Source organism: Pandoraea horticolens, assembly GCF_902459555.1.
Classification (GTDB): domain Bacteria; phylum Pseudomonadota; class Gammaproteobacteria; order Burkholderiales; family Burkholderiaceae; genus Pandoraea; species Pandoraea horticolens.
In genome coordinates this window covers 114,498-171,778 of the sequence record NZ_CABPSM010000005.1, presented here as the reverse complement: position 1 = coordinate 171,778, position 57,281 = coordinate 114,498, and the positions used below count along the sequence as shown (strand labels likewise).

The 57,281-nt window shown below is 64.6% G+C and carries 48 protein-coding genes (2 of these 48 cut by a window edge); 19 read left to right on the top strand and 29 right to left on the bottom strand.

The features are described from left to right. Together PHO31112_RS10825 and PHO31112_RS10820 are read right to left on the bottom strand one after the other, a co-directional pair. Positions 1–1,166 carry the 5' portion of an FAD-dependent oxidoreductase gene (locus PHO31112_RS10825; protein ID WP_150620510.1) on the bottom strand. The gene continues 568 nt to the left of window position 1, outside the view, so only the first 1,166 of its 1,734 coding nucleotides appear in the window; the start codon lies at positions 1,164–1,166; its stop codon lies off the left edge, out of view. Between the two features lie 112 nt (positions 1,167–1,278). Then, the gene (locus PHO31112_RS10820; RefSeq protein WP_150620509.1) at positions 1,279–2,238 is read right to left on the bottom strand and encodes an MBL fold metallo-hydrolase; all 960 of its coding nucleotides are present in this window, start codon (positions 2,236–2,238) and stop codon (positions 1,279–1,281) included. A 243-nt stretch (positions 2,239–2,481) separates the two neighbouring features. Between PHO31112_RS10820 and PHO31112_RS10815 the strand changes: the two genes are divergently transcribed. From PHO31112_RS10815 to PHO31112_RS10805, 3 genes are all read left to right on the top strand, one after another. Further along, on the top strand, positions 2,482–3,303 hold the full coding sequence (locus PHO31112_RS10815; protein ID WP_246178028.1) for an IclR family transcriptional regulator: 822 nt from the start codon (positions 2,482–2,484) through the stop codon (positions 3,301–3,303). Then, the gene (locus tag PHO31112_RS10810) at positions 3,300–4,160 is read left to right on the top strand and encodes an IclR family transcriptional regulator (protein ID WP_150620508.1); all 861 of its coding nucleotides are present in this window, start codon (positions 3,300–3,302) and stop codon (positions 4,158–4,160) included. The genes PHO31112_RS10815 and PHO31112_RS10810 overlap by 4 nt, the downstream gene beginning before the upstream one ends. 241 nt (positions 4,161–4,401) lie before the next feature. Beyond that, positions 4,402–5,784 carry a histidine-type phosphatase gene (locus tag PHO31112_RS10805; protein WP_150620507.1) on the top strand — a complete coding sequence of 461 codons (1,383 nt, stop codon included), beginning with the start codon at positions 4,402–4,404 and terminating at the stop codon, positions 5,782–5,784. A 143-nt stretch (positions 5,785–5,927) separates the two neighbouring features. Here PHO31112_RS10805 and PHO31112_RS10800 read toward each other — a convergent pair whose 3' ends face one another. Continuing rightward, a complete protein-coding gene (locus PHO31112_RS10800) occupies positions 5,928–6,719 on the bottom strand; it encodes a PIG-L deacetylase family protein (RefSeq protein WP_246178026.1) in 792 nt (263 codons plus the stop codon). 7 nt (positions 6,720–6,726) lie between these two features. Continuing rightward, positions 6,727–7,587 carry a GNAT family N-acetyltransferase gene (locus PHO31112_RS10795; RefSeq protein ID WP_150620505.1) on the bottom strand — a complete coding sequence of 287 codons (861 nt, stop codon included), beginning with the start codon at positions 7,585–7,587 and terminating at the stop codon, positions 6,727–6,729. A gap of 387 nt (positions 7,588–7,974) precedes the next feature. Between PHO31112_RS10795 and PHO31112_RS10790 the strand changes: the two genes are divergently transcribed. After that, positions 7,975–8,898 (top strand): alpha/beta hydrolase family protein, encoded by a 924-nt coding sequence (locus PHO31112_RS10790; protein ID WP_150620504.1) that lies wholly within the window; start codon positions 7,975–7,977, stop codon positions 8,896–8,898. A gap of 31 nt (positions 8,899–8,929) precedes the next feature. Beyond that, positions 8,930–9,427: a MarR family winged helix-turn-helix transcriptional regulator gene (locus tag PHO31112_RS10785; RefSeq protein ID WP_150620503.1), complete on the top strand. Its 498-nt coding sequence runs from the start codon at positions 8,930–8,932 to the stop codon at positions 9,425–9,427. A 28-nt stretch (positions 9,428–9,455) separates the two neighbouring features. On the opposite strand, the gene PHO31112_RS10780 is transcribed toward PHO31112_RS10785, so the two are convergent. The 3 genes from PHO31112_RS10780 to PHO31112_RS10770 form a co-directional block, all read right to left on the bottom strand. After that, positions 9,456–9,881, bottom strand: a complete 426-nt coding sequence (locus PHO31112_RS10780; protein ID WP_150620502.1) for a hypothetical protein — start codon at positions 9,879–9,881, stop codon at positions 9,456–9,458. 257 nt (positions 9,882–10,138) lie between these two features. After that, entirely contained in the window at positions 10,139–11,518 is a 1,380-nt protein-coding gene (locus tag PHO31112_RS10775) for an MFS transporter (RefSeq protein ID WP_150620501.1), read from the bottom strand. Between the two features lie 343 nt (positions 11,519–11,861). Beyond that, complete coding sequence (locus PHO31112_RS10770; protein WP_425495179.1) at positions 11,862–13,418, bottom strand: glucan biosynthesis protein G; 1,557 nt, start codon at positions 13,416–13,418, stop codon at positions 11,862–11,864. Positions 13,419–13,733: 315 nt separating this feature from the next. Between PHO31112_RS10770 and bglX the strand changes: the two genes are divergently transcribed. Beyond that, positions 13,734–16,064: a beta-glucosidase BglX gene (bglX, locus tag PHO31112_RS10765; RefSeq protein ID WP_150620651.1), complete on the top strand. Its 2,331-nt coding sequence runs from the start codon at positions 13,734–13,736 to the stop codon at positions 16,062–16,064. A 75-nt stretch (positions 16,065–16,139) separates the two neighbouring features. Here the strand turns inward: bglX and PHO31112_RS10760 are convergent, their stop codons facing one another. The 11 genes from PHO31112_RS10760 to PHO31112_RS10710 all read right to left on the bottom strand — a co-directional run bounded on the left by PHO31112_RS10760 (position 16,140) and on the right by PHO31112_RS10710 (position 29,086). Further along, positions 16,140–16,568: a helix-turn-helix transcriptional regulator gene (locus tag PHO31112_RS10760; RefSeq protein WP_150620650.1), complete on the bottom strand. Its 429-nt coding sequence runs from the start codon at positions 16,566–16,568 to the stop codon at positions 16,140–16,142. Positions 16,569–16,600: 32 nt separating this feature from the next. After that, positions 16,601–17,821 (bottom strand): NAD(P)/FAD-dependent oxidoreductase, encoded by a 1,221-nt coding sequence (locus tag PHO31112_RS10755; RefSeq protein WP_150620500.1) that lies wholly within the window; start codon positions 17,819–17,821, stop codon positions 16,601–16,603. After that, positions 17,818–19,254, bottom strand: coding sequence for an FAD/NAD(P)-dependent oxidoreductase (locus PHO31112_RS10750; RefSeq protein WP_150620499.1), 1,437 nt, complete (start codon positions 19,252–19,254; stop codon positions 17,818–17,820). The genes PHO31112_RS10755 and PHO31112_RS10750 overlap by 4 nt, the downstream gene beginning before the upstream one ends. Further along, positions 19,239–19,610: a (2Fe-2S)-binding protein gene (locus PHO31112_RS10745; protein ID WP_150620498.1), complete on the bottom strand. Its 372-nt coding sequence runs from the start codon at positions 19,608–19,610 to the stop codon at positions 19,239–19,241. The genes PHO31112_RS10750 and PHO31112_RS10745 overlap by 16 nt, the downstream gene beginning before the upstream one ends. Beyond that, a complete protein-coding gene (locus PHO31112_RS10740; protein WP_246178025.1) occupies positions 19,607–21,487 on the bottom strand; it encodes an ABC transporter ATP-binding protein in 1,881 nt (626 codons plus the stop codon). Before PHO31112_RS10740 ends, PHO31112_RS10745 begins: the two co-directional genes overlap by 4 nt. Next, complete coding sequence (locus tag PHO31112_RS10735; RefSeq protein ID WP_150620497.1) at positions 21,484–22,374, bottom strand: ABC transporter permease; 891 nt, start codon at positions 22,372–22,374, stop codon at positions 21,484–21,486. Before PHO31112_RS10735 ends, PHO31112_RS10740 begins: the two co-directional genes overlap by 4 nt. A 50-nt stretch (positions 22,375–22,424) precedes the next feature. Next, positions 22,425–23,381 carry an ABC transporter permease gene (locus tag PHO31112_RS10730; protein ID WP_150620496.1) on the bottom strand — a complete coding sequence of 319 codons (957 nt, stop codon included), beginning with the start codon at positions 23,379–23,381 and terminating at the stop codon, positions 22,425–22,427. A gap of 183 nt (positions 23,382–23,564) precedes the next feature. Next, entirely contained in the window at positions 23,565–25,178 is a 1,614-nt protein-coding gene (locus PHO31112_RS10725) for an ABC transporter substrate-binding protein (RefSeq protein WP_150620495.1), read from the bottom strand. Between the two features lie 73 nt (positions 25,179–25,251). Continuing rightward, the gene (locus PHO31112_RS10720; RefSeq protein ID WP_150620494.1) at positions 25,252–26,529 is read right to left on the bottom strand and encodes an NAD(P)/FAD-dependent oxidoreductase; all 1,278 of its coding nucleotides are present in this window, start codon (positions 26,527–26,529) and stop codon (positions 25,252–25,254) included. Between the two features lie 51 nt (positions 26,530–26,580). After that, complete coding sequence (locus tag PHO31112_RS10715) at positions 26,581–27,249, bottom strand: haloacid dehalogenase type II (protein ID WP_150620493.1); 669 nt, start codon at positions 27,247–27,249, stop codon at positions 26,581–26,583. A gap of 358 nt (positions 27,250–27,607) precedes the next feature. After that, positions 27,608–29,086, bottom strand: coding sequence for an aldehyde dehydrogenase family protein (locus tag PHO31112_RS10710; RefSeq protein ID WP_150620492.1), 1,479 nt, complete (start codon positions 29,084–29,086; stop codon positions 27,608–27,610). Between the two features lie 331 nt (positions 29,087–29,417). On the opposite strand from PHO31112_RS10710, the gene PHO31112_RS10705 reads away from it, so the two are divergent. From PHO31112_RS10705 to PHO31112_RS10690, 4 genes are all read left to right on the top strand, one after another. Continuing rightward, positions 29,418–30,299 (top strand): GNAT family N-acetyltransferase, encoded by an 882-nt coding sequence (locus PHO31112_RS10705; RefSeq protein WP_246178023.1) that lies wholly within the window; start codon positions 29,418–29,420, stop codon positions 30,297–30,299. A 13-nt stretch (positions 30,300–30,312) separates the two neighbouring features. Beyond that, entirely contained in the window at positions 30,313–31,239 is a 927-nt protein-coding gene (locus PHO31112_RS10700; protein ID WP_150620491.1) for a 2-hydroxyacid dehydrogenase, read from the top strand. Positions 31,240–31,399: 160 nt separating this feature from the next. Continuing rightward, positions 31,400–32,803 carry an aminotransferase class III-fold pyridoxal phosphate-dependent enzyme gene (locus tag PHO31112_RS10695; protein WP_150620490.1) on the top strand — a complete coding sequence of 468 codons (1,404 nt, stop codon included), beginning with the start codon at positions 31,400–31,402 and terminating at the stop codon, positions 32,801–32,803. Positions 32,804–32,922: 119 nt separating this feature from the next. Then, the gene (locus PHO31112_RS10690) at positions 32,923–33,417 is read left to right on the top strand and encodes an Lrp/AsnC family transcriptional regulator (protein WP_150620489.1); all 495 of its coding nucleotides are present in this window, start codon (positions 32,923–32,925) and stop codon (positions 33,415–33,417) included. Positions 33,418–33,449: 32 nt separating this feature from the next. Here PHO31112_RS10690 and PHO31112_RS10685 read toward each other — a convergent pair whose 3' ends face one another. Beyond that, positions 33,450–34,400 carry a LysR substrate-binding domain-containing protein gene (locus PHO31112_RS10685; protein ID WP_281355091.1) on the bottom strand — a complete coding sequence of 317 codons (951 nt, stop codon included), beginning with the start codon at positions 34,398–34,400 and terminating at the stop codon, positions 33,450–33,452. 128 nt (positions 34,401–34,528) lie between these two features. On the opposite strand from PHO31112_RS10685, the gene PHO31112_RS10680 reads away from it, so the two are divergent. From PHO31112_RS10680 to PHO31112_RS10670, 3 genes are all read left to right on the top strand, one after another. Beyond that, entirely contained in the window at positions 34,529–35,626 is a 1,098-nt protein-coding gene (locus PHO31112_RS10680; RefSeq protein WP_150620488.1) for a tartrate dehydrogenase, read from the top strand. A 144-nt stretch (positions 35,627–35,770) separates the two neighbouring features. Continuing rightward, positions 35,771–37,243, top strand: coding sequence for an NAD-dependent succinate-semialdehyde dehydrogenase (locus PHO31112_RS10675; protein ID WP_150620487.1), 1,473 nt, complete (start codon positions 35,771–35,773; stop codon positions 37,241–37,243). 24 nt (positions 37,244–37,267) lie between these two features. After that, positions 37,268–37,612, top strand: coding sequence for a cupin domain-containing protein (locus tag PHO31112_RS10670; RefSeq protein WP_150620486.1), 345 nt, complete (start codon positions 37,268–37,270; stop codon positions 37,610–37,612). A 107-nt stretch (positions 37,613–37,719) separates the two neighbouring features. Here the strand turns inward: PHO31112_RS10670 and PHO31112_RS10665 are convergent, their stop codons facing one another. Then, positions 37,720–39,084, bottom strand: a complete 1,365-nt coding sequence (locus PHO31112_RS10665; protein WP_150620485.1) for an LLM class flavin-dependent oxidoreductase — start codon at positions 39,082–39,084, stop codon at positions 37,720–37,722. 215 nt (positions 39,085–39,299) lie between these two features. Between PHO31112_RS10665 and PHO31112_RS10660 the strand changes: the two genes are divergently transcribed. Next, a complete protein-coding gene (locus tag PHO31112_RS10660; RefSeq protein WP_150620484.1) occupies positions 39,300–40,448 on the top strand; it encodes an ABC transporter substrate-binding protein in 1,149 nt (382 codons plus the stop codon). A gap of 146 nt (positions 40,449–40,594) precedes the next feature. After that, on the top strand, positions 40,595–41,083 hold the full coding sequence (locus tag PHO31112_RS10655) for a DJ-1/PfpI family protein (RefSeq protein WP_246178020.1): 489 nt from the start codon (positions 40,595–40,597) through the stop codon (positions 41,081–41,083). A gap of 277 nt (positions 41,084–41,360) precedes the next feature. Here the strand turns inward: PHO31112_RS10655 and PHO31112_RS10650 are convergent, their stop codons facing one another. Further along, positions 41,361–41,813, bottom strand: a complete 453-nt coding sequence (locus PHO31112_RS10650) for a hypothetical protein (protein WP_150620483.1) — start codon at positions 41,811–41,813, stop codon at positions 41,361–41,363. A 99-nt stretch (positions 41,814–41,912) separates the two neighbouring features. Then, positions 41,913–42,836 carry a LysR family transcriptional regulator gene (locus PHO31112_RS10645; protein ID WP_150620482.1) on the bottom strand — a complete coding sequence of 308 codons (924 nt, stop codon included), beginning with the start codon at positions 42,834–42,836 and terminating at the stop codon, positions 41,913–41,915. 167 nt (positions 42,837–43,003) lie between these two features. Here PHO31112_RS10645 and PHO31112_RS10640 point away from each other — a divergent pair, with 167 nt between their 5' ends. After that, on the top strand, positions 43,004–44,113 hold the full coding sequence (locus PHO31112_RS10640) for an NADH:flavin oxidoreductase/NADH oxidase (RefSeq protein WP_150620481.1): 1,110 nt from the start codon (positions 43,004–43,006) through the stop codon (positions 44,111–44,113). A 1-nt stretch (position 44,114) separates the two neighbouring features. Here the strand turns inward: PHO31112_RS10640 and PHO31112_RS10635 are convergent, their stop codons facing one another. The 4 genes from PHO31112_RS10635 to PHO31112_RS10620 form a co-directional block, all read right to left on the bottom strand. Further along, a complete protein-coding gene (locus tag PHO31112_RS10635; protein WP_150620480.1) occupies positions 44,115–45,365 on the bottom strand; it encodes an EAL domain-containing protein in 1,251 nt (416 codons plus the stop codon). Between the two features lie 275 nt (positions 45,366–45,640). After that, a complete protein-coding gene (locus PHO31112_RS10630; RefSeq protein ID WP_174995676.1) occupies positions 45,641–46,936 on the bottom strand; it encodes an MFS transporter in 1,296 nt (431 codons plus the stop codon). A gap of 312 nt (positions 46,937–47,248) precedes the next feature. Further along, positions 47,249–48,577, bottom strand: a complete 1,329-nt coding sequence (locus tag PHO31112_RS10625) for an MFS transporter (RefSeq protein WP_150620478.1) — start codon at positions 48,575–48,577, stop codon at positions 47,249–47,251. Positions 48,578–48,621: 44 nt separating this feature from the next. After that, positions 48,622–50,301 carry a GMC family oxidoreductase gene (locus PHO31112_RS10620; protein ID WP_150620477.1) on the bottom strand — a complete coding sequence of 560 codons (1,680 nt, stop codon included), beginning with the start codon at positions 50,299–50,301 and terminating at the stop codon, positions 48,622–48,624. A gap of 338 nt (positions 50,302–50,639) precedes the next feature. Here PHO31112_RS10620 and PHO31112_RS10615 point away from each other — a divergent pair, with 338 nt between their 5' ends. Further along, complete coding sequence (locus PHO31112_RS10615; RefSeq protein ID WP_150620476.1) at positions 50,640–51,428, top strand: IclR family transcriptional regulator; 789 nt, start codon at positions 50,640–50,642, stop codon at positions 51,426–51,428. 4 nt (positions 51,429–51,432) lie between these two features. On the opposite strand, the gene PHO31112_RS10610 is transcribed toward PHO31112_RS10615, so the two are convergent. Further along, the gene (locus PHO31112_RS10610; RefSeq protein ID WP_051126430.1) at positions 51,433–52,221 is read right to left on the bottom strand and encodes an IclR family transcriptional regulator; all 789 of its coding nucleotides are present in this window, start codon (positions 52,219–52,221) and stop codon (positions 51,433–51,435) included. Between the two features lie 237 nt (positions 52,222–52,458). On the opposite strand from PHO31112_RS10610, the gene PHO31112_RS10605 reads away from it, so the two are divergent. Continuing rightward, positions 52,459–53,445, top strand: a complete 987-nt coding sequence (locus PHO31112_RS10605) for an AAA family ATPase (protein WP_150620475.1) — start codon at positions 52,459–52,461, stop codon at positions 53,443–53,445. Next, complete coding sequence (locus PHO31112_RS10600; RefSeq protein WP_246178018.1) at positions 53,442–55,184, top strand: cobaltochelatase CobT-related protein; 1,743 nt, start codon at positions 53,442–53,444, stop codon at positions 55,182–55,184. The genes PHO31112_RS10605 and PHO31112_RS10600 overlap by 4 nt, the downstream gene beginning before the upstream one ends. Positions 55,185–55,204: 20 nt before the next feature. On the opposite strand, the gene pta is transcribed toward PHO31112_RS10600, so the two are convergent. Then, positions 55,205–56,245, bottom strand: coding sequence for a phosphate acetyltransferase (gene pta, locus PHO31112_RS10595; RefSeq protein WP_150620473.1), 1,041 nt, complete (start codon positions 56,243–56,245; stop codon positions 55,205–55,207). 76 nt (positions 56,246–56,321) lie between these two features. Continuing rightward, positions 56,322–57,281: the 3' portion of a sulfoacetaldehyde acetyltransferase gene (gene xsc / locus PHO31112_RS10590; RefSeq protein ID WP_425495176.1), read on the bottom strand. The gene runs 873 nt beyond the window's last position; 960 of the gene's 1,833 nt are visible here — the last part of the coding sequence; its start codon lies off the right edge, out of view; the stop codon is at positions 56,322–56,324.

Here is a 57,281-nt window from a genome sequence, read left to right as displayed (position 1 = left end):
CGCGAGACAGGGCTCTTGGGCGTGATGAAATCCGTCGAGCGAGTGGAATTGCGAATGTTCTCGTCGGCGGCGAATTCGCGCTCCCGGGCGTAGGTATCGAGCAGCGTATCGGGGGCATGACCGGCGAGCACCAACGCGAGTTTCCATGCGAGGTTCTCGGCATCCTGCACGCCGCTATTCGCGCCGCGCGCGCCGAATGGCGACACCCCGTGTGCCGCGTCGCCGGCAAACAGCACATGGCCATGACGGAAGTCGTCCATGCGCAGACAAGAGAAGGTATAGACGCTGACCCACTCCAGCGTGAACTTCGCGTCCGGGCCAAGCAGGGCCTGCACTCGCGGGATCACTCGCTCGGGAGTCTTCTCGAGCGCGGGATCAGCGTCCCATCCTAATTGGAAATCGATGCGCCACACGTCATCGGGCTGGCGATGCAGCAACACGGACTGATTCGGGTGGAAGGGTGGGTCGAACCAGAACCAGCGCTCCGCAGGGAAGTCTGCGCTCATCTTGACGTCGGCGATCAGGAAGCGATCCTTGAACGTGCGGCCGTGGCTGTCCACACCGATCAACTTGCGCAAGGGACTGCGAGCCCCATCGGCGGCCACGACATAGCGGGCGCACGTTTGATACTCCCCGCCGGGTGTCTCGACCGTGAGCGTGACGCTCGCATCGGGCGTGCCCGGCGTGCCCTGCTGCGCGAGTCCGACAACCTTGCTCTTCCAACGGATGTCGATGTTTGGCAGTTCGCGCGCGCGCTCGAACAGATAGCCTTCGACGTAATACTGCTGGAGATTGATGAACGCCGGACGATGGTGTCCTGCCTCGGGCAGCAAGTCGAAGTTGTAGACCTCCTGATCGCGCAGGAACACGCGACCGACGTTCCAGCACACGCCCTTTTGCACCATGCGCTCACCGCAGCCGAGACGATCGAAGATATCGAGCGTGCGCTTGGCGAAGCAGATGGCGCGCGAGCCGGCCGAGAGCGTGCAGTCGTCGTCGAGGACGATCACGGATACGCCTTGCTGCGCGAGATCGATGGCGGTCGCCAGTCCCACCGGACCTGCGCCGACCACGATGACCGGATGCGTCTCGGGCGCGACGTTGCCGGATTGTTCTGCGCACGGCTGGTATTCGAACGTCAGCCGCTGGTAATCGATGCTGCTCATGCAAATGTCTCCATCGTCGGCACCGCACCGGCGCACATGCGTCGGCGGGTGCCGTTTTTTACTTTTCGCTTTTGCTGCCGGCGCGCTCACCGAGGTCGCGCCGGGATCGAACTCAGTTTTGCAATGCGGCCCACATTTCCTTGTCGCGCTGCGCCGTCCAGATGCGCGGATGCGTGATGCCGCTCGCTTCGTCGAACGCGCGGGTCACATCGAACGGCAGGCAGTGTTCGTAGATGAACACATGGCCGAACTTCGGATCCATCTGGCTGCGCGTGAGCGCCATCGCGCCCTTGAGGTCGAGCTTTTGCTCGACCGCTTGCTTACCCGCTTCGAACAGCGTCGTCACGAAGTCTTTCGTGTAGGCGAGGCCCTTGGCCACTTCCTCGGGCGTGGTCAGCGCGGGGCCACGGCCCGGCACGAGCTTCTCGGCTCCGAGCGCGGCCAGCGCATCGAGCGTGGCCGGCCATTCGGCGAGTTGCGCGTCGCCGGTGTAGCAGGCGGCGTCGTACTCGACCAGGTCGCCCGAGAACAGCACCTTTTGCGACGGCAGCCACACGACGGTGTCGCCCTTGGTGTGACCCGAACCCAGGTGCGCGATCTTCACTTCGAGCTTGCCGAGGAAGAGCGTGATTTCCTTCTCGAAGACGAGTGTCGGCCACGTGAGGCCGGGCACCGTCTCGACACCGGCGAACAGGCGCGGAAAGCGCTCGATCTCCGACTTCATGTCGGCTTCGCCACGTTCGACGATCATCTCGTACGTGCCGCGGCTAGCGATGATCTGCTGAGCGCCTTCGGCGAAGTAGGCCGATGCGCCGAGCACGCGCACGGCGTGGTAGTGCGAGAGCACCACGTACTTGATCGGTTTGTCGGTGACCGTGCGGATCTTCGCGATCAGATCCTGCGCCATGGCGGGCGTGGCCGTCGTGTCGACGATCATCACGCCGTCGTCGCCGATGATGACGCCGGAGTTCGGGTCGCCCTCGGCCGTATAGGCCCAAGTGTTTTCCGACAGTTGGGTGAACGTGACCTTCTTGGCTTCCAGGTCAGCTTGCGAGGCGAATGCTTTGGCCATGCTTGTCTCTCTCTTATCTCGTCTGCGGGGATGGTGCGGATGATGAGGGCATCTTACGAAACGCTCAGAATATTTGTCAATGACAAATGTGATTGTTATTTGCTAATGTTGTGGCGTTGGCGATCTGAAGGCGTTTTCGTTCCGGGTTAACCCTGTGGCATAGCAGGGAAGATTGAAGCAACGGACGCCGACTTGTTTAGAATCTAGGCCATTTTTCTTGGGGAGCCTGGCTCCCATGACTGCATGAACCCAATTCCGATGGACGGTGCCGCCGGCGCGAGCGGCCAGCCCGGCCGAGCCTCGCGTGGCGTGCAAAGCGTGGACGTGGCCGCGCGCGTGCTCCAGGCGCTGGCGCAGGCTCGCCGCCCGCTGGGGCCGGGCGATCTCGCCGCGCTCGCCGGGCTGCCGCCTGCTCAGGCGCACCCGTATCTAGTGAGCCTCATACGACTGGGTTTGCTCAAGCGTGACCCGATGTCGGGTGACTACGCGCCGGGTCCCATGACGTTGCGTCTCTCGTTGTTGCATCTTGAAAACGATCCGGCTTATCGCGCTGCCGTGCCTCGCGTGATCGCGCTGGCCCGCGAGACCGGCTTCTGTGTGGCGATCTGTACTCGCGCGCCGCAAGGTCCGGTCGTCGTGCATTTCGAACGCGCGGCGTTTCCGCTGCACGTGAATCTCCATGTCGGTTCGGTGATGTCGCTGACGGCTACGTCGACCGGCCGCGCGTTCTGCGCCTTTACACCGCAGGCGCAATGGCCGCAAGCGTGGCATGAACAGATGCCGGCGACGCCGGCTGAGCGGGAACGGTTCAACGCGTTGCTGGAAGAGACACGTGCGCATGGCATGTCGCGCAGCGTGAACACGCCGAGTCCGTCGGTGAGTAGTTTGTGTGCGCCGGTGTTCGATGCGAGCGGACGTCTGCGTCTGGCGCTCACCGCCATCGGGCCGACGGCGGCGCTCGACGTGGCGTGGGAAGGTGCGGCGGCAAGCGAATTGCGTGCGGCGGCGAGGGCTATCGCGGCGCAGGTCGATGCGGATCGGGAAGTCGGTGAGGTGAGTGCATGAGCGCGACGCGAAGCCGGGCAGGAACAAGTGAGACGACGGACGACGTGACGACGACCCCGGCGAAGCCGCAGCGCGGCATTCAGGCGCTTGAAAGCACAGGCGCGTTGCTCGAAGCGTTGGTTGCGGCGGGACGCCCGCTAGCGCTGGGCGCGCTCGCGCGCGACGCGGGCATGGCTGCGGCGAAGGCCCATCCGCATCTGGTGAGCCTGCAACGTGCGGGCTTGCTCGCGCGCGACGAGAACGGCAACTTCGAAGCGGGGGCGTTGAGTCTCGAACTCGGATTGATGGCGCTGCAACGTCTCTCGCCGACCGGCGAAGCCGAGCCGGAGATTCTCGCGCTTGCGCAAGCCACCGGGTTGTCGGCGGCGATGGCGGTGCTGGGGCCGGTCGGGCCCACGGTGGTTCGTCTGGAAGAGGCGATGCGCCCGCAGCACGTGAGCCTGCGCATCGGCACGGTGCTCTCGCTGGTGAACACCGCCATCGGACGCGCGTTCGCGGCTTTCCTGCCGCCAGCGGTGCTCGACGGTTTGCTCGCGCAGGAGTCTGTGCGCATGGCGGGGCTAGGCGCGGAAGGCCGGCCGGTGACACCGATGCCGGACTATGCTGCGCGGCTGACGACGATCCGGGAGCAGCAATTCGATACGGCGTTAAGCAACCCGGTCCCCGGCATCGATACCGTGGCGGTACCGGTGTTCGATCACACGGGGGAAGTCACCCTGGTGCTCGCGTTGATGGGGTCGGCGGGCAGTTTCGAGACGGCGCTCGACGCACCACCGGCACAGGCGCTGATTGCGGCGGCGCACCGGTTGTCGTGGCGTTTCGGTGCCGTGGGGCGTGCGGACGGGGTCATCGGATAGTCGCGGGCTCGACGGGGTGCGCGGTGTCGTTACGTTCGCAGCCGATGCATTTGCGCCACGCTTTCAGGTTGGTTGGGGCGACGCTAACGGCGCACGGTAAGATGAGCGTCAACGCCGTCCCCTGTCACCCCGACTTGTTGCCATGACTGCCGCCATGATCCGTGTGATGACTCGTGAACCCGTTCGATCCCGAGATGTTCGTCCAGACGTTCCGGTTCGCCGCAGGCAAAGGCGCAGCGGTGTGCGGTGGACGGCGAGCATCGCGGCGTTCGCCGTCGCAGGTGCGCTGAGCGCTTGCAGCACCACTTCGCCGCCGCCGCCGGGGCAGGCCAGACCGCCTGAATCAGCGGCACGCATCGATGGCATGCCCGCCGACTGGACATTGATCTCCACGGTGATCGTGAGCCGTCATGGCGTGCGATCGCCGACCCATGCCCAGCCTCCGCTGGACAAGCTGAGCCCGGACGCCTGGCCCGGCTGGCCGGTGCCCGCCGGTTATCTGACGGCGCGCGGCGGCTCGCTGGCCGAACGCATGGGCCGCTACTACGGCGATTGGCTGCGCGCGCGGCGTGTGTTGCCCGATAACGCGTGCCCGGCACCCGGCACGGTCTATGGATGGGCCGACATCGACCAACGCACACGCGAGACCGGCAATGCGCTGCTGCAAGGCATGGCGCCGGGGTGTGACATGCGCGCGTCGCATCAGGCGGATCTCACGACTTACGACGCGGTATTTCAGCCTGTAGCTGCGGGGGATTGCCCGCTCGACCCGGGCGTGGCGCGCGGCGCAATCGAGGCGCGTCTGGCGCCGGACGGCGTCTCGGGCCTGAACAAGCGCTACGCCGCGACGATTGCGCGCATGAGCGAAGTGCTCGACTACGCGCACAGTCCTGCATGCGGCGCACAAGGCGGCTGCAAGCTCGAGGACGTGCCCACGCGATTGCGCGTCGAAGGCGATGGCAGCGGCGTGGCGTTGCGCGGGGCGCTCGGCAGTGCGGCGAAGGCGTCGGAGGTCTTCCTGCTGCAATATGGCGAAGGCTTGCCCGACAGCGACGTGGCCTGGGGAAGAATTCGCGACGAGCAGGACTGGGCGCGTCTGCTCGAAGCGCATAACGCGCAGCGCGATCTGCTCAACCGCACGTCCTATCTCGCGTCGGCCAACGGCACGCCACTGCTGGCCGTCACCCTCGATGCGCTGACGCGTTCGGCGGCGCAGAGTAGCGCACCGGCCCCTGCACCGGTGCGTGGACCTGTTCTGCCAGTGGGCAACCGCGTCTATGTCCTGATTGGCCACGACACGAACGTGGCCAATGTCGCGGGCATGCTCAAGCTCGATTGGCAACTCTCCGACCAGCCCGATAACACGCCGCCCGATGGCGCACTGGTGTTCACGCTGTGGCGCGATCTGGCGGGTGACGCATTCGTGCGCGTGGAGATGGTGTATCAATCGATGCATCAGATGCGGCACCTCACCACACTCTCGCTCGACGAACCGGCAAAACGCGTGACACTCGCGTTGCCCGATTGCAGCGATGGCCCGGATGGAAAAAGCTGCCGCTGGCCGGCGTTCGCCCAGCGTGCGAAGGCGGTGTTATCGCCTGCGTGTCTGGACGGCGTGCATTGACGGCGGCATTCGCTACGAGAAAGCGATTCCTTTTACGACATGGGGCCGGAGTCGGCCGCCAGCACGAGCTCGACCGCGTTACGCAGCCTCTGAATGAACGTGGCCAGACAGTACCCATATCTCGTGGGAACCCGCTGCATCTGTCAGTCGTCGGCAATAGAGGAATTGTCTTTTTGCGCGCGCCATTCCTGAATCCGCGAGCGCACATCGGGCCACGTCGCAAATTTTCGGTGCTCGTAATAAAGAGGCCCGTCGTGAGGCCGCTCCTGAAGGCGCTCGACGCTCGTGCCCTGCACCGCCTGTGTGCCGCGGAGCACGTAATGAAGCAGCATGAACGGAAATAGCCCCACCCAACTCCCTCGCTGCGACGAATAGCGCAACGTGTACTTGAGGAACCGTAGCCGCCGGGACCAGGGAATCGACGTCAGATCCACTCGACCGTTATGGGGCAAGGGCGCCAGCACCCGGAAAAAGGGTTTTGGGCGATTGAACGCGTTGTAGAGAGAATACTGACGCAGGACGTTCGCAATCCCCACCCTCACACATGTGTGAACCGCAATGGCATGCAAACTGTCATGGTCAGGATGTCCGCCTTCCCATGCGGTCACAAACATCTCGTCGATGTGCGAATGACTCAGCAACCATGCCTCGAACCAGTCACTCGCCTCGCGAAGCGAGCGGTGGAGATTGAGATCGCTGATTCCGAGCGCCGCTCCCGCGAAGATCACGTTGTCGGCCGGCACCCCCATGTCGTTCAACACTGCAAGCGACTCCCGATTGCGGGTCGAGGGGTCGTCCGTGCTGCGAACGCCTGTCGTAAAATAGATGCACATCACTTGCCGGCCTTGACAAACCGACTGATGAATCAATTCATAAACGCCGTATTCGTCATCCTGATGGGCGAACAGGAAGACGGTGACAAGTGGCGACGGCAATGTGTTTTCAGTAACCATCGAAGTCCATAAACGAGAATTGAATCTTGCCGCAGCTCACCTGGTCTCCGTCTTTCGTCAATGAGCGATAGATGAAGTTCAAGGGCGATGGACGCCAGCGCGCGGGAATCTGCCAATAGGTGCGAAACGCGCAAGCGCCGTCCGGCACCAGGCCCAGAAACACCCGCGCTGGCGACTGAATGCCCGGCGGCTCGGAATCCTTCGCTTGTACGCCGGCTTCCGGGAGTTCCGCGATTGCAGACACCCATCGTCCGGCGGCTTTTGCTTCAAAACGAAGCCTGTCGTGCTGACGCCAGGATCTGATCGGATTGATGGGATTGGCTTGGCGCCAACTGAGCGCCTCCGGTTTCCAGGCTCGCTCGAATTCGGCATCTCGTGCAACTGCGGAGAAATCGATGCCAATTGTGCCAAAACCGATGCGCGCATCAAGGGGTTGCACCAGATGGAAACCGAGCTTTCGTACAAAGCCCGGCGTACTGTTGGCGTTTGCAACGCCGTAGACGCAATCGAAGCCCAAATCGGCGGCGTGACGATACGTCATGTCGGCCAACTTGGAGAAGAGCCCCTTGCCTTGGAAATCAGGATGAGTTGCCGTGTTGAGCGACAGAAGCGCCCGCACAACGTCACCGCGTAGCCGAATCGTCGTGGGTATGCACGCATAGTGGGCGATCAGGCGGTCGCCGTCAAAAGCATCGAATCCCACGACGTGTCCTTCCGGATTTTCGAAGTACAGCCACTTCAAGAATTCGGAGTGCTTGAACTTCTCAGCGCGTGGAAAGCATAGAGAGAATAACGTTTGGTATCGACGAAGACTCTCGGATCCCGCACCGATCGGCGCATATGTGATCATCGGAAAACTCGGAATTCTTTCAATGAGAAACCATGAATGTTGACGAGGGGCAGCGAATCGATTTCATCCGCAAACACATCGTTGAACAAGTGAGTCCAGAGGAAAGTCGGGGCCATCGCAACGCCTAAATCTTAGAGCGGCACCTTACCATATCTGAACGCCGGTGACGCCGTTTCGGTGACGCGGAACGTGCCGCTCCAGGGCGAGAACCCATCGCACCGCACCCGATCGAATTTGAACGCAGACCTACGCTCGATTTTTATTTATTTCGCAAGCGAAATAATATTCATAATATACTTCGTGTGCGAAATATGTCGCGATTCAGATTGTTTCACTGAAAGGCGCCGCGCAGACCAAACGGAGTGCCAGTGCCCGGGGAGCTTTGTTATGCCACCGCTTGCCGTCGAAATTCCTGCCGTTGACGCCTATCCGCTGGGTGCACATGCCTGGTATCCCGACGCGTTGCCCGCGCGGGGTGTCGTGCTGGTTCATCCCGCGACAGCCGTGCCGGAGCGTCTCTATTTCGCCTTCGCGCAATACGTCGCGCAGCGCGGTCTGATCGCAGTCACTTACAGCTATCGGGGCATCGACGGATCTCGCCCGCCGGCGCTACGCGGCTTCCCGGCGCGCATGCGCGACTGGGCAGATCTCGATGCCGAAGGTGTCACCCGTTGGGCGTTCGAGAGGTATCCGTCGCTGCCGGTCTATGCCGTTGGACACAGTTTCGGCGGCCATGCCATCGGGTTGTGCGAAAGTTCGAATCGGCTGGTCGCCGCCGTGCAGGTGGCCTCGCATGCGGGGTCAATGCGTGTGGTGAGCCACCGGCGCGAGCGCGTGCGCATCACCGTGCTGATGCACTGGGTGGCGCCGGTGCTGGCGCGTCTTGCCGGGTACTTGCCAGGCAGAAAGCTGGGCTTCGGTGAGGATCTGCCCGCAGGCGTGCTGCTCGAATGGAGTGGATGGACCCGGTTGCCGAACTACTTCTTCGACGACCCGACGCTCGACGCCGAAGCGCGTTTCGCGCGTGTGCGCACACCGATCCTTTCGTTGGGTTTCGACGACGACCTCTGGGCCACGCCGATGGGCATCGATATATTGGTCTCCCGGCTTCGGAACGCCCCGGTGACGCGTCGAGAAGTTCCCGCCATTCGTTCGGATGCCGGATCGATCGGGCATATGGGATACTTCCGCCAACGTTCCGGTGCGTTTCTATGGCCGGAAACCGTAGACTGGCTACTGTCGGCGGGGCCCGCGCGGCAGGGTGCGTCGATGCCTGCGACGACGACACCGTCTCCCATCGCACCGACGTGACAACGACGTAACTACGATTCCATCAGACCGAATGCCAAAACGCCGACCACCCGCTGCCGCCGAGACCGCTGCGGCCGCCAAGAAACCGGGAAAAGGCGAAGCTGCCGAGCGCAGACTGTACTTCCTGCTCAACGTCGGTCAGCGGCGTGTCCAGCGATGGATCGATGCGCGGGCCGGCGATAGCGCGAGCGTGAGCGCTGCGCAGGCCGGTGTGCTCTTCTATCTGCTGCACCACCAAGATGCGCTCGTGGGCGAAGTCGGCGCGGCGTTGCAGCTCTCGCCGTCGTCGATGACGGGACTGGCGAACCGTATGGTCACCGCAGGCCTGCTCACCCGCCGCGCCGACGCCGACGACGGGCGCGCCACGCGATTGCGTATCACGGCGGCCGGGCATAAGGCGATGGCCCGTGCCCGCGACATCCTCGCGGACCTCAATGCGCTGCTGCACGACGATTTCACCGAGGCGGAACTCGACGTCGTTGCACGCTGGCTAGGCCATCTGCAGAACCGGTTCCCGGCCGAGACGTAATCCGGCCGGGCGAGGCCTCACTGCGCCGTTAATGAATCGCCAGCGCGTTGGCCTGTGCGTTGGCGACACCTGCCGCCACATTCACGCCGATATTGCCCGATGCGCTCATCAGTGCGCGGTCTCCGAGCGACGCGTTCATCGCGCCGGCGACGGTCGCGGCATCGCGAAGCGTCTGACGGGTATCGATCGCAACGTGTGAAGCCCTCGCCAGCACGAACTGGTTCGACTGCACGTGGAGGGCGCCGGCGGCAACGTTCACGCCGAAATTGCCGTGCGCGTCGCGCAGGGCGTCGGTGCCGAGCGTGGCGGCCTGGCTGCCGCCAAAGACGGCATCGCCAGTGATGGCTTGCCGGGTGGAAAGCTGGGCGACGGTAGCGTCGTCGGGGGGGGCAGCGAAGGCCGAAGCGTGGGCGACGGCCAGTGCGAAAGCACTCAGCAAAGCGAGACGCGTCATGTTGATCTTCCCCAGATCGTCCGTTGGGACGGCTATCTGGATATCGGCACCTGCGGTGCTCGGGTTGAATGATTTTTCATGTACCGCGTATGCGCCGGGCAATTGATGGTTGGCCCCTGTACCGACGCGTCGCGTCACTGAAAGCCGCCGTCATTCCCATGACCGCTGCGGGGCGCATTTTCGCACGACGGCACCAGACCGCGCCGTCGTGCGTTGACGTCAGACGTCGACACCCGAGTATGCCTTGACGCGCGAGATTACGCCGGTTCTCCCGCGCCGTTCGCGAGTCCTGCCGCATTGCTGGGCGATTGCGTTGCGGCTTGCTGTTGCACCGACGCCGATTTCTTGTGGTCGATCAGCAACACGGCTACGACCGCGACCACGGCGGGAATCGCGATCGCGATAAAGTTCTGCTGCAACGGCAGCGACATGCTCACGAGCACGCCGATCACGATGGGCGCGAGAATGGCGCCGCTGCGTCCTACCCCCGAGGCCCAGCCGATGCCCGTGCCGCGCGCGGCCATCGGGTAGAACTGGCCCGCATAGGCATAGGTGACGATCTGCGTGCCGATGGTCGACGCGCCAGCCAACCCGACGAGCACGAACAGCACCGGCGTCGGCACCTTCACCCCCAGCAACGTGATCGACACGGCGGCGAGCGCATACATGCCAACGAGCACGTACTTGATGTTGAAGCGATCCGCGAGCCAGCCGCCGCCGATGGCGCCGAGCATCGCGCCGAAGTTCAGCACCAGCACGAACGTGAGCGCCGAGCCGAGGCTGTAGCCGGCACTGGCCATGAGCTTCGCGAGCCACGAGCTGAGCGCGTACACCATGAACAGGCACATGAAGAACGCCACCCACAGCATGACGGTGCTGGACCCGCGGCCGTCCTGAAACAGGCGCGACAGCGGCGCGGCCTGCTTGCGATCCGTCGGGGGCAGCGCGAACTGATCGCCCGGCTGCGCGGCATAGTGCGGCGCAAGCCGGGAGAGTACTTGCTTGAGCGCATCGAGGCGGCCCGTGCGGATGAGGAACGGCATCGACTCCGGCAACGCTTTCATCGCGAAGGGCACGAGCAGTGCGGGCAGACCTGCCGCGAGAAAGACGGACTGCCATCCATACGATTCGATCAAACCTTTGCCAAGCAGGGCGGCGAGCATGCCCCCGACCGAGTAGCCTGAAAACATGAGGGTGACGAGCGTGCCGCGCAGTCTGCGCGGTGAGTACTCTGTCATTTGCGCGACGACGATCGGCATCACGCCGCCGATCCCGACCCCCGCGAAAAAGCGCGTGACGGAGAAGCTGATCGGCTCGTGCGTGAAACCCGCGGCGGCGGTGAAGAGCGAGAACATCAGCACGCAAATGGCGATGGCTTTGCGGCGGCCGATGCTGTCGGCCACCATGCCCATTACGATGGCGCCGAACATCATGCCGAACAGCGCAGCGCTGACCATGAAGCCGGCGCTGGTCGCGTCCACGTTCATCGCCTTCATGATCGACGGCAGCGCAATGCCCGCGACCGCGAGGTCGTAACCGTCGAAGATGATGATGAGCGCGCACCAAAGCAGAATGCGGCCGTGATAGCCGTTAAAGCGCGCTTCGTCGGCCAGGTGGTGTACGTCGATGTGTCGCATGCGGGTGTCTCCATAACGAATCCGCCCTCCGTCGAAACGCGGAGAGTCTTGGGGATGTCTTGACCGACGCAAGCGGCACCAGGCCGAGCCACACCGGCACGGCCTGCGGCCGTTGCCAATGCAGCAAACCACCTCTGTGAACAGCGAAGGGTGGTTTTTATGCAATATTGTGCATGCAGTAAACGCGAATTGATCGCCAACTGCAAGGGTAATTTGCCTGTTTCAGGGTTTTACATGAGAAAACACGGCACGTAAGTGCCTGTTTAATTGTGATGGGTGGTGCTGCGAAGGGGGAGGGCCGTGCGGCGGCAAGATGCCGCCGTACGTAGCGGCGGGATGCAACTTATTGCTTGGCGACCGAGAACGGGGGGAGCTGATAGCTCCAGGTCTCGCTCACGGCCTTGCCGCCGGCGACGAGGGCCGCACGCAGTTCCACGACCTTGGCCGGGTCTTTGACCATCACGCGCAGATTCAGGCGCATGCCGCGCGTGACCGGATTCGGTTGCAGCGTTTGCTCGATGATGGTGGCGTTATCGCTCACGCTGACCTGCGGTGTGACCGAGCCCGTGGGTAGCGAGGCGAGCGGGCCACCGTCGAAGTCCACGATGAGTCCGGTGCTGCCGTCGAAATGACGAATCAGGTTGGCTTGCGTGATCTCGCCGGCGGTGCGAAGCGTCTGCTTCACCCAGGCCAGATTGCGATCGATGATGCCGCGCTCGTTCATCGTCCAGTGGATCGTGTAATCGGCCTGCAACGGCTGGCCCTTGGGCGGCAACTGGTCCGGCGTCCAGAACGCGCCGATGTTGTCGTTGGTTTCGTCCGGCGACGGAATCTCCACCAATTCGATATGTCCCTTGCCCCAATCGCCCTGCGGTTCGATCCAGGCGCTCGGACGCAGATCGTAGCGATCCTTCAGGTCTTCGTACTGAGCGAAATCGCGTCCGCGCTGGAGCAGTCCGAAGCCGCGCGGATTCGTTACCTGAAACTGACTGATGGCGAGATTGCGCGGATTGTTCAGCGGACGCCAGATCCACTCGCCGTTGCCGGCGTGAATCGCGAGCCCGTTCGAGTCGTGCAATGCCGGGCGGAAGTTGTACGGGTCGCGCTGCTGATTCGGTCCGAACAGGAACATGCTCGTGAGCGGCGCGATGCCGAGCTTGGTCACTGGCCCGCGCATGAACACCCGTGCCTGCACCTTCAACACGGAGTCCTCGCCCGGCGCCAGATCGAAACGATAGGCGCCGGTGGCGCGCTTCGAGTCGAGCAGTGCGTAGAAGACGAGATGCTTCTCGCCCGGCTTCGGGCGTTCGATCCAGAACTCGCGGAAGGCCGGGAATTCCTCGGCAATCGGCAGGCCCGTGTCGATGGCCAGACCGCGCGCCGACAGACCGTAGATCTGTCCCTTGCCGATCACGCGGAAGTAACTCGCGCCCAGCACGCTCATGACCTCGTCGAGCTTGCCGGGTTCGTTGATCGGGTACAGCACGCGAAAGCCCGCGTAGCCGAGGTGATGCGTGGCGCTGCGGTCGAGCTTGAGGTCGCCGAAGTCGAAGCGGCTGGTGTCGTACTTGATCTCGTCGATCTTTGTGTTGCTGCCGCTGCCGACGATCTCGTTGATCTTCACCGGCGTGCTGAACTGCATGCCCTGGTGATAGAAGCCCAGCCGGAACGGCGTGGCCTGATCGTTCCATTCGAACGTTTCGCGCCGGGGCTGAATCTTGATGTAGTCGCCGAACTGCATGTTCGCAAAAGCGGGCGTGAGGTTGCTCACCGGTGCGGTATAGGGCTTGTCGGCAAGCGCCTTCGCGCGGGCGGTCACGTCGTCGAGGGAGAAGGCGTGGGCATACGCCGCGCTCAACAAGGCGACGCCTGCCACAAGCGCAGGCAAGAACGAGCGCATGCGTCGATGCCAGGACATGGCGGGGGAAAACAGAACCACGAATCTCTCCAGAAGTTGGGGGAACGTATCATGTCTCGTCGCGCCGCCTGCGCGCTTCCTGCGAATCTCGCAGGCGTCTCATTTCGCACGGATCTGCGCAAAAACGGGGCGGAATCGCTTCGAAGATACCAATTGTGGCAAAGTATCGCACTTCGCCGTTACGTGTCCGGCGCGTTTCTCCGGACTGGGTAACGCCAGTTGATACGACGGGGGCTGCCGCAGACAACTTTACCGGCATCCTCGCGTCGCGCCACATTGGATCGCTATCAGATGAGAATGTTCTGTGCGCTGGCTCTCGCCGCCAGCCTCGTAGTGGCGCCGGCCTTTGCCGACGCGCCTTCCGGCCCGAACAACGGTGCGCCGGGCAATGCCTCGGCTGCCATGCCGTCTCCTGCCGCCAAACAGGCGTTCATCGACGATCTGATCGTGCGCATGACGCTCGACGAGAAGATTGGGCAGTTGCGCCTGATAAGCATCGGGGCGGATATGCCGCAGCCCATGCTCATCAAGGAGATTGCCGCCGGTCGCGTGGGCGGCACGTTCAACTCGGTCACGCGCGAGGACAACCGTCCGTTGCAGGACGCCGCAGTGAAGCAAAGCCGCCTGAAGATTCCCATCTTCTTCGCCTACGACATCGTGCACGGGCATCGTACCGTGTTCCCGATCAGCCTCGGGCTGGCGTCGAGCTGGGATATGCCGGTGGTGAAACAAGCGGCGCGCGTGGCCGCCATCGAAGCGAGTGCCGACGGACTGGACGCGACGTTCGCACCGATGGTCGACATCTCGCGCGATCCGCGCTGGGGGCGCACGTCGGAAGGCTTCGGCGAAGACCCCTATCTGGTCTCGCAGAGCGCGCGTGCCAGCGTGCAGGGGTTTCAGGGCACCTCGCCCGCGAACCCCGACAGCCTGATGGCCTTCGTGAAGCACTTCGCGCTGTATGGCGCAGTGGAGGGCGGGCGCGATTACAACGTCGTCGACATGAGCCCGATGCGCATGTATCAGGACTATCTGCCGCCGTATCGCGCCGGCCTCGATGCAGGCGCCGGTGGTGTGATGATTGCACTGAACTCCATCAACGGGACACCGGCCACGTCGAACAAGTGGTTGCTGCGCGACCTGCTGCGTGATGAATGGGGTTTCAAGGGCGTGACCGTGAGCGACCACGGGGCCATTGAGGAACTGATGCGTCACGGCGTGGCGAAGGACGGCCGCGAGGCGGCGAAACTGGCCATCGAGGCGGGCGTCGACATGAGCATGGCCGACGTGCAGTACCTCAAACAGTTACCCGATCTCGTGAAATCCGGCGCCGTGCCGATGCGCGACATCGACAGCGCCGTGCGCGAAGTGCTTGGCGCGAAGTACGACATGGGGTTGTTTGCCGACCCGTATCGCCGTATCGGGAACGCCGCGCAGGACCCGAAGGACGTGAGTGCCGAAAGCCGTCTGCATCGTGACGCTGCCCGCGACGCGGCTCGCAAGTCCCTCGTCCTGCTGGAGAATAAGCACGACACGTTGCCGCTTCGCAAGGCGGGCAAGATCGCTGTGATCGGGCCGCTCGCCGATGCGAAGATCGACGTCATGGGAAGCTGGTCGGCAGCGGGCAAGGCGGCGCAGGCTGTTACGCTGCTTCAGGGCGTGCGCGATGCCCTCGGCAAGCAGGCGCAGGTGAGCTATGCGCGCGGCGCGAACATTACCGACGACCCGCGCGTGGTGGAGTATCTCAACTTCCTCGACTGGGACAATCCGGAAGTCGTGCAGGACAAGCGCACGCCGCAACAGATGATCGACGAAGCCGTGAAGGTCGCACGCCATGCCGACACGCTGATTGTGGCGGTTGGCGAATCGCGCGGCATGTCGCATGAGGCGTCGAGCCGCACGAGCCTGTCGCTGCCGGGCAGTCAACTCGCGCTGTTGCAGGCGCTCAAGGCAACGGGCAAGCCGTTGGTCGTGGTGCTGATGAATGGCCGTCCGCTCGATCTGAACTGGCCGAAGGCCAACGCAGACGCCATGCTCGAGACGTGGTACGCGGGCACCGAAGGCGGTCACGCGATCGCGGACGTGCTGTTCGGCGACTACAACCCGTCGGGCAAGCTGCCGATTACGTTCCCGCGCTCGATCGGCCAGATTCCAACGTACTACAACCAATTGCGCATCGGCCGGCCGTTCACGCCGGGCAAGCCGGCCAACTACACGTCGCAATATTTCGACGCGCAGTACGGCCCGCTGTACCCGTTCGGCTATGGTTTGAGCTACACGACATTCAGCGTATCCGACGTCACGCTCTCGTCGCGGACGATGGCCAAGGGCGGCACGATCGAGGCGAGCGTGACCGTGCGCAACACGGGCAAGCGCGATGGCGAGACGGTCGTGCAGTTGTATCTGCAGGACGTTGCGGCATCGGTGGTGCGCCCGGTCAAGGAGCTTAAGGGCTTCCGCAAGATCATGCTCAAGGCAGGTGAGTCGCGTGAAGTGCGCTTCGCGATCGACGAAAACATGCTCAAGTTCTACAACGCCCAACTGAAATATGTCGCGGAACCGGGCGACTTCAACGTGCAGATCGGCCTCGATTCCGAGCATGTCGAGCAAAAGGGCTTCGTGCTGCAATAAGCCCATGTCTGCACCGCCCCGTGTCGTGCACGCTCAGGAAGCGGCGACGCGGGGCTATCCATCCCACGTCAATGCCTACCCCAGTCGCGGACCGAGCGTGAGGCGCGTGGTCGTCACGTGTCCGGTATGGCGTTCGTCGCGCAGATGATGCTGCACGAAGGCGCTGGGTGTCATGCCGCAGACGCGTTTGAAGTGCCGTGCCAGATGGCTCTGATCGAAGAAGCCGACTTCGGTGGCGACCAGCGAGCCCGGCACGCCGGCAAGCAGCAGACGCTGTGCGGCGGCCACACGTACCCGGCACAGATAGCGGTACGGCGCATCTTCGAAGCGTTCGCGAAAGGCCGTGGCGAAGCGCGATACCGAGAGCGAGCAGAGGTCGGCGAGTTGTGCGACAGTGAGCGGCTCGTAGAAATACGCGTCGATGTAGGCACGTGCGTCGTCGAGCGTGCCGTGCACAGCCCGCTCGATGAGCAGTCCGCGCGGCGCGCGAGGGTCCGTTGCCATGCGGGCGGAGAGGCAGACCGGTGAGCGCGGATTCATGATGAAGTCGCCGTGGGCGAGGGCGTAGCGTTGGTGTTGGGGGCGGGCGTGGCACCGGGCGTATCGTCGCCCTGACGACGGGCAAAGCGCTGGATCGAGAACGGTTGCAGATCGATTTCGGTGCGGCCGGTAGCGATCAGCTCCGCAAGCGTTTCACCGACACCGGGACCGATCTGGAAGCCTGAACCGCAGAAACCGAACGCGTAATAGAGCCCCTCGGTGGTGCCGCTCTCGCCGATCACGGGTTCGCCATCGGGCAGATAGCTCTCGACGCCGCTCCACACGCGGATGATGTGCAGCGGTGCGACCGCCGGTACCAGCCGGCGGAACTGGTGCAGTTGCCCTACCGTGTTCTCGGGCAGCACGGCGGCGCGCGATGTGTCCGCATCGGCGGGGCCGGGCGGGCCGCCGCCGAGGATGATGTTGCCGCGCGGAATCTGCCGGAAATAGATGCTTTCTTCCTTGATCGACGTATAGACGCCCATCGACGAGCGGAACACGTAGGGCACCGGTTCGGTGACGGCCATTTGTGGACCGCGCACGCTCAGGGGGGCCGATTCGCCGAACTGGGTCGCGAACGCATTGCTCCACGCACCGGCGCAGATCGCGAGACGCCCCGCATGGAACACCTGAGCGTCGGTCGTTTCGACGCGAAAGCCCGTCGAGGTCTTCTCGACATGCTGGACCGACACGTTCTCCCGAATATCGGCGCCGAGCGCAGCAGCCGCACGCGCGAAGGCGGGCGCGGCCAGACGCGGGTTGGCATGGCCGTCGAGCGGCGAAATCGATGCCGCCAGCACCTCGGGTCCGAGGAACGGGAAGCGCTTGCGCATCGCCGTGCCGTGCAGCACTTCGAGGTCGAGCCCGTACTCGCGCGCGGCCGTCGCGTAGTCGTCGAAATATTCGGCGTCGTGCGCGTGATAGGCCACGCGCGTATGTCCCGACGGCAGGAATTCGACGTCGCTGCCGAGCAGATCGCGTGCGGCATACCAGATGCGCAGCGCACGATTGGACATCGCCAGTTGCGGCAAGGCACGACCTTGCCGCCGCACACCGCCGAAGTTGGTGCCACTGGCCTGTTGCCCGGTCATCTGCCGTTCGAGCAGGATGACCGACAACCCATGCCGGCGCAGGAAGAGTGCGGTACTGCAACCCATGATGCCGCCGCCGATCAGCAGGACGTCTGCCTGGGCGGTGGGCGAGGCGGACGTCGTCATGCGGTCTCCGTGGAGGTCGTATGTGCCGCGTCGGCGGCACCTGTCGATGCGTGCTCCGCGCAAGCGGGCGCAGGCGCGAGCGTGACCGGCAACGGTTTGACCGGCGCTTGTCCGCGTAGACGGCCGACCGCCGACACGGGCACCCCCAGCGCACCTGCCATCACTTCGGCGCCGGCATGCGCGCAGAAGCGCCCCTGACAGCGGCCCATGCCCACGCGAGAGAACGCCTTGGCACGATTGGCTTCCGTGGCACCGGCTTGCAGCGTCACCTGCCGCAGTTGCCCGGCCGTAATGCCTTCGCAACGGCAGACCACGGTGTCGTCGGGCAGTTGTCTGGCGTGTTGTGCCGGCCACGGGAAGGCCGTGCGCAGCCCCGCTGCAAAGCGTGTGAAACGGGCAAGCGCGTCACGCAGTCGCGCGGAATCGTCGAACTTGGGGGCAACCCCCAGATCGCGCAAGGCCGCCAACGCAGTGAGCCGTCCCGCAGATTCGGCGGCGTCGGCGCCGCGCACGCGCGCACCGTCGCCGGCCAGATAAACGCCACGCACGCTGCTGCGCCCGTCGGTATCGATGCGCGGTACCCACTGACCGAGCGCATCGTCGAAATCGAAGGCACATCCCGCGAGATCGGCCACTTGCGTTTCGGGGCGCAGATGAAAGCCCATCGCCACGGCGTCGGTCTCGACGTGCAGCGCGGTGCCGTCGGCGAGGTTCACGTGCACACCTCGCACGCCGAGTTCGGCGTCACCGTCGATGCGCACGGGCGTCACGCCGCGATGCAAGGGCACGCCGGCCGCGCGCAACGAACGCAGCAACGCGGCGCCCTTGAGCAGCACGCCAGGCTTGGCAAGCAGTTGTGGCAGCGCTCGCAGGCGGGCACTGGCGGGCGAAGTGTCGAGCACGGCCGCAACGGTTGCCCCCGCCTTCACATATTGCGCGGCGAGCAGATAGAGCAACGGCCCGGTGCCGAGCATCACGGTACGTGCGCCCACGGCACAGCCCTGCGATTTCAGCGCGACCTGCGCGCCGCCCAGACTGTACGTGCCGGCATGCTGCCACCCAGGCACCGGCATGAGCCGATCGGTCGCACCGGTGCACACCAGCAGCGCGTCGAACGCCACGCTGGACGCGCCTTGCGCATTGGCCAGATGGACGACGCCATCGCGGATATTCCATACGAGCGTTTCCGGCAGGTAGTCGATATGCGGGCGCAGCCCGTCGAAGGTCTCGTGAAGATGGCGAGCGCGGTCTGCCTCGGTGCCGTACAGCGCGGTATAACTGCGCCGAAAGCCCTCAGGCTGACGGCGGTAGATCTGCCCGCCGTCGCGCCGGCCTTCGTCGATCACCACCGGGCGCACGCCCGCCTCGACGAGCGCGGCTGCGGCGCGCACGCCGGCCGGACCCGCACCGATCACCACTACGCGAGCGGCCATAGATCCCCTCCGGTTTCCGATGCCGCGCGCATCGGCGCGGTTTCGTCGTCACCACGACGAGCCAGTCGCGTGACGATGTCCATGCCAGCGGCCGCCGGCGTCGTGCAGGCGCGCAACCGTCCGCCGTCGCGCGTCCACACCCAGCAATCCTGGCAGGCGCCCATGACGCAGAAGCCGGCGCGCCGCTCGGGCCCGAACTCGGCATCGCGCAGGGCACCTTGCGACGTCAGGATGGCGACCATCAGCGTGTCGCCTTCATACGCTTGAACGGGCTTCGCGTCGACGCGAAGCATCACGGCGGGCCGCTCCGTTTCGGCCAGCCGCACGAAGCGTGCAGGGGCGGGCAGTGTGCTCATGCGCTCATCTCCAGCTCGCGCGACGCCAGCGTTGCGCTCTGCAACGTATCGAGATCGTCGGCCGCGTGATGGCAGAGGATGGCGGCGCCGTTCTGAAGCACTTTGAGCGACGGCGGCGTGACGTTGCATTTGCCGTCGATGCGCACCGGACAGCGCGAGCGGAACGCGCACAGCTCGGCAACATCGGCAGCGGTGCCGAGCGGCGGCAGCGCGCTGGAGAGGCAGGCGCGGCGTTCGTCGAGCCAACCCTGACGCAGCGCAGGTACCGAATCGATGAGCAGGCGGGTGTACGGATGCCACGGCGGCGAACTCAGCACCTCACGTGCACCGGATTCCACGCGTTGACCGGCGTACAGCACCACGACCTCGTCGCAAATCGCGCGCACGGTCGAAATATCGTGACTGATGAACAGATACGACAGGCCAAGCTCGCGACGCAGTTCGGCGAGCAGATCGATGATGGCTGCGCCCACGACAGTATCGAGTGCCGACGTCACTTCGTCGCATAGGATCAACGACGGCTCGGCGGCCAGCGCGCGCGCCAGGTTCACGCGCTGCTTCTGACCGCCGGATAGGCCACCGGGCGTGCGATCGAGCAGCGCGGCCGGCAGGCGCACGCGGTCGAGCAGGGCGAGCGTGCGCTTCTTCGCGGCATCGCCCTTGAGTCCGTGATAGAGCTTCAGCGGACGGGCGAGGATGTCGGCGATCGAATGACTCGGATTGAGCGCGGTGTCGGCGTTCTGGAAAACGATCTGGATGCGGCGATAGTGCTCGGCCGTGCGTTCGCTCAAGGTGTCGGGCAGCGCGCGGCCGTCGAACAGCACTTCGCCGCGTGCGCGCGGTACGAGCCCGGCGACCACGCGTGCGAGCGTGGTCTTGCCCGAGCCCGATTCGCCGATCACGCCGACGGCACTGCCTTTTTCGATGCGCAGGCTGACGTCGTCGAGCACACGCACGGCGGGCAGGCCATGACGGTCGCGATTGCCGTAGCCGGCATGCAGGCCGCGAATTTCCAACAGCGGCACGCTACCCTTGGCCGAACTTGCCGGGGCCGGTGGTGTGCCGTCATGCCGGCGTGCGGCCAGCAACTCGCGTGTGTAGGTGTCGTCGGGGCTGTGCAGCACCTTGGCGGTGGTGCCGATCTCGCGCACGGTGCCGCCATTGAGCACGACGACCTGATCGGCCATCTGCGCCACGACAGCGAGATCGTGCGACACGTAAACGGCTGTGGTGCCAAGCTCGCGCACCACCTTCTTGAAGGCGGCGAGCACCTCGATCTGCGTGGTCACGTCGAGCGCGGTGGTCGGTTCGTCGAACACCACGACTGCCGGATCGGTGATCAGCGCCATGGCCGCCATGAGCCGCTGCAACTGCCCGCCCGAGACCTGATGCGGATAACGTGCGCCGATGGTCTGCGGCGACGGCAGGGCCAGCGCACGGAACAGCTCGATGGCCTTGGCGCGCGCCTGGGCGGCGCTGGCGGTCTTGTGCAGCAGGGCAGGCTCGACGACCTGATCCATGATCGTGCGCGCCGGGTTGAAGCCGGCCGACGCACTCTGCGCGACGTACGCGACGGTACGGGCGCGCAGCGAACGGCGGGCGCGATCGTCGAGCGAGAGCACATCGATGTCGCCGATGCGGATCTGTCCGCCGGCGATTTCACAGCCGCTGCGGGCATAGCCGAGCAGCGACAGCGCAATGGTGGTTTTGCCGGAACCCGACTCGCCGATCAGCGCGAGGACTTCGCCGCGACGAACCGAGAAGTCGACGCCGCGCACGATTTCGGTGGTAGTGCCGTGGCTGTGCGCAATCACACGCAAGCCACGCACGTCGATCATGGGGGCAGACGAATCGACGTGAGTCTTGATGGCGTTCATTTCGCACCTCCCGGGCCGAAGGCGCCGCGCCGGCGCAGGTTGTCGATCAGCAGGTTCACGCCGATGGTCAGCGAGGCGATGGCGATGGCCGGCATCAGCACGGCGGGAGCGCCTTCCGAGAGACCGCTGATGTTCTCGCGCACCAGCGAACCCCAGTCGGCGTTGGGCGGTTGCACGCCGAGGCCCAGGAACGACAGGCCGGAGAGCAGCAGCACGATGAACACGAAGCGCAGGCCGAAGTCGGCAAGCATCGGATGGATCATGTTAGGCAGCACTTCCACGCGGGCGATATAGAAGAGCTTCTCGCCACGGGCGCGGGCCACCTGCACGTATTCCAGCGTCATCAGGTTGACGGCCAGTGCGCGCGAAATGCGGAACGCGCCGGGAATGTAGGCGAAGGCGGCGATGGCGATCAGCAGCGTATTGCCCGAGCCAAATGCGGCGATGACCACCAGCGCCAGTACCTTGCTCGGGATCGACACCAGGGCGTCGAAGAGGCGCGAGAGCACTTCGTCCACCCAGCGTGGCGAGACTGCGGCGAGCAGGCCGAAGCTGGTGCCGATCACACTGGCCAGTACGGCGGCGGCCAGCGCGATGCCGACGGTAAAGCGCGTGCCGATCAGGATGCGGCTGAGCATGTCGCGGCCGAGATAGTCGGTGCCGAGCGGGAACGCGGCGCTGTAGGTGCCGAACACCTCGCCGGAGGTAATGGTGCCGCTCTGGTGCGGGGCGATCGACGGCCCGATGCAGGCGATCAGCAGCCAGAACAGCACCAGCGTGCCGCCGATCATGCCGAGCCAAGACACGCGCTCGCGCAGACGGGCAAGCAGGCCGGGACGAGTGGGAGCGGGCGCCGTGACGGCGTCGGGAGTCGAGGGTACGGACATGGCGGGAACGATAGCCTTGGCTGCGGTCGCGGGGGAGCGGTGTCGGATGTTCATCGTTGACGGAGCCTCGGGTTGGAGACGACGGCGCACAGATCGGCGATCAGCACGAGCGCGAGGTAGGCGGTGCAAAACACCATCACGCAGCCTTGCACCAGCGGCAAATCGCGGTTGGTGACGGCGTCGACGAGCAGGCTCGCGAGGCCCGGATAGTTGAAGATCGACTCGACGATGACCACGCCGCCGAACAGGTACGACAGGCTCAGCGCCACGGCATTGGCGATTGGCCCGACGGCGTTCGGCAGCACATGGCGCCAGACGACGCGGATCGGCGATGCGCCCTTGAGCACGGCCATTTCCACATACGACGAACTCAGTTGGTCGATCACGGCCGCGCGCGTCATGCGGGCCATCTGCGCGACGATCACGCAGCACAGCGTCATCACCGGCATCGCGTAAATACGCAGCAGATCGTCGAACGAGTTGACCGACGACAGGTACGACAGCGCCGGCAGCCAGCGCAGCTTCACGGCGAAGATCAGCACCGCGACGGTGGCCACGAGGAATTCGGGCACGGCCACCACCGCCAGCGTCAGCACGTTGAGCGCGCGGTCGAGCAGCGAGCCGCGCCACATGGCGGCGGCCACACCGATACCGAGCGCGAGCGGCACCGACACCAGTGTGGTGAGGCCGGCGAGCACGAGCGAGTTTGGCAGGCGCGTGGCGATGAGTTGCGCGACCGGCAGGTTGTTCGACATCGAATCGCCGAAATTGCCGGCGAACATGTGGGCCAGCCACTGGAAGTAGCGCGTGATGGCCGGTTGGTCAAGACCGAGTTGATGACGCAACGCAGTGACCGCTTCGGGAGTGGCGGCCTGGCCGAGCGCCATCTGAGCGGCGTCGCCGGGCAGCAGGGCCGTGATCGTGAACACGATCGCCGACACGATGAGCAGTGTCAGCAGGGCCAGGCCGAAGCGTGCTGCGACAAGTCGTTGCACCTGGGCTTTCATCGGAAACGTCTCCGGTAGATACGACACCGCGCGTGGGGGAACGTCGGTGCCCGACCGGTGCGCGCCGAATGGGGCCGCGCACCGCGCACTTCCTACTGCAACTTCACCTGCATCGGCCGCGCACCAGCGCGAGCCCAGCAGATCATCAGCGGCCGGCACCCGACGGCGCGGCCGCTGCCGGTATCACGCGTCGAGCCAGACGTGCTCGGCGAACGCGAAGCCCATCAACCCGGCCAGCGGGATCGAGCCCAGACCCTTGAGCTTGGTGGTGTGCCCGTCGAGCGACGACAGGAACATCGGGATGCCGATGCCGCCGTTCTGATGGATAAGCGTCTGAATGTCACCGTACAGCGCCTTGCGCTTGGCGTCGTCCGGCTCGCCGCGTGCGGCCACCAGCAATTGATCGAACTTCGGGTTCTTCCAGTTGGCTTCGTTCCACGGCGCGTCGGAGCGGAAGAACTGCGTGAGCAGCACGTCGGCGCTGGGACGAGCGTTGACCGAGCCAAACGTGAGCGGGTGCTTCATCCAGTGGTTGGCCCAGTAACCGTCGGCCGGCACGCGGGAGATCTGAAGATTCACGCCGGCCTTCGGCGCGACCTGTTGCAGCAGCATGGCCATCTCGACCGAGCCTTCGGCGGCGGGGGTGGCGTACACCTGAAGCGGCGTGCTCGCGAGGCCTGCCTTCTTGAAGTGGAACGCGGCTTTCTCCGGATCGAACGGACGTTGCGGCAAGCCGGGCATGTAGTAACGGTTGCTCGGGTCGATCGGCTGATCGTTACCGATGGCGCCGAAGCCGCGGAACACCGTCTTGCGAATCTGTTCGCGGTCGAGCAGATGCATCATGCCGAGACGGAAGTCGGCATTGCCCGTGATGCCACCTTCGTCGCGCATGATCAGGTCGGTGTACTGACCGGTCTTGGTTTCCAGCACCGTGAAGCCCGGGGTGTTTTTGATGCGTTCGGTCGAGCGCGCGCTTACGGCGTTGACGAGCTGCACGTCGCCGGACAGCAGTGCATTCACACGCGCGGATTCCTCGCCGATGCCGATCAGTTCGATTTCGTCGAGATGCGGCAGGCCCGGCTTCCAGTACTTCTCGTTGCGCACGCCCACCGTGCGCACCCCTGGCGAGAACTCCTTGACCTTGAACGGGCCGGTGCCCACGGCGCTCTTGAAGTCTTTGGTGCCGTCCTGAATGATGAGGAAATGCGACGTGGCGAGAATCACCGGCAGGTCGGCGTTCGGGCCTTCCAGCGTAATGGTGACTTCGTTCGGGCCGGTGGCTTTCACGTCCTTGATCTGATCGGCCAGGGTCTTCGCCTTCGAGGCCGTGGCAGGATCCTTGTGCCGCAGAATCGAGTAAGCGACGTCGTTCGGCGTGAGGGTCTTGCCGTCGTGGAACTGCACGCCGCTGCGCAGCTTGATGACCCAGACCTTGGCGTCCTTGGTGTCGATCGATTCGGCCAATGCGAGCTTGGCGCCGAGTTTCGAGTCGAGTTCGGTCAGGCCGTTGTAGAACATGTTGGCGCGCACATAGTCGGTGGCCAGTGCGCCCTTGGCGGGGTCGAGCGTATCGGCCGCCGACGCCGATTGCGTCGCCACGCGAATCTTGCCGCCGCGCTTGGGCGTCTGGGCGAAAGCCTGGCCGCTGGCCGTCAGCAATCCCGTGCCCGCCATTGTCAGCAGACCGCCGGCAGCCATCGCGCGGAGCAGATCGCGGCGTTGGGTGCCTCGCTGGCTCAGGCTCTCATCCGGTGTACAGAGCGCGTCGACACCGTTGACCGATTTTTCTGATTTCATTGCACATCTCCACGTAGGGGTTGCCGAAGGATCGGGTTTGCCAGTTTTTCGCGACGCCGCAGCGCCGGTTGAATCAATAGAAAACATCCTTGATGCGGAAATACGCGCCGACCAGCGGCAGGAACCACGGCTTGCCCGTGTGTCCCGGAATCGCCGGCCAGTCGAAGTCGCGCCACGGATTGGCTGCGGTGTCGCCGTTCATCACATCGGCCATGATCTGGCCCATATGCGTCGCCATCTGTGTGCCGTGCCCGCTGTAGCCCATCGAGAAGTAGATGCCGTCGTGCTGGCCTGCGCGCGGTAGCCGGTCGGCGGTGATGTCGACCAGGCCGCCCCAGCAGTAGTCGATGCGGGCCTGGGCGAGCGAGGGAAACAGTTGAACGAGGTTGGCACGCAGGATGCGACCGCTGCGCGCATCCGACGGCTGTTCGGACGCCGTGAAGCGAGCCCGCCCGCCGAGTACCAGCCGGTGATCGGGCGTGGTCCGAAAATAGTTGTGCATCAGGCGGCTGGTAACGTAAGCGCGACGCTTGGGCAGCAGCCGGTCGAGCGTGTCGCTGCCGAGCGGTTCGGTCACGATGATGAACGAGCCGACCGGTGCCATGCGGCGCCGGTACCAGCCAAACGGTCCGTGGCGCGACGGGCCGGTGGCCACCAGCACCTGAGAGGCGATCACGTCGCCGCGCTCGGAGACGACGCGGTACGTGCCGTCGCCCTGCTTGACGATCTGCGAGACCGGCGCATGTTCGTGAATGTGTGCGCCCCGACGCACGGCTGCGTTGGCGAGCCCGACCGCGAACTTGCCCATATGCATCTGGCCGCCGTGACGTTGCAGCAGGCCGCCGTAGAACGCATCCGAGCCGATTTCGTCACCGATGTCGGCGCGGCCGATGAGCTGCACGTCGGGATCGACGTCGCGCGCGATCAGTGCCGCAGTAGCTTCCAGGTGCGCCAGATGATGCGGTTTGGCGGCCAGCTTGAGCTTGCCGCGGCGGCTGTAGTCGCAATCGATCTGTTCCTCGCGAATGACGCGCTCAACCGTGTCGACGGCCGAGGCGTACGCGCGATAGCAGTCCCGGGCGCGCGCGGCACCGAGCTGAGCGCTCAGTGCCGCGTAGTCTTGCGCCACGCCCGTGTTGCAATGCCCGCCGTTGCGTCCCGAGGCCCCACCGCCGATCGGACCGGCATCGAGCACCGTCACCGACGCGCCGCGCTTGCCGAGCGCCAGCGCGGCCGACAGGCCCGTGAAGCCCGCGCCGATCACGGCGACATCGGTCCGCCCCTCGACAGGACCTTCCTGGGCGCCGAGGAAGCGTGGTGCGGTATCGAGCCAGTACGATTCGAGTTTCATTGGCGTGGTGAGAGTCTGGGGACGAGACAAACGGGGGGAGCGAGCGGCGGCTTACAAGCCGAGCTGCACGGCCAGGTCGACGATGTCCTTGACCGGCGTGTATTCATAGAACGGCGCTTCCGGCTCGTGGCCGCGCAGCACCATCGCCTTGTGCTTGATGCCCAGGTCGTGTGCGGTCATCAGGTCGTAGCGCGGGCTCGAGGACACATGCAGGATTTCGTGCGGCTGCACATTGAGCTTCTTGAACATGTATTCGAAGCCCTGCATGCGGGGCTTGTAGGCACCCACTTCTTCCGCGGTGATCACGGCGTGAAACGGCGCACCGAGCTTCTCGATGTTGCTCATGATCTGCTCGTTGGCGGCGTTGGTCAGGCCGACCAGCTTGTACTTCTTGGCAAGGCGCGACAGACCTTCTGGCACGTCCGGGTGCGGACCCCAGGTCGGCACGGCCAGGTAGAACCGCCCGGCTTCCTCGACCTTGAAGGTCACGCCGGTGCGCTCGCAGGTGCGGCGCACCGAGTCGACCACCACGTCGCGATAGGGCTTCCAGGCACCGAGCACTTCGTCGCGGCGATAGGCGGCAAACAGCTTCACGAAGTTATCCATCGCCTCGCCTTGCAGGCGGTCGCCGTAAATTTCGCGGGCCAGGTCGGCCATGCGGAATTTAACCAGTGTGCCGTAGCAATCGAAGGTGATGAATTTCGGCTCGAAGTCGATCATGATCTCTGTCCTCAATGAAGGGCGAACCCTTGGGGGTTCCCGGGCGAAAGAAAGGGGGCTGCGTCGAAGTCGCCCGTGTCGGGATGCGCGGTTTGCGACATCCATGTGAAAAATTAAACCAAATCAAAATTTTGGCTTCGCGTTGAAATGCCCGGTGCAAACATAGAATTCCATGCGTTTTAGGGGGCATGAACAGCACGATATGCTTCGCGCTTTTTTAGCTCGGTAGTAACCCGGATGCCTGATTGCCGGGAAGCGTCGTGCGCTGTTTCATCGTTTGTCCGGCTGCGGCGCGCGGGCGCGTCAATAGCGAACGGCGAACGTTCGCGCACCCGCTGCGCCGCGTCTGCTCATTCGCTCAGCCGTTCAGATCGATCAGCACGGCCTTGCTGCGCAGGTTGGCTTCGAAGGCCTGACGGCCGAGGTCCTTGCCGAGCCCCGAGCGCTTGAAACCACCGGTGGGCAGCACGAAGTCCGACGAGCGGCCGTAGCGGTTGACCCAGACATTGCCCGCATCGATGCCGCGCACCATGCGCATGGCGCGGCCAAGGTTGGCCGTGTGCACACCTGCGGCCAGGCCGTAGTCCTCATGCTGTGCCAGTTGCAGCGCTTCTTCTTCGGTCGTGAAGGTCTGCACTGTCAGCACCGGCCCGAAGACTTCCTCACGCACGATCTCGGCGTGCGCGTCGACGCTGCGCAGGATGGTGGGGGCATACCAGGCGCCACCGGCGCCGCCGTCGATCGGCTTGCCGCCACATACCACGTCGGCGCCGGCACTGCGCGCCCGGTCGACGAGTCCGCCGATACGTTGCGCCTGCGCTGCGCTGATGATGGGAGAGAGCGTCGTGCCGGCCGCCCACGTTGCCCCCGGGCGCAACGCACCGAAGATGGGGGCAAGGCGCTCGATCAACGCGTCGGCGATGCCTGCCTCGACGAGCAGCCGCGAGCCGGCGTTGCAGACTTGTCCGGCATTGCCTGTGATGCCCATGGCGATGCGTCGTGCGACGGCGTCGAGATCGGGCACGTCGGCGAACACGACCTGCGGACTCTTGCCGCCAAGCTCCAGCGTCACCGGCTTGGTGCCGGTTTGTGCGCAGGCTGTCATGATGGCCGCCCCTGTGCGGGTCGAACCGGTGAACGTGACCTTGCCCACGCAGGGATGACGCACCAAGGCATCGCCGGTCACGCGTCCGTCGCCTTGTACCACGTTGAAGATGCCGGCGGGCACACCCGCCTGGATCGCGAGTTCGGCGAGTCGAAGCACGGAAAAGGGTGTCATTTCGGATGGCTTGATGACGATAGCGTTGCCGGCGGCGAGCGCGGGCGCCGCCTTCCAGATCGCCATTACCAGCGGAAAATTCCATGGCGCGATCGCCCCCACCACGCCGATCGGTTCGGTGATGGTCATGCCGAGCAGCGACGGGTCTGTCGCCGCCACTTCGCCGCCATGTTTGTCGGCATGCTCGGCGTAGAAACGCAGGCATTCGGCGGTGTATGGCACATCCCAGGCCGCGGCGTCGCGCACCGGGCGGGTCGAGCCGATGGCTTCGAGCGGCGCGAGCGTGGCGACATCGCCTTCGACCAGATCGGCCAGGCGGCGCAGCACGCGGGCACGCTCGCGCGGCGCGCAGGTGGCCCAAGCACTGTGACGGAAGGCGTGCCACGCGCGACTGGCCGCATGATCGACCATGCCGGCGTCGGCCATTGCCAGCGCGGCGTAGGGGCGCCCGCTGGACGGGCAGAATACGTCGGCATAAGTGTTACCGGCGTCGACGAGACTGCCGTCGATGAAATGTCCGCTGCGGATGCTGACCTGGGCGGGATCGAAACTGTCCATGCTGATTCTCCGGGGCCGCCTCGGCGCACGGTCCGGGCCGACAGGCGATCTGGTTGGGAACGGGCGCGATGTGGGGTAGGGCCGTGCGGTGCTGCCCTGTGTCATGGTAGTCAGAGGCGCGTGGCAGATTGCGCCGAAACAAATGCGCAGACCGCATGAGGCAATGGTTTTCGGTGCATGCGCGACACGTTTTGTCGCGTTTTTTTCGCCGCGCGGGATTGTGGCGCCGAATAACAGGATCGTCCTATGCAATGATCGGGCGGGTCGCCATAGTGAAGGCGTCGTGAGCCATGCTCACCCTGTATCCGGCAATGCTCCAAGGAGGCTCGGCGTGTCCGAATTCCCAGCATCATCCCGGCTCGTCTACCGGCCCTTCACGGCGGCCGATGTGTCGGCCGGCCATCGACTTTCCAGCGCCGCGCGCTGGCCTCACAAACCCGACGACTGGCGCTTTCTGTTACGTCAGGGGCAGGGTTTCGTCGCGCTCGACGGCGACGAGGTCGTCGGCACCGCACTGTACTGGCAATACGGCGAGTCAGGCGGCTCGCTCGGCATGGTCATCGTCTCGCCAGACCGGCAGGGCCGGGGCATCGGCCGCGAACTGATGGAGCGCATGCTCGACGCGCTCGGCTCGCGCACGACCGTGCTGCACGCCACGCTGGCCGGTCAGCCGCTCTATGAAAAACTTGGCTTCACCGCCATCGGCAAGATCGATCAGCACCAGGGCACCGCACGTCGCCCGCCGTTGATGGAACTGCCGCCCGGCGAGCGGCTGCGCCCGCTCGGCGCCAACGACCCGGAGCGCCTGATCGTGCTCGCCAGCCGTGCCAGCGATCTCGATCGCCGTCGCATTCTGCCGGCGTTGCTCGATATCGCCGATGGCATCGCGCTGGAGCACGACGGCGAACTGCTCGGCTTCTCGCTGTTCCGCCGTTTCGGCCGCGGCTTCGTGATCGGCCCGGTGGTGGTGAGCCGCAAGGGTGGCGACGCACTGGCGCAGCAGCGCGCCGAGGTGATGATCGCGCACTGGCTGACGCTGCACGAAGGCCGCTTCGTGCGGATCGATACACCGGCAGACAGCGGGCTGACCGACTGGCTTGCATCGCTTGGGCTGGAGCGTGTCGATACCGTCGTGAAGATGGCCCGCAACGGTGTGCCACGCAGCGACGACGAATTCCGTCAGTTCGCCATCATCAATCAGGCCATCGGCTGACAGGGGGCGGGCAATGTCGTTTCTGTACAAGGCCGATCCGGCGCGCGGCGCCGTCTGGGCGCGTCTGTTCGCCGAGCGCGCCCCCGAGGCGGGCTTTCGCATGTGGCCCGACGTGGGCGATGCCCGCGATGTGAGGTACCTCGCCGCCTGGAAGCCACCCGAAGACTTGCATTCGCTGCTGCCTAACGTCGAAGTGGTGTTCTCGACCGGGGCCGGCATCGATCAGTTCGACCTGTCGCTGATACCGGCGCACGTGCCGGTGGTGCGCATGGTCGAGCCCGGCATCATCGAGGGCATGGTGGAGTACGTCACGCAGGCCGTGCTGACATTGCATCGCGACATCTCCGCGTATGCCCGCCAGCAGGCGGCACGCGAGTGGACGGAATTGACGGTGGTGCCAGCCGGCGAGCGCCGTATCGGTGTACTCGGCCTGGGCATGCTCGGGCAGGCCGTGTTGGCGGAACTGCGTCGCTTCGGCTTCGATTGCGCCGGCTGGAGCCGTACGCCGCGCGACGTCGAGGGCGTGAATTGCTATGCCGGTTACGCGTCGCTGAACGCTTTTCTTGCGCGCACCGACTACCTCATCTGCCTGCTGCCGCTCACCGCAACGACGCGTGGCATTCTGGACAAACGCCTGCTCTCGGGGCTGCCGCGCGGGGCATCGCTGATTAATGCCGGTCGTGGCGGCCATCTCAATCAATACGATCTGCTGGCGTTGCTCGACAGCGGTCATCTGGCAAATGCCATTCTCGATGTGACCGATCCGGAGCCGCTGCCGGCGTCGCATCCGCTGTGGGCTCACCCGAACGTGCGCATCACGCCGCATATCGCCAGCGCCACGCGTCCGGAGACGGCCGTGGAAGTCGTGCTCGACAACCTGCGCCGGCATCGCGACGGGCTGCCGATGATCGGTCAGATCGATCGCAGCCAGGGCTACTGACACCTAGGCGGACCGCGCACAGCAGAAAATGCTGCGCGCGCCGAAAATACGCGGCGCACGTTCTCTTTTTGGCATTATTTGGCGGCGCGTACGTGCCGGCGACTCTCTAGTATGGAAGGCGTGTTCACCCCCCCTTCCATCGACAAGCCGAGAGAATCCAATGTCCAAGCAAGCGCTTCTCGATGCCGACCGCCGGCATCTGATCCATCCCGTCGTCAGCTATCGCGCCCACGAACAGCGCGGTGCGACGTTGCTCGAATCCGGTCACGGCGCCTACCTGCGCGACGTCGACGGCAACGAACTGCTCGATGCTTTCGCGGGGCTGTGGTGTGTGAACGTCGGCTATGGACAGCAGAGCGTCGTTGCGGCGGCGGCCGAACAGATGACGAAGTTGCCGTATGCCACCGGCTATTTCCATTTCGGCAGCGCACCGGCCGCACAACTGGCCGAGAAGCTGGTGTCGATCGCACCGGGCTCGTTGCAGCACGTCTACTTCTCGCTCGGTGGTTCGGACGCGATCGACGCTGCGCTGCGCTTCATCACGCATTACTACAACGTCACCGGCCGTGCGCAGAAGAAGCAGTTCATCTCGCTGGAGCGTGGTTATCACGGCTCCTCGTCGGTGGGCGCGGGGCTCACGGCACTGGCGTCGTTCCACCGCGGCTTCGACGTGCCGCTGCCGACGCAGCACTATCTGCCGTCGCCGTACGCCTATCGCGATCCGCTGGGGCGTGACGGTCAGGCGCTGATCGATGCCAGCGTGGCGGCGCTCGAAGCGAAGGTGGCGACGCTCGGCGGCAGCGATCACGTCGCGGCGTTCTTCTGCGAGCCGGTCCAGGGCTCGGGCGGCGTGATCGTGCCGCCGAAGGGTTGGCTGCGGGCCATGCGCGACGCGTGCAAACGCCTCGATATCCTGTTCGTGGCCGACGAGGTCATCACGGGCTTCGGCCGCACTGGCCCGATGTTCGCGTGCGAGGCCGAACAGGTCGAGCCGGACATGATGACCGTGGCCAAAGGCCTGACCTCAGGCTATGCGCCGATGGGGGCCGTGCTCATGAGCGACGCGATTTATCAGGCCATCGCCGATGGCGAGCACGGCGCCGTTGTCGGGCATGGGCAGACGTACTCGGCGCATCCGGTGAGCGCAGCCGTGGCGCTCGAAGTCATCCGACTGTACGAAGGCGGTCTGCTGGCCAACGCTCAGGCAGTGGCGCCGGTGTTCGGTGCGGGGCTCGACTCGCTGCTCGATCACCCCCTGGTCGGCGACTCGCGCTATCTCGGTCTGCTCGGTGCTGTCGAACTCGTGGCCGGTAAGGCGACCAAGGCGCGCTTCGATCCGGCGGTGAAACTGTCGGACAAGATTGCTTCGGCGGCGTATCGGCACGGCGTGATTTTCCGCGCGTTCGCCGACAATATTCTGGGCTTCGCACCGGCGTTGTGTTTCACCGCGCAGGACGTCTCGCTGATGATCGATCGCGTGCGCGCCACGCTCGACGAAGTGCTGCAGGACGACGCCGTGAAGGCAGCGGTGAGCGCAGCGCAGGGGGCCCGGAAAGCCGCATGAGCAGGGGCTCGGCGGCATGATGGGCGGCCTCGTGCGGGGGCTTGTGGCGCGCTAGCGCTGTGTTAAGATCTTTGACGATCTACGATTGACCAAGCCCCTGCGGGCGCGAAGACACGACGATGGGCACGGACTGCAAACTTGACCGTATCGACTTGCGCATTCTCTCGCAGTTGCAAAAGCGAGGCCGCATTACCAACCTGGAACTGGCCGACGCCGTCGGTCTCTCGCCGAGCCCGTGCCTGATCCGCGTCAAGCGCCTTGAAAAAGCCGGTTACATCGCCGGCTACGGTGCGCAGATTCAGCTTGAAAAGCTCGGCGACGTTCAGTTGGTCTTCACCGAAGTGACCCTGGCGGACCATCGCCGCGAGGACTTCATCCGCTTCGTCGACGCCATTCGCGATGTCGACGAAATCGTCGAGTGCCATCTCGCCAGCGGCGGTTACGACTACCTGCTCAAGTTCGTCACGCGCAGCGTCAGCCACTATCAAAGCATCGTCGAAGGGCTGCTGGAGCGCGACATCGGTATCGAGAAGTACTTCAGCTACGTCATCATCAAGTCGCCGTTCGTCAAGACGCAGTATCCGCTCGAATCCCTGTTCGCTCCGCGAGGCTGAGCACGTCGGGTGGCAGCGCGCTCACCCACATGTCAGAGTGTCGACGCGGGCGCGCCCATGCCGCCTTCCCAATGACTGAACTCCTCGGCAAGAAAGTTCACGCACGCGCGGACTTTCGCCGACCCGGCGAGTCGCGTCGGATAGACCGCCCACACGTTAGCAGGCTGCGTTACGTCGGGCAGCACCTGCACCAGCGTGCCGTCGTCGAGCAGTGGCTGCACCTGCCAGATCGAACGTAGCAGAATGCCCTGCCCATCAAGCGCCCATTGCACGGCCACTTCGCCGTGATTGGTCGACAGCGGGCCCGTGACCTTGAGCGACACTGTCTCGCCGCGATGCGACAAGCGCCACACGCCGAACGGGTGATCGCGCTCCTTGATGACGATGCAGGCGTGCCCGGCCAGATCGTCGATCTGTCGCGGCGTGCCGTGCCTGGCGAGATAGGCGGGCGATGCACACAGCACACGGTGATTGGCCGCCAGTCGCTTGGCGATCAGATGCGGTGCGATGTCATCGCCGATGCGCACGTCGAGGTCGTATCCCTCCGTTGCGACGTCCACGATGCGATCGAACAGATCGAGCCGCACGTTCAGTTGCGGATGCAGCTCGCGCAGGCGCGACATGGCAGGCGCCACCATGTGCCGCCCGAAGCCGAAACTGCTCGACACACGCAACATGCCACGCGGCATCTGGCGGGTGGTCGAGACGTCTTCGATCAGATGATGCACGTCGTCGAGGATTTTCTCGGCCCAGGCATAGACACGTTCGCCGGCATCGGTGATGGTCACGCGGCGCGTGGAGCGGTGCAGCAGCTTGGTGCCCAGCGACGCTTCGAGTATGCCGATGCGCTTGCTCACGTAGGCTGGCGACGCATTCAACGTGTCGGCGGCGGCAGAGAAGCTGGCCTTGCGCGCCACAAGGCAAAACACGCGCAGGTCGTCGAGATTCGGCGAGGCGGGCAGGATGGGAGAGGTCAGCGCCATGCGTAATTCACATTTCGTGGATAGTTGCTCAACGGTTAGGTGGATTCTATTCGGTTTTTGGTGAAATAAACTTCGCGCATACCCGATGCTCTGCCCATCGATCGTTTTGGACATTTCAGGAGACAATCATGACCGCCACTGTTTCGCGCCCGTTCCGTATCGCCGTCATTCCGGGCGATGGCATCGGCAAGGAAGTGATGCCCGAAGGCCTGCGCGTGCTTGACGCCGTCAGCCGCCGCTTTGGCATCCCGCTCGAGTACCAGCACATCGAATGGGCGAGCTGCGACTACTACGCGCTGCACGGCCAGATGATGCCGGATGACTGGAAGCAGCAACTCGAAGGCGTCGACGCGATCCTGTTCGGCGCGGTGGGCTGGCCCGACACGGTGCCCGATCATATCTCGCTGTGGGGCTCGCTGCTCAAGTTCCGTCGCGAATTCGACCAGTACATCAACCTGCGCCCGGCGCGCTTGTTCGACGGCGTGCCATCACCACTCGCCAACCGCAAAGTGGGCGACATCGACTTCATGATCGTGCGCGAGAACACCGAAGGCGAGTACTCGTCGATCGGCGGGGTGATGTTCGAGGGCACCGACCGCGAGTTTGTCGTGCAGGAATCCGTGTTCACGCGCCGTGGCACCGAGCGCGTGATGAAGTTCGCTTTCGAACTGGCGCAGCAACGCGCGGCCAAGAAGATCACCGTGGCGACCAAGAGCAACGGCATCTCGATCTCGATGCCGTGGTGGGATCAGCGCGCCGCCGAGACGGCTGCCAAGTATCCGGACGTGAAGTGGGACAAGCAGCACATCGACATCCTGTGTGCACGCTTCGTGCTGAATCCGGACCGCTTCGATGTGGTGGTGGCGAGCAACCTGTTCGGCGACATTCTGTCGGACCTGGGCCCTGCCTGCACGGGCACGATCGGCATCGCCCCGTCGGGCAACCTCAACCCGGAAGGCAACTTCCCGTCGCTGTTCGAGCCGGTGCACGGCTCGGCGCCGGACATCGCCGGCAAGAATATCGCCAACCCGATCGGCATGATCTGGACCGCAGCGATGATGCTCGACTTCCTGGGCAAGGGGCAGGGGCGCGCGCGCGAGGCGCACGACGCGATCGTCGCGGCGATCGGCGCCGTCATCAAAGACGGCCCGCGCACGGGCGACATGGGCGGCACCGCTAGCACGACCGAAGTCGGCGCGGCGATTGCTGCCGTGCTGAGCGCCTGACGCGCACCGATATTTCCCAGGCCCCTCTAGTCCCTGCCTTGTTCGCCAGGCGAGTCATCGGCCCCTTTTGCAACGATGACCTTGATACCGATACCGCTGTGCGTTTCGTGCGGCGGTATCGTTGAAGCAACCGGAGAATGCAATATGACGCTGGAACTCACGCGCACCGAACTGCTGCGCACGCAACAGATGGTGGATGGCGAATGGCAGGATGCCGTCACCGGGCGACGCTTCGTCGTCACCAATCCCGCCACGGGGCAGGCCATCGCGCAAGTGGCCGACGCCGCGCCGGCCGATGCCCGCGCTGCGGTCGACGCTGCCGAGCGTGCATTGCCGGCATGGCGCGCCACGTTGCCGGCCGAGCGTGCCGCGTTCTTGCGTCGCTGGCATGCCGCCATCCTCGCGCATCGCGAGGATCTTGCGCGGCTGATTTCGATGGAGCAGGGCAAGCCGCTCGCCGAGGCACGTGGCGAGGTCAATTACGGCGCGTCGTATGTGGCGTGGTTCGCCGACGAGGCGACGCGCGTGTACGGCGACATCATCCCGACGCAGGCGCGCGGCAAGCGCATGACGGCAGTCAAGGAGCCGATCGGGATCGTGGCGGCGGTGACGCCGTGGAACTTCCCGTTGGCGATGATCGCGCGCAAGATCGCACCGGCGCTGGCTGTCGGTTGCACGGTCGTGGCCAAACCCGCCGAAGACACACCGTTGACGGCGCTTGCGCTGGCGTACCTGGCAGAAGATGCCGGTCTGCCAGCCGGGGTGCTCAACATGATTGCCGCGTCGCGAGAGCAGGGCGTGAGTGCTGTCGCCGAATGGCTGGCCGACGCACGTGTGCGCAAGATCACGTTCACCGGCTCGACGCCGGTCGGCAAGCATCTCGCGCGAGAGTCTGCCGGCACGCTCAAGAAACTGTCGTTGGAGCTTGGTGGCAACGCCCCGTTCATCGTGTTCGACGATGCGGATCTGCCAGCCGCCGTGGCGGGCCTGATGGCGGCCAAGTTCCGCAATGGCGGACAGACGTGCGTGTGTCCGAATCGCATCTACGTGCAGGCCGGCGTGTACGAGCGTTTCGCGGGCATGCTGACCGAAGCCGTTGCGGCACTCAAGGTGGCGCCCGCGACCGACGATCAGGCGCAGATCGGCCCGATGATCAACGCACGGGCGGTCGAGAAGATCGCCCGTCACGTCGACGATGCCGTTGCAAGGGGGGCCCACGTGACGACGGGGGGCAAGCGGCTCGACGTGCTGGGTCCCAACTACTACGCGCCTACGGTGCTCATCAACGCCGATGAAAGCATGGCGCTGACATGCGAAGAGACGTTCGGTCCCGTCGCACCGCTGTTCCGCTTCGAGACGGAAGACGAAGTTCTCCAGCGGGCCAACGACACGCCGTTCGGGCTCGCCGCGTATTTCTACAGTGAGAACCTGCGTCGCATCGAACGGGTGGCCAGTGCGCTCGAGGCCGGCATCGTCGGCATCAACGAAGGCGCGCTCGCCAGCGAAGCTGCGCCGTTCGGCGGCGTCAAGGAGTCGGGCTACGGGCGCGAGGGGTCGAAGTACGGCCTCGACGATTATCTCGCCATCAAGTATCTGTGCCAGGGCAATCTCGCCTGACGGCACGCGCGACGGGAGTCATTCATGAAAGTGCAGCAGATCAGGCAGAGCGCTCAGTTGCGGGGCCTGGAGGATTGGGGCACCGCGGGCCTGCCGGGAACCACGCCGGCGCAGGTCAGCGGCGTGCAGAAGGTGATTCCGGGCAGCGAGGCGATCGATACCGGTGTGTTCGAATGCACACCGGGCACCTATCGACGCGTGGTCAAGCAGGCGGAGGTGATGCACTTTCTGGCGGGGCGCGCGACGTTTACGCCCGATGGCGAAGCGCCGCTGGAGATCGCACCGGGCGACACGCTGTTCTTCGAAGCCAATACCGAAGGTCTCTGGCAGATCGACGAGACCATTCGCAAGGTGTACGTGATTTTTTGAGTCCGTATGCGGGCATACGCCGCGCCGGTGACGCCCATCACCGGCGCAGTGCCGCTTTGGCTCATTCAGCACTCGCCATCTGCGCCAACCTCGATGCATTTCCTCACTTATGCGACCGGCGCCACGGCGGTTGCAGCATCACTGAAGTGTTGATTCGGCACCGCCGGCACGCCCAGATTCTCGCGGAACGTGTGGCCCTCGTAACGCGTGCGGAACAACCCGCGCCGCTGTAATTCCGGCACGACCAGATCGACGAAATCCTCGATGCCGCTCGGCGCGCTCGGGAACATGATGTTGAAGCCGTCGGCTGCGCCCGTCTCGAACCAGTGCTGAAAGTCGTCGGCGATCGATTCCGGTGTGCCGACCAGCACGCGATGGCCCCCCCCGGTGAAGCGCGTATAGAGCTGACGCACCGTCGGCTGTTCACGCCGAATCCAGTCCACCAGCAGCTTCTGACGGCTCTTGTGCGAGTTCGTCTCCGGCACCTGTTCGGGGAGCGGCACCTTCGCGTCGAGCGGCAGGCTGCCGAGGTCGATGCCCAGACTCGCATAGTTCGTGAGCGAGTGCAGTACGACGGCGGGATCGCGATGCGCCAGCAAGGCGTCGTAGGTGTCCTGCGCTTCGGCTTGCGTGCGGCCGACAATGGGTGACACGCCTGGCAGAATGAAGATGTGCTCCGGGCGACGGCCATACTTCAGCGCCCGTGTTTTCACATCGGTATAGAACGCGCGTGCGTCTTCGATGTCCTGCGCAGCGGTGTAGAGCAATTCCCCCGCCCGCGCGGCCAGCTCGCGCCCGGCTTCGCTCGAACCGGCCTGCGCGATCACCGGCCATCCCTGTACCGGGCGCGGTGCGCTGAGTGGACCGCGCACGCGGAAGTGCTTGCCCCGATGATCGAGTTTGCGAATACGCGCCGGATCGGCCCATTGGCCCGTGGCTTTGCTGCGCGGGAAGGCGTCGTCGGCGTGGCTGTCCCAGAGACCGGTCACTACGTCGTAGAACTCGTTGGCGCGCTCGTATCGCACCGCGTGATCGACGTGATCGTCGCGATTGAAGTTCTCGCCCCCGCCCGTGGACGTCACCATATTCCAGCCTGCGCGGCCGCCCGAGAGATGGTCGAGCGAGGCGAATGCGCGCGCCACGTTGTAGGGCTCGCTGTACGTGGTGCTTACCGATGCCACCAGACCGATGTGCTTCGTTGCCCCGGCCAGACCGGCGAGCAGCACGACCGGATCCCAGCGCGGTGCACCGGGGCTATGGGCGAGCGACACCGGGTCGGTCGACATGAAGAGGTTGTCGAAGAAGAACAGGGCGTCGAAGCAACCGCGCTCCAACGTTTGTGCGTAATGACGATAGCGCGCGAATTGCGAATAGGCGTCGGTGTCGGTGTCGGGATGGCGCCAGCTATCGCCTTGCACGCCGGACCCCGACATGTAGGCGCCCAGCCGGAGCTTGCGGGCAGGTTGGCTCATGACGTGACTCTCATTTCGATTTCGATAGACGATCACGATACGAGAGCGCGGCGTGCCGAGACAAACAACGAAATCCGATAAGCAAACCCGAATAAGCAAACCGGCGCGGCGCGCGCTATGGATCGCATCAATCGATGGTTGGGGACGCGGGCGGGCTTGCCTAGACTGACACGTCCGATTACTTCCGCAGCCGCGCTCCGGTGTGGCGTCATGACATGAAGACATCCACTTCTTCCAACGTACCGGCGGCGAACCCGGTGATCGATGCATTCATCGCCGCCTCCGCGATTGCTTTGGGTCTCTATATCTCCGCACCGTCGCGCGCAGCGCTGTTGCGGGCGACGCTGACGCGCTCGGCGAAGCGCGATCTGCGCAGCCGTCTGCGTGAGCGTTGGCCGGCGTGGCGCGCTCGCCTGCGCCGCAGTGCCGCCGCCGCGTTGAGCGTCGCCGCGATTCTGCCGTTCGCGGGCAAAGCGGCCGACAAGCCCGTCCTCGTTGTCGGCGATCAGGCGTACAACGCACAGAGTCTCTTCGAAGCGTCGGGGGTGTTGCAGGATGCCCCCTACACCGTTGCATGGAAGCAGTTTCCGGCGGGTTCACCCGTGATCGAAGCGGTCAACGCGGGCGCGCTCGATCTGGGTCTGCAAGGCGATGGTCCGGTGCTGTTCCTCGCCGCACAGGGTGCGCCCGTCAAAGTCATCGGCATCTACCGCGACAGTCCTGACAGTGTGGTGTTGCTCGCTGGTCCACACACGCAGATCAAGACGGTGGCCGACCTGAAGGGCAAGACGGTGGCGATCACGCGCGGCGGCTGGTCACAGCAACTGGTGCAAGCGGCGCTGACGTCGGCTGGCTTGCCGCTCGACGCGGTGAAGTACTCGTATCTCGCGTCCGTCGATTCGGCGGCGGCGTTGCAGGCGGGCAAGGTGGACGCGACGGCGACGTGGGAGCCGTATGTCTCGCGTTTGCGTCAGGCAGGCGCTCGTACGGTGGTAACGGCCCGGGGCCTGATTGCGGCGCAGAGCTATCTGTCCACGACGCAGAAGGTGATCGATACCAAGCGCGAATTGCTGGGGGATTTCGTCCAGCGTTATCAGCGTGCGCGTGAGTGGTCACTGGCGGACGCACGGCATATCGAACGCTACGCGGATGTCTGGGCAGCCAAGTCGCGCGTCGATCCCAAGCTGGCGCATCAGTGGTTCAGCACGTCACGCATTCGCTATGAACCGCTGACAGACAGCGCCATCGCCGAAGCGCAGAAGAGCGTGGATGATTTCGTGAAGACCGGCACGCTGACCAAGGGCTTCGACGTGCGCGGACTCTTCGATACGTCGTTCAACAAGTTCACGCAGGCGGCGCGATAAGCGGGTACCGCGCGGGGACTTCTCCCGCGCGGACCTTAGTGCGCAAGGGCTACAATGCACGCCAACCGGCGGGCAGCGTCGCCCGCCTCATTCGGGAACAGGCGCGAACGTTCGGTCGCCTTCGCGCAGAATCTGCGGGGCATTGCGTGTCAGCCAACGTTCAACCTGCCGGCACCGATCCGGTCAGCCGTCACATCGTCATCGTCGCGTTCGACGGAGTAGAAGCCATTGACGTCACTGGCCCGGCCAGCGCTTTCGCCAAAGCATCGCTCGCCGTGCCGGCTGCCTACCGGCTTACCGTTGCGTCGCCACATGGCGGTAACGTCAATACGAGCGCCGGTCTTGCCATTGCGGCCACTGCGTCCTTGGGGGCCTTCGGCGAATCCCACGATTTCGACACGATCATCGTTGCCGGCGGCGAAGAGGCGGCGTTGCGCCGTGCTGTGATCGACGACGGCGCAGCGCAATGGGTCGCACGCGCCGCAGCGCATACACGGCGTATCGCGAGTGTATGCACCGGCGCGTTCGTGCTGCGCGGCGGGGCTGAATCGCAGGTGAGCCGGTCGCTGCACTTTGCAGCAAGGCGCGACATCGCCGGTGCGCGATGCGATCGCGTGGATCGAGAGCCATCTTGATGCGGATCTGAGTGTCGACGCGCTGACTGCCGTGGCACGCATGAGTCCGCGCAATTTCTCCCGGGCGTTTTCGCGTGATACCGGCATATCGTCTGCGCGGTATGTCATGCGCGCCCGGGTGGACTTTGCGGCGTCGCTGATGCGGCAGACCGACTGGGCGCAGGAACGGATTGCGCAGCGTCGATGCTTGCCAGCGGGCGTTTCGCGACACCTTCGGTGCGCCGATGTCGCAACACCGGCGCACCGCTTAGCTGCTCGGCGTCCCTTCGGCACCCCCTCATCGTGTCGTGTCGGCGTATTCCGGCGCCAGCGTCACGATATCGCGCTCGGCCGGGCCATATCGCTGTCCGATGGCGTCGAGCGCTTGCGTGAAGCGTGCCATTGCCGTGGCTTCGGGGGCGAGCGTCACGGTGTGCGCCGATCTCAACGTTTCGTTGTCTTGCGCGACGAGCTGCAATCCGCTGGCCAGCATCGCGTGCCCCGAGGACACCTGCGGCGCCACTGCGACGGCCTGACTGCGCCATGTGCGCGACCAGGCATCCGAGACCAAAGCGAGAGAAATGTCGTCGGTGCCGTCGATCACAGGATCGCGCGGGCGTTCGGCCAGCGCGTCGAGCAAACCTTGACGCGCCTGTGCGGCGACCTCGCTGTGCGTCGAACGCGGGGCGGCGCTCGACGCAACGATCTGTGCGATCAGCAGACAGAGCAGGATAGAGCGAAGGATATGCATGGCGATGCTGTCGAGATGCGAAAGGGCACAGCGTACCGATTCACGTCGAGGGCTCGCAACGACAGTGATGCCGCAGATTCTGCCAGCGCGCCCGGCGGCTTATGTCACCGTTGGCCGCAAGACGCGTTTGCCACCGAACGCATGCGGGCGCGGCGCGTCGACGCGTTCGCGCAGCAGCGCCACGGCGCGTTGCGCGCGCGCCGAGAGCGGCCATTCGGCCCGATGGATGAGCCACAGCGTGTCGACCACCGGCGGGCCGCAGTCCACCACCCGAATGGCGTCCTGCGAGGCAAACGCCTGTCGCGCGTACTGGGGAATGATGGTGAAACCCAGACCGCGCGCGACATATTCGAGAATCAGACTGATCTGATTCGTGCATCCCTTGCACGGCAGGCTCTGCACCCCCGGATTGCCCGGGAATCGGCGGCTGAGCAAACGCGTCGACATGGCTTCGCCGTCCGGATGATCGATGTATCCGATGCGCTTCAGGTCTTCCCATGTGTGCACGTCTTCCCCCGCCGGGACCACCAGTTCGAGCGGTTCCTGCGTGAACGGCGTGGCGGCGAGACGCGGGTCTTCCGGCCGTAACGTCACCAGTCCCAACTCGAAGTGATTCTGTAATACGCCTTCGAGCACTTCGCGGTCGGGAGCGAAGCGATGCCGCACGGCCATCGCGGGGTTGGCCTTCTGCATGTCGAGCAGGATAGGACACAGATACAGCCCGATGCTGCCCGGCGTGATGAGCGTGATGACGCCGCATTCCTCGTTCGCATCGTCCAGACGCGAGCGCAGATGCCGGGCCGCACATTCGACCTCAAGACAGTAGGTCAGCAACGCCTGCCCGGCAGGCGTGAGTTCCACGGCGCGTGGACGCCGCACGAGCAACGGCCCGAACGCCTCCTCGAGATGCTTCACATGCTGGCTCACGGCGGCCTGCGTGAGGCCCAGCCGGTCGGCGGTGCGCGTGAAGTTACCCAAATCGGCGAGCGTGGCGAACGATTTGAGCCACTGAGGATTGACCATAATGAACTGTTATCGATTTGATAATGGGCAGATGGTTTTCATTATAGTGGTGTGCGGCTAGTATTGCTGGTGTCGGCCGCAACCGGTCGAGGTGCCACGAATCGCTGCCAGGCGCCCAGCGCTCCGCCAGCCGGCGCCGCTTTCCCTGACTCCCTAGAGAACTCCTCATGTCCGCCCTGTTTTCCCCGTTTGCGCTGAAAAGCGTCAAGTTGCGCAACCGCGTTGCCGTTCCGCCGATGTGTCAGTACAGCGCCATCGACGGTGTCACCAACGATTGGCACCTTGCCCATTACGCCGGTCTTGCGCGCGGCGGTGCTGGTCTGGTGATCGTCGAGGCGACCGCTGTCTCGCCCGAAGGCCGTATTTCCCCCGGATGTACTGGTCTGTGGAACGACGAGCAGGCGCAGGGCATGGCCCGCATTGCCTCGGCCATCAAGGCGCACGGCGCGGTGCCCGGCATTCAGATCGCGCACGCCGGTCGCAAGGCGAGTGCCAACCGCCCGTGGGAAGGCGACGACCATATCGGGGAAGACGATCCGCGCGGCTGGCCAACGATCTCGCCGTCCGCAGTCCCCTTCGGTGCTCATCTCGGCAAGGTCCCGAAGGCGATGACCCTCGACGACATCGCGCGCGTGAAGGCCGACTTCGTGGCGGCAGCGCGCCGCGCGCTGGCCGCAGGCTTCGAGTGGCTGGAACTGCACTTTGCCCACGGCTATCTGGCGCAGAGCTTCTTCTCGCTGCACGCGAACCATCGCAACGACGCCTACGGCGGCGATCTCGCCGGCCGCAGCCGCTTCCTGCTCGAGACGCTCGCCGCCGTGCGCGAAGTGTGGCCCGATCATCTACCGCTCACGGCCCGTTTCGGCGTGATCGAGTACGACGGCCGCGACGAGGAGACTTTGGCGGAATCGATCGCGCTCACGCGTCAGATGCGCGAAGGCGGTCTCGATCTGTTGAACGTGAGCGTCGGTTTCTCGACGCCCACCGCGAATATCCCCTGGGGCTCAGCGTTCCTCGCGCCGATTGCCGAGCGCGTCAAGAAGGAAGCCGGCATTGCCGTGGCGTCGTCGTGGGGCATTGACGACCCCCACGCGGCCAACCGCGTGGTGGCCGACGGACAGATGGACCTCGTGATGATCGGCCGCGCGTTGCTGGCCAACCCGCACTGGCCGTACTACGCGGCACGCGAGCTTGACGTGGCGCGTGCGTCGTGGGTGCTTCCTGCGCCGTATGCCCACTGGCTCGAGCGCTACCGGGTGCAACGCGCGACCGCCTGAGTTACCAGTTGATATCGACGCAGAGCACGTGCAGCCCCTGTTGGGCGGGCGTGGCAATCGAAGCCGTCACACAAAGGTGTGCCTCGTTGATCGAGAGATAAGGCGGGGTGAAATGCACCTCGCCGGGCGCGCGCATGGCTTCGATGAAGTACGGCCGCCGCGCCCAGTTCGCGCCCTCCGAGTGCAACAGCGGACGGAAACGTTTGGCGCGCTGTGAGGAATGGCTGTGCGGCAACACGTTATCGCCGATCTGGCGTCCGAGCGGGTCGAGCAGAAAGCAGCGCGCCGCATCGGGCAGCGCGAGCAAGTCGTGCGTCGCCTGTTTGATGTCCTGACCCTGCGCGATGCGCGCCGCCGCCGATTCGATGCCCGCCACGTACGGTGCGAGCCGCGCATGCTCGGCGCGCTCGCGTTCGACGAGTAGCGTGCGTAGTCCCGACGAGAGCACATCCATACGCTCGGCGGCAATCTTTGGCGGTACGGGATCGACATCGGGCGCCGCAAAATGCTGCCCTTGCACGAAGTCCACGTTGCACTCCAGGGCGAGCAGGGCTTCGCGATCCGTCGTGAGCCCGCACATCATGACCAACTGTCCCGATTCGTGCAGCAGCGACACGAGCCCGGGCAGCACGCGCGCCAGATGCGATTGCTCGGTTGCCTGCGCGAGAATGCCGCGATCGAGCGCCACGATATCGGGGCGCAGATCCCATACCCGGTCGATGTTCGAGTGCTTGGCGCCGAAGCCGCCCAGCGCAATGAGGAAACCCGCCTTGCGCAGGCTGCCGACAATGGCGCCGAAGCGCGGCGTGTCGCCGCCCGCCTGCTCCGGCACTTCGAGCACCACGCGTTGCGGCGACAGGCCGGTGGCTTTGAGCGTGGCGATGAGCGCCTCGCCGTAGACCGTGTCCATCAATGCCGCGGGGTGCAGGCTCAGGAAGAGCCACGCGTCGCGGCCATCGAACTCACAGAAGTTGCCCAGATGCAGCGATTCGGCCAGCCGGCCGAGTTCGAGCATGTCGCCGTGACGTGCCGCGAGCGTGAAGACTTCATGCGATGGAACGTGACGGCCTTCGGCGTCATGCGCGCGCAAGGACGCGTGATAGCCGATGGCGCGGCGGTGCGAGACCGAGAACACCGGTTGGAAGACGCTGCAAATCGTGAAGTCGCCGTAAATGACGATGCGTCGGCCGTCCTCGGCCGCTGTCAGACGGGGCGGCAGCAAACCGGGGGCGTCGAGATCGATCATGGTCATGGTAGAGGCAGGCGTGGGGGAGCAGTGTTATGTACAGAATAGATGAGCAAGAAGCGTGCTCAAAGGCACCTGGCGGCGCCGGCGATATTGTCCGCGATTTTCCCCCGGCGTTGTGACGCATCGCACCAGTGAGCGGCATGACTGCACCAGAATGGGGCTTCTCGGCGAGATTCGGCGGTGCTTGCGAGTGCGGCATCGCGTTCCGTTTGCTGCGTACTTAACGGATTGTCTCTACACCCCTATGCCCTTACGCCCGCGCCCATGAACGTCATCCGTCAGGGCGCCAGCAATTGTGCTCTCCGGGCGACCCGAGCGAGCGATAGTGCGCAGACGACGTTGAAGACGTGCAGGCCACCCGGGCCGAGCAGCGTCACGGCCATCGAGGCGATCATCGGTCCGAGAATGCCCCCGACCGAGAAGAGAATGAGCAGCGTGGCGCTCACCGCCACACGCCGTTCGGGCACCGTACGGTCGTTCACATGCGAGACGATCAGCCCGTACTGTGTGAAGTTGACCGCAGAGAACAGGAACATCAGCACGAACACCAGCCAGTGTGCCTGGAAGACGATCAACGGTGCGCAGAACGCGGCCGACGCAAACGCGAGACGCCGCGACAGCGTGCGCCGGTCCATGCGATCCGACAGCCGGCCCACCGGCCATTGCATGAGCAGCGCGCCGAAGAGCGCCACCCCCATCAACGTCGACAGGCTGCCGATCGACAGGCCGATGCGCGTGAGGTAGACCGGCATGATGGCGTAGAACGCGCTGTACAGAAACCCGGCGAGAATGCAGCCCGGAATGGCAATTGGCGTGGCGCGTGCCATTTCGGCGACGCTGTCGAAGAGGCCGATTGCCGGTCGTTTGACGAGTCGTTCGTCGGCGACACGCGTTGGCCATCCCTGCATGAGCGTGATGGGCAGAATCGCCGCGACGAACAGTCCCGCGACGAGTAGAAGCTGCCCCTCGCTGCCGGCCTCTCCGATGTTGAGCAGGAATTGTCCGGTACTCACGGCGAGGTAGTTGATGGTGAGATAGGAGCCGAAGACGCGCCCGCGCATCGTATTCGGCACCGAGCCGTTGAGCCAGCTCTCCACGGTGGTGTACATGCCCATCAGCGCGAAGCCGGTACCGAGCCGCAGCACGCAGAGGGTGAGCGTGGTCTCGCTCACCGCGAAGCCCATCACGAACAGGGCGGCCAGCGCGGTGAAGGCCACGAACGCGCGATGTTGCCCGATGCGCTCGATGAGCGAGCGGTTGTAGAACGCGCCGAGCAGAAAGCCGCCGTAGTAGCACGACTGGATCACACCGATCGTGAACGTCGACGCACCGTACTTCAGCGCATGAAAGGGGATGGCGGTGGCGAAGAGCCCATTGCCGACAACCAGCACGCCATACGCCAGCAGAATGCCCATGAGCGCCGGATAGACACTGATGGGCAGCGGCGCGGCGTCTGCCGAGGCTGGGCCGGGTGGCGTCGACGGCGCACCGAGCAGGGACGCTTCCGAGAGGGGCCCCGGACGATCAGGTTCGTCTTCGGGAATAGCGGCATCTAGCGACGGGTCTCGCTGCATTATGTCTCGCGGGCCAGAGGATTGGGGCAACAGGCTTTCGTCGTGCCCGGCGCAGACAATCCTTTGCACTGCAAGAAAATATGCAGACGGCGTGAAAGGGCGTTGCCGGAGGGTCGCGCGAGGCACGTGAGCGATACCCCGAATCATCGCACGAGATCGCCCCTTCACGGACGGATCCGGGTCGTGCAGGATGCGAAATACGTAAGGGAACAGGCGCATTCCGGTGAAGGAGTCGCCCTGTTCGCGGTTCGTTGCGCACCGGCGCCGGGTCGGCGCATCGGTGCGTCGGTGCATCGATGTTAATGCCTGCCGTCAGTGCTCGGTCACCCCCGCCCCGTGCCAAACGTGCTGGCGGCGCTTGCGGCTGCCGATCCAGGCAGCGGACAGCGCGCTGACAAGGCCGGCACACAGCACGTAGATGCAAATCATCCACGGCTCGCCGCCGTTCTTCCGCAACAGGTACGTGGCGATGATCGGGCTCAGTCCGCTCGCGAAGATTCCCGAGAACTGGTAGACGAAGGAGATACCGGTGTAGCGCACCCTGGCGTCGAACAGCTCCGAGAAGAGCGCCGCTTCCGGCCCGTAGACCGATGCGTAGATCACGCCCAGCGGAATCACGATGGACAGCCAGACGAGCATCACGTTGCCGCCGCTCGCCTTCATCAGCCAGAACCCCGCGAATGACGAGAGGCCCGTCGCGAGCGAGCCCCAGAAGTAGATGCGCGTGCGGCCGATGCGATCGGATAGCTTGCCGAAGAACGGGATGGTGAAAATCATCACGAACGCGGCGGCCATTACCCCGGTGAGTGCCTCGGTCTGCGAGAGCTTGAGCGTCTGCGTCAGATAGGCAATCGAGAACACGCCGAAGATGTTGAAGAACACGCCGTCGATGAAGCGTGCGCCCATGCCCGCCAGCACGTTGCCGGGGTTGCGCGTGAGCACTTCGGCAATCGGAATCCTGATCTCGGTCCCGGCCTTCTTGATCTTCGTGAACTCGGGCGTTTCCATCACGTTCAGACGGATATACATGCCGATGGCGACGAGGCCGACCGACAGGAAGAACGCCAGCCGCCAGCCCCACGTGAGGAACTGCGCGGCGGTGAGGGTGTACGACAGCAACGCGACCACGCCGGAGGCCAGACACAGACCGAGCGCGAGGCCCACCTGCGGAATGCTGGCGTAATAGCCGCGCTTTTCCTTTGGCGCGTATTCGAACGCCATGAGTACCGCGCCGCCCCATTCACCGCCCAGCCCGATGCCTTGCAGCACTCGCAGCACGAGCAGGAGTACCGGTGCCCACAGGCCAATCTGCGCATAGGTCGGCACCAACCCGATGAGCAGGGTGGCGACCCCCATGATGGTGAGGGTCATCACGAGCATGCTCTTGCGGCCAAGCTTGTCGCCGAAGTGTCCGAAGATCACGCCGCCCAACGGCCGGCTGAGGAAACCCACGGCGAACGTGCCGTAGGCAAGCATCGTCGAGACGAGCGGATCGCTGCCGGGGAAATACAGCTTGTTGAACACAATGCCGGCGACCACGCCGTAGAGGAAAAAGTCGTACCACTCGATCGTGGCGCCGATGAGGCTGGCGACGACGACACGGCGCATCTGCCGGGCGTCGGTCTGGGTCGATGCATTCATGGTTGTCTCCGGGTCTTGTAATGGTTGGGGGCCGACGTGACTGGCTAAATCGCGACGGCAACGCTTGCCGCTTCCGCTGACGTCTGCGCACTGCCGCGAATCTCCTGCATGCCCGACGCCTGCTCCCTGTCTTCGAGAATCATGTCCGCCGCCTTCTCGGCGATCATAATGGTCGGTGCATTCGTGTTGCCCGAGACCAACTCGGGCATGATCGACGCGTCCACGACGCGCAGCGCCGCGAGACCGTGTACGCGCAGACGGTCGTCGACGACCGCCATGGCGTCGTGCCCCATCTTGCAGGTGCCTGCCGGGTGATAGATCGACTGACTGAACTGGCGCGCGGCCTGTAACAGCTCGTCGTCGCTCTGATACTTCGCCCCGGGAACGAACTCGCCGATGATGTGCGGGGCGAGCGAAGGCGCTGCGGCAATGCGGCGCGCCACCTTGATGCCGTCGATCACAACGCGATGGTCGCGCTCGTCCGACAGATAGTTGGCCTGAATGACCGGGTATTGCAGCGGGTTGTTGGACCGGATCTCGACACTGCCCCGGCTGAACGGACGCAGCTGGCAGACAGACGACGTGAATGCCGAGAACCGGTGCGCTCCCGTGCCCGGCTTGTCGGCGGACAGCGGCTGCATATGGAACTGAATGTCGGGGCGCGTAATGTCGGGACAGTCCGGGCGCGAGCGCGTGAAGATCGTCACCTGACTGGCGGCGAGCGTGAGCGGCCCGGTACGGAACATGGCGTATTGCAGACCGATGAGCGCCTTGCGAAGCGGGTTGTTCACTTCGTCGTTGAGCGTACGCTCGCGGGTCTTGAAGACGAGGCGCACTTGCAGGTGATCTTGCAGATTCCGGCCGACACCGGGCAACGCATGCCGCAGCGCAACGCCCGCTTTGGCGAGCACCGCCGTCGGACCCACGCCCGAGTTTTGCAGTATCTGCGGCGAGCCGATGGCCCCGGCCGCAAGAACGACCTCCACGCGCGCGCGGGCCTTCTTGCGCTCGTTGTTTTGCAGATATTCCACGCCGATGGCGCGCTTGCCGTCAAACAGGACACGGCACGTCTGCGCCCGCGTCTCCACGATCAGGTTGGGGCGTTCGCGAACCGGCTTGAGAAAACCCTTGGCCGTGCTCCAGCGAAGTCCCTTGAAGGCCGTCTGCTGGAAGTAGCCGACGCCTTCCTGTGTCGCGCCGTTATAGTCCTCGTTGAAGGGGATGCCGGTGTCTTTCGCGGCGGCGATGAAGTGTTCTGCGATGGGACGGCGCAGACGCAGGTCGGATACCTTCAGCGGGCCGCCAACGCCGTGATACTCGTTCTCGCCGTGTTCCTGATCTTCGGATTTGCGGAAGTACGGCAGCACGTCGGCGTAGCGCCAGCCGCGATTGCCCAGTGCAGCCCAGTGGTCGTAGTCTTCGCGCTGACCTCGCACGTAGAGCAGGCCGTTGAGCGAGCTTGAACCGCCGAGAACCTTGCCGCGCGGCCAGTCGATCCGACGGTTGGCGACATTGGCGTCGGCTTCAGTGCGATAGCACCAGTCGAGTTCCGGGTCGTGCATCGTCTTGAAATAGCCGACCGGGATGTGAATCCATGGATTGCTATCGGGGCCGCCGGCTTCGAGCAGCAACACCCGGCACGCGGGATCTGCGCTCAGACGATTGGCGAGCACGCACCCGGCGGAGCCCGCACCGACGATCAGATAGTCGACCTCATGTTCCATACCGCCCGTCTCCTGCCTCGCGTTTGCTTCGATGGGATGAAACGATTCGTTTCGGATTGTTTCGATCCAATGTCGGCGAGCCGTACGCAAATGCCAAGTGAAAAGCGGCGCGCAACGGAAAACTGAAACGGATTTCGCGCTTGCCGTCTCAGAACGCGGCGATTGTTGCGGCGCATCTGCGGGGTTTCACTAGGGAGGTGCAGGCGCGGCGCATCGATTAACGGCGTATTCGGTGCGTGAGCGGCGTTGCACCGGGGTTATCCCGAGGCAGATGCCGTTCGATTAATTGGTATATTTTGTTTCCTTTATTGCGTATGAGCGACGAGCGAGGAGGCGCGATGCGCGAGACGGGCACGCTGGACGAAGGGGACTTGCGCGCGAGCGACGAGGCGCGGAACTTGCGGGCGCTGGCCGTCATCGAGCGGCTGGCGATGGCCGGACAGCCCTACACGTTGTCGCAACTCGCGACGCGTCTGTCGATTCCGAAGGCCACACTCATGCGCCTGATCGAGGCGCTCGAGTTATGCGGCTACGTCGCGCATGTGCCCGATTCGCGCGGGTCGGAGCGAGGCCTGTCGTTGGGGCCGCGGTCCGCGCGACTGGCGCTGGTCACGCTGGCGAACAACAACTTCACGCGCGCGGCGCGTTCGCTGCTGCGCACGCTGGTGGATCGCGTCGGCGAGACCGTCAATCTGACGGCGCTCGACGGCGATGAGGTGCTCTACATTGAGCGAGTGGAGACGAACGAACCGCTGCGCATGCAGATGCATCCCGGCATGCGCGTGCCGTTGCATTGCACGGCGAGCGGCAAGTTGTTCCTGTCTCAGATGGCGGCGGCCGAGCGTCGGGCGGTGCTCTCGCGCTTGTCGCTCAAGCGCATGACGCCACGCACCATTACAGACGTCAACCTGCTTGACGCGGAGCTGGACCGGCTGGCCGCGCGCGGCATCGGCATCGATAACGAAGAGTTCGTGCGTGGCATGGTTGCGGTAGGCGTGCCGGTGCGCGCGATCGAGGACGGACACGTGCGAGCGGTGCTCGCGCCGCTGCTCGACTGGCAGCGGGCCGGCAAGACGCAGGCGTTGGCGAAAAAAGCGGATGCGGAAGAAAAGTCGAAAGCGCTCTGACGCGTCAGAACGTCTTGGCGAGTTCCTTTGCGGCTTCTCGCAGACGCGGCACGAACTCCATTGCCTTCGACAGCGACGTGCGCGAGACGGGGGCGTGCACGGCCACGGCGGCGATGCACGAGCCGTCTTCCTTGAGTACGGGCGCGGCTACGCATGCAATGCCCAGCACGAATTCTTCGTTATCGACGGCGATGCCCTTATGCGCAATGCGGTCGAGTTCGCTCTCCAGCAATTCCGGATCGGTCAGCGTATTCGGCGTGAAGCGTTGCAGCTTCATCGCGCGCAGCAGGGCGGCACGTTGCTCGCGCGGCATCATGGCGAGTAGCAACTTGCCGCTCGCACTGCTGTGTGCGGGTACATGTGAGCCCGGCTTGAGATCGAGACGCAGCGGCCACGGCGCTTCCATGCGATCGAGATAGAGCACTTCGGTTTCGTGCAGCATCGTGAGGTTGCACGTCTCGCCGAGATCGGCCACGAGACGGCCGAGAATCGCGTGACGCATGCGCCGTGCGCCCGCCTGCATCATCACGCCCAGACTCAATTGCGCGAGTCGCGGGCCGATCACGTAAGCGTTTTTCTGCCCCGGTTCGCGAATCACCAGCCCGCCCGCTTCGAGCGAACCGAGCATGCGGTGCAGCGAAGCCTTCGGCATCTGGATGTCGTGCGCCATGTCGGCGAGCGACACCGGTGCGTCGGCGGCCACGAGATATTCGAGCAGCGCAAACGCCCGCAGGGTCGGGGTATCCGCCTTGTTCTCCGACGGGGTGTCGTGCTGAGTCGCTGCGTCGTTCATATGCACCGTTCCGGAAAATGGATCAGCGGTATTGTACCCAAACGAACTATCGAGCGGATTGAACGCCACTGGCCGGTTTTCGATGCGTTTCAGTTCGTTCGAATGTAGATGAGCTGCCGGGGTAGCGTCAATCCGTTATTTAATTAATTGGAACGAATTGTTTCTAAAAATAGTTAACGTTATGATGCCCTGGCATTGCCCCGGAGCAGTGAAACAGCAGAACAGGAGAGGGACGTGATGGAGACCGCAACCCAACAACCGGATCGCCTGGTCGACGCCCGCACCGTATTCGGCATCGATACGGATCTGCAGGTGCCGGCGTTCAGCGAGCGAGACGATCACGTACCCGAGATCGACACGGCGTACCGCTTTAACCCTGACGTCACGCTGGCAATTCTCGCCGGCTTCATGTGCAACCGGCGCGTGATGGTGCAGGGCATGCACGGCACCGGAAAATCAACGCACGTCGAGCAGGTGGCGGCGCGGCTGAACTGGCCGTGTGTCCGGGTGAATCTCGACGGGCATATCAGCCGTCTCGACCTGGTGGGCAAAGACGCCATCGTCGTGCGCGACGGTCATCAGATCACCGAGTTTCAGGAAGGCATCGTGCCGTGGGCGCTGCAACGTCCGGTGGCGTTGATTTTCGACGAGTACGACGCCGGCCGTCCCGATGTGATGTTCGTGATTCAGCGCATTCTGGAGCGCGACGGCAAGCTCACGCTACTCGACCAGAATCGCGTGATACATCCGCATCCGGCCTTCCGCATGTTTGCCACGACGAACACCGTCGGTCTGGGCAATCTCAACGGGTTGTATCACGGCACGCAGGTACTCAATCACGCGCAGATCGACCGCTGGAATGTCGTCGCAACGCTCAACTATCTGTCGCGTGAGGATGAAGCGGGCATTGTGCTGGCGCGTGTGCCCGAACTCGACAACGATGCCGGACGTACGCTCATCGACTCGATGGTGAGCGTGGCGGAACTCACGCGCAGGGGTTTCGCCACCGGCGATCTGTCGACGCTCATGTCGCCGCGCACGGTAATCAACTGGGCAGAGAACGCCGGCATTTTCCATGACGCCGGACTGGCGTTCCGCCTCACGTTCCTGAACAAATGCGACGAGGCCGAGCGTGCCGTGGTGGCCGAGTTTTACCAGCGCGCCTTCGGCCACGAGTTGCCCGCCAACGAGGGTGGCCGCTCGCTGCTGGCCGATGCATCGTGACGATCTCCGAGCGCGAGGCGGCACGGCGCGCCGCGCGCGGTGTGGCCCTATGTGCTGCGACGGTGCGCGCGTTGACCGGCGACGCAGCGCTGCATTACAGCGGCGCGCGCCTGTGCCGGAACATGCGGCCGCTGCCGCTGCATGCGCCGCATCTGCAAACGCTGCCGGGATCTGCCACCGCATCGGACACGTTGCGCGGTGCTGCCGACGGCGCGGCGCTACGGTTGCGGCACAGTGACGCTGCGCTGCACCACCGCCTGCAACCCGACGCGCCGCTCAAGCGACTGCTCTTCGAGCTGATGGAGCAATTGCGTTGCGAGACGTTCGTCCCGCCGGGCATGCCCGGCGTGGCGAAGAACCTGCGCGACCGGTTCGAAGCGTGGTCGCGCGCGATGCACGTCACCGGCGTGGCCGACAGTCATGTCGGGTTGTTGCTCTACACCGTCGCGCAAATGGCCTGGTCGAGATTGACGGGTTATCCCGTCGTCGAGGACACAGAAGGACTGATCGAAGCCACACGCATGGCCATCGCGCCGCGTATTGGCGGCGCGCTCGCGGGCATGCGCCGAACGCGGGCCGATCAGGCGGCCTTCGCCGTGTACGCGCGCGCGCTGGCCGCCGACATCGCGGGTCTGATTCGCGCGGCGGGCGGCGAGCAAGCGGACGGCGCGGATAAGGGCGACGAGGAGGAAAAAGGCGCGCGCAATGCCTTCTCGCTTTTTCTCGATTTCGACGAACGGGAAGACGACGGCATCACGCTCGCGCACTCGGGCGATAGCCGCGTGCTCAAGGCGTCGGCGCAAGGTTATCGCGTCTTTACGAATCGCTACGACCGCGAACTGTATGCAGGCACGCTCGTGCGTCGTGCGCTGCTGACCGAATTCCGCGAGCGCCTCGACGAGCGAATCGTCGCGCAAGCGATCAACGTGCCGAGGCTCGCGCGTGCCCTCAAGGCGGCGCTGGCGGTGCCGCAACGCGACGGCTGGTCGTTCGGCGAAGAGCAGGGACGCATCGACGGACGGCGCCTTGCGCAACTGGTCAGTTCGCCTGCCGAGCGGCGGTTGTTCCGGCTCGAGAAGCACACGTTGATCGCCGAATCGATGGTGAGCTTCCTGATCGACTGTTCGGGGTCGATGAAAGCGCACATCGAAGCGGTGGCGATGATTGTCGATGTCTTGTCCCGCGCACTCGACGCGGCGGGTGTCACCAACGAAATCCTGGGTTTCACGACCGGCGCGTGGAACGGCGGACGCGCCCGCACCGCCTGGCTCGCGCACGGCGAACCCCGATTCCCGGGGCGTCTGAACGAAGTCTCGCATCTGATCTTCAAAGACGCCGTCACGAGTTGGCGGCGCGCGCGAACGGGCATTGCGTCGTTGTTCAAGGCCGATCTGTTTCGCGAGGGGGTGGACGGCGAGGCGGTGGAGTGGGCTTGCGAGCGGTTGCGCTCACGCAGCGCGAACCGGCGTCTGCTGATCGTGATTTCGGACGGTAGCCCGATGGACGCGGCCACCAATCAAGTCAACGACGAGCATTATCTCGATCATCATTTGCGTGAGGTCGTGGCGCAGCAGCGAGCCCTCGGCGACGTGGAGGTGCTGGGCTTCGGCGTTGGCCTGGATCTCAGCCCGTATTACCGGAACTCGCTTGCGTTGGATCTGAGTTCACTTCCCGACATGACGACGCTCACGAGACTTGTCGACTGGATCGGCAGCGGCGGCCGTCGCGCACACGGATAACGTCCGGCCCGCGTGAAGCGTCACGGCGGGGTGGCGAGCGGCGACGTGCCGGTGAGTTTCGCGCGGGCAGCCTGCGCTTGCACGCAGGTCACGCCGATCACGTAATAGATGTCGTCGGCGCTGCAACCGCGCGACAGGTCGTTCGCCGGACGGTTCAGCCCTTGCAGCAAGGGGCCGATCGCCTTTGCGCCGCCGATGCGTTCGGCCAGCTTGTAGCCGATATTGCCGGCGTCGAGATTGGGGAAGATGAGCGTGTTGGCATGTCCCTCGACTTGCGAGTGCACGACCTTGCGCTGAGCGATTTCGGAGACGATGGCAGCATCGAGCTGGACGTCGCCGTCGATGGCCAACGCTGGCCGGGCTTCCTTGACGAGACGCGTCGCTTCCACGACTTTGTCCACGGCCGCATGTTTCGCGCTGCCGCTCGTCGAAAACGACAGCATGGCGACGCGCGGGGGCTCCATGAGCAGGGCGCTCGCGCTGTCGGCCGCGGCAAGGGCGATCTGCGCGAGCTGCGCAGCATCGGGATCGACGACAAGGGCGCAGTCGGAAAAGATCAGACCGCCCTTCATCGTATGGAACGGCTCGCAGAGCATCATCAGAAAGAAGCTCGATACGAGTTGAAACGACGGTTGCACGCCAATGATCTGTATGGCCATGCGCACCACATCGGCGGTCGTGTTCACGGCGCCGGCGACGGCGCCGTCGGCGTGACCGAGCCGCACCATCATGTTGGCGAAACCCAGGGGCGAGCGCATCTCCTCGGTGGCGCGCGCGCGCGTCATTCCCTTGTTTGCGCGCATATCGTGCCACGTTTGCGCGAACGCGTCCGTCATCGCCGACGTCGCAGGATCGATCAGTTCCATGCCGGCCAGATCGATGTGCGCCGCCTCGGCCGCGCGCCGGGTCTTGCCGATATCGCCGACGAGCACGATGCGTGCGATACCCTCGCGCGTGGCACGGGCGGCGGCGGTGAGCACCCGCTCGTCTTCCGATTCGCACAACACGATGCGCATCGGTGCGCGGCGCGCGGTATCGATGATGCGATTGATGGCTTTCATGATGTCGAGAAAACAAAAAAGCGCCCCGGGCACCCACAGCGCCGGGAGCGCTGTAACACGAATGACCCCAACCGCGTCAGACGTAGTCCTTGTACTTGTCGAGCATGCGCACGGGCTTTGACAGTGCGTCGCGGCGGAACGGATCGCCCAGCTCGCGGGTACACATGATTTCGATGATCGTTGTTTTGCCGTGATTCATCTGCAGGTCGATGGCCTTCTTGAGCGCCGGGCCCACGTCTTCCAGACGATCGACCACGATGCCCTCGGCGCCCATCGCCCGCGCGATGTTGGCAAAGCTCGGACTCTCGAGTTCGCCTGCCACGAAGCGCCGGTTGTAGAAGTCCACCTGATTCTTCTTCTCGGCGCCCCACTGGCGGTTATGGAAGACCACGGCCGTGACCGGAATGTTGTGACGCACGCAGGTGAGCGTTTCCATCAGGCTCATGCCCCACGCCCCATCGCCCGCATACGAGATCGCCGGCCGGTGCGGCGCCGCGACCTTGGCGCCGATGATCGTCGGGAACGCGTAGCCGCAGTTGCCCCAACTCATGGCTGCGAAGAAGCTGCGCGGCTTGTTGAAGCGCAGATAGCTGTTGGCTACTGAGTTGATGTTGCCGATGTCGGTCGAGACCATGACGTCTTCCGGCATGGCCTTCTCCAACTCGCGCAGCACCTGACGCGGATGCAGATACTCGCCGCCGTTGAAGGTGCGCTCGCGCTTTTGCTCTTCGATCATGTCGAGGCTGTACGGATCGCGCTCGTGCGTCCATTCGTCGAGTTCCTTCTCCCACGCCGCTTTTTCAGTAGCGATCTGGTCGGCGCGAGCGGCGCGCGTGGCGTCGCACACGAGCGTGCGTTCGGCCAGACGCTGCGACAGCGCTACGGCAGCCGCCTTCGCATCGCCGCAGATACCGACCGAGATCTTCTTCACGAGGCCGAGCATCTTGTGATCGGCATCGATCTGGATGATCTTGGCGTGCTTCGGCCAGTAGTCCAGACCGTGTTGCGGCAGCGTGCCGAACGGTCCGAGGCGCGA

Excerpts from the sequence above, each read along its gene's own strand:
- PHO31112_RS10615 (WP_150620476.1), top strand. The coding sequence starts at position 50,640 with ATGCGCGAGACGGGCACGCTGGACGAAGGGGACTTGCGCGCGAGCGAC.
- PHO31112_RS10630 (WP_174995676.1), bottom strand. The coding sequence starts at position 46,936 with ATGCAGCGAGACCCGTCGCTAGATGCCGCTATTCCCGAAGACGAACCT.
- PHO31112_RS10710 (WP_150620492.1), bottom strand. The coding sequence starts at position 29,086 with ATGGACAGTTTCGATCCCGCCCAGGTCAGCATCCGCAGCGGACATTTC.
- PHO31112_RS10645 (WP_150620482.1), bottom strand. The coding sequence starts at position 42,836 with ATGGTCAATCCTCAGTGGCTCAAATCGTTCGCCACGCTCGCCGATTTG.
- PHO31112_RS10660 (WP_150620484.1), top strand. The coding sequence starts at position 39,300 with ATGAAGACATCCACTTCTTCCAACGTACCGGCGGCGAACCCGGTGATC.
- PHO31112_RS10670 (WP_150620486.1), top strand. The coding sequence starts at position 37,268 with ATGAAAGTGCAGCAGATCAGGCAGAGCGCTCAGTTGCGGGGCCTGGAG.
- PHO31112_RS10625 (WP_150620478.1), bottom strand. The coding sequence starts at position 48,577 with ATGAATGCATCGACCCAGACCGACGCCCGGCAGATGCGCCGTGTCGTC.
- PHO31112_RS10610 (WP_051126430.1), bottom strand. The coding sequence starts at position 52,221 with ATGAACGACGCAGCGACTCAGCACGACACCCCGTCGGAGAACAAGGCG.
- PHO31112_RS10815 (WP_246178028.1), top strand. The coding sequence starts at position 2,482 with ATGAACCCAATTCCGATGGACGGTGCCGCCGGCGCGAGCGGCCAGCCC.
- PHO31112_RS10790 (WP_150620504.1), top strand. The coding sequence starts at position 7,975 with ATGCCACCGCTTGCCGTCGAAATTCCTGCCGTTGACGCCTATCCGCTG.
- PHO31112_RS10745 (WP_150620498.1), bottom strand. The coding sequence starts at position 19,610 with ATGAGCACACTGCCCGCCCCTGCACGCTTCGTGCGGCTGGCCGAAACG.
- PHO31112_RS10820 (WP_150620509.1), bottom strand. The coding sequence starts at position 2,238 with ATGGCCAAAGCATTCGCCTCGCAAGCTGACCTGGAAGCCAAGAAGGTC.
- bglX (WP_150620651.1), top strand. The coding sequence starts at position 13,734 with ATGTTCTGTGCGCTGGCTCTCGCCGCCAGCCTCGTAGTGGCGCCGGCC.
- PHO31112_RS10650 (WP_150620483.1), bottom strand. The coding sequence starts at position 41,813 with ATGCATATCCTTCGCTCTATCCTGCTCTGTCTGCTGATCGCACAGATC.
- PHO31112_RS10750 (WP_150620499.1), bottom strand. The coding sequence starts at position 19,254 with ATGGCCGCTCGCGTAGTGGTGATCGGTGCGGGTCCGGCCGGCGTGCGC.
- PHO31112_RS10785 (WP_150620503.1), top strand. The coding sequence starts at position 8,930 with ATGCCAAAACGCCGACCACCCGCTGCCGCCGAGACCGCTGCGGCCGCC.
- PHO31112_RS10720 (WP_150620494.1), bottom strand. The coding sequence starts at position 26,529 with ATGAAACTCGAATCGTACTGGCTCGATACCGCACCACGCTTCCTCGGC.
- PHO31112_RS10725 (WP_150620495.1), bottom strand. The coding sequence starts at position 25,178 with ATGAAATCAGAAAAATCGGTCAACGGTGTCGACGCGCTCTGTACACCG.
- PHO31112_RS10810 (WP_150620508.1), top strand. The coding sequence starts at position 3,300 with ATGAGCGCGACGCGAAGCCGGGCAGGAACAAGTGAGACGACGGACGAC.
- PHO31112_RS10755 (WP_150620500.1), bottom strand. The coding sequence starts at position 17,821 with ATGACGACGTCCGCCTCGCCCACCGCCCAGGCAGACGTCCTGCTGATC.
- PHO31112_RS10620 (WP_150620477.1), bottom strand. The coding sequence starts at position 50,301 with ATGGAACATGAGGTCGACTATCTGATCGTCGGTGCGGGCTCCGCCGGG.
- PHO31112_RS10770 (WP_425495179.1), bottom strand. The coding sequence starts at position 13,418 with ATGCGCTCGTTCTTGCCTGCGCTTGTGGCAGGCGTCGCCTTGTTGAGC.
- PHO31112_RS10795 (WP_150620505.1), bottom strand. The coding sequence starts at position 7,587 with ATGATCACATATGCGCCGATCGGTGCGGGATCCGAGAGTCTTCGTCGA.
- PHO31112_RS10775 (WP_150620501.1), bottom strand. The coding sequence starts at position 11,518 with ATGCGACACATCGACGTACACCACCTGGCCGACGAAGCGCGCTTTAAC.
- PHO31112_RS10605 (WP_150620475.1), top strand. The coding sequence starts at position 52,459 with ATGGAGACCGCAACCCAACAACCGGATCGCCTGGTCGACGCCCGCACC.
- PHO31112_RS10695 (WP_150620490.1), top strand. The coding sequence starts at position 31,400 with ATGTCCAAGCAAGCGCTTCTCGATGCCGACCGCCGGCATCTGATCCAT.
- PHO31112_RS10685 (WP_281355091.1), bottom strand. The coding sequence starts at position 34,400 with ATGGCGCTGACCTCTCCCATCCTGCCCGCCTCGCCGAATCTCGACGAC.
- PHO31112_RS10740 (WP_246178025.1), bottom strand. The coding sequence starts at position 21,487 with ATGAACGCCATCAAGACTCACGTCGATTCGTCTGCCCCCATGATCGAC.
- PHO31112_RS10760 (WP_150620650.1), bottom strand. The coding sequence starts at position 16,568 with ATGGCAACGGACCCTCGCGCGCCGCGCGGACTGCTCATCGAGCGGGCT.
- PHO31112_RS10680 (WP_150620488.1), top strand. The coding sequence starts at position 34,529 with ATGACCGCCACTGTTTCGCGCCCGTTCCGTATCGCCGTCATTCCGGGC.
- PHO31112_RS10635 (WP_150620480.1), bottom strand. The coding sequence starts at position 45,365 with ATGACCATGATCGATCTCGACGCCCCCGGTTTGCTGCCGCCCCGTCTG.
- pta (WP_150620473.1), bottom strand. The coding sequence starts at position 56,245 with ATGAAAGCCATCAATCGCATCATCGATACCGCGCGCCGCGCACCGATG.
- PHO31112_RS10780 (WP_150620502.1), bottom strand. The coding sequence starts at position 9,881 with ATGACGCGTCTCGCTTTGCTGAGTGCTTTCGCACTGGCCGTCGCCCAC.
- PHO31112_RS10735 (WP_150620497.1), bottom strand. The coding sequence starts at position 22,374 with ATGTCCGTACCCTCGACTCCCGACGCCGTCACGGCGCCCGCTCCCACT.
- PHO31112_RS10730 (WP_150620496.1), bottom strand. The coding sequence starts at position 23,381 with ATGAAAGCCCAGGTGCAACGACTTGTCGCAGCACGCTTCGGCCTGGCC.
- PHO31112_RS10715 (WP_150620493.1), bottom strand. The coding sequence starts at position 27,249 with ATGATCGACTTCGAGCCGAAATTCATCACCTTCGATTGCTACGGCACA.
- PHO31112_RS10640 (WP_150620481.1), top strand. The coding sequence starts at position 43,004 with ATGTCCGCCCTGTTTTCCCCGTTTGCGCTGAAAAGCGTCAAGTTGCGC.
- PHO31112_RS10675 (WP_150620487.1), top strand. The coding sequence starts at position 35,771 with ATGACGCTGGAACTCACGCGCACCGAACTGCTGCGCACGCAACAGATG.
- PHO31112_RS10690 (WP_150620489.1), top strand. The coding sequence starts at position 32,923 with ATGGGCACGGACTGCAAACTTGACCGTATCGACTTGCGCATTCTCTCG.
- PHO31112_RS10700 (WP_150620491.1), top strand. The coding sequence starts at position 30,313 with ATGTCGTTTCTGTACAAGGCCGATCCGGCGCGCGGCGCCGTCTGGGCG.
- PHO31112_RS10665 (WP_150620485.1), bottom strand. The coding sequence starts at position 39,084 with ATGAGCCAACCTGCCCGCAAGCTCCGGCTGGGCGCCTACATGTCGGGG.